The organism is Sulfurimonas sp. HSL3-7, from assembly GCF_039645985.1.
GTDB lineage: Bacteria > Campylobacterota > Campylobacteria > Campylobacterales > Sulfurimonadaceae > Sulfonitrofixus > Sulfonitrofixus jiaomeiensis.
This window is the reverse complement of record NZ_CP147919.1, coordinates 2,352,785-2,410,455: the sequence shown is the minus strand read 5'-3', so window position 1 is coordinate 2,410,455 and position 57,671 is coordinate 2,352,785. Positions and strand designations below refer to the sequence as shown.

At 49.0% G+C, this 57,671-nt stretch carries 53 protein-coding genes (2 of these 53 running past the window's edge); 39 read left to right on the top strand and 14 right to left on the bottom strand.

Features of this window, described 5'->3' with window-relative positions; genetic code table 11:
* From WCY20_RS11870 to ppk2, 4 genes are all read right to left on the bottom strand, one after another.
* Positions 1-424 carry the 5' end (the start) of a mechanosensitive ion channel domain-containing protein gene (locus WCY20_RS11870; protein ID WP_345975395.1) on the bottom strand. The gene continues 1,406 nt to the left of window position 1, outside the view, so 424 of the gene's 1,830 nt are visible here — the first part of the coding sequence; it begins with the start codon at positions 422-424; its stop codon lies beyond the left edge, outside the window.
* A gap of 41 nt (positions 425-465) precedes the next feature.
* Positions 466-1,389, bottom strand: a complete 924-nt coding sequence (locus WCY20_RS11865) for a glutaminase (protein WP_345975393.1) — start codon at positions 1,387-1,389, stop codon at positions 466-468.
* 114 nt (positions 1,390-1,503) lie between these two features.
* The gene (locus WCY20_RS11860; protein ID WP_345975391.1) at positions 1,504-2,574 is read right to left on the bottom strand and encodes a peptidase M42; all 1,071 of its coding nucleotides are present in this window, start codon (positions 2,572-2,574) and stop codon (positions 1,504-1,506) included.
* Positions 2,567-3,391, bottom strand: coding sequence for a polyphosphate kinase 2 (gene ppk2, locus WCY20_RS11855; protein ID WP_345975389.1), 825 nt, complete (start codon positions 3,389-3,391; stop codon positions 2,567-2,569). The genes WCY20_RS11860 and ppk2 overlap by 8 nt, the downstream gene beginning before the upstream one ends.
* A gap of 289 nt (positions 3,392-3,680) precedes the next feature.
* Here ppk2 and WCY20_RS11850 point away from each other — a divergent pair, with 289 nt between their 5' ends.
* Genes WCY20_RS11850 through mgtE form a run of 4 tightly spaced genes read left to right on the top strand, consistent with a single transcriptional unit; the run spans position 3,681 to position 7,153 of the window.
* Positions 3,681-4,661 carry a phosphatidylglycerol lysyltransferase domain-containing protein gene (locus WCY20_RS11850; RefSeq protein ID WP_345975387.1) on the top strand — a complete coding sequence of 327 codons (981 nt, stop codon included), beginning with the start codon at positions 3,681-3,683 and terminating at the stop codon, positions 4,659-4,661.
* Positions 4,658-5,098, top strand: coding sequence for an N-acetyltransferase (locus WCY20_RS11845; RefSeq protein ID WP_345975386.1), 441 nt, complete (start codon positions 4,658-4,660; stop codon positions 5,096-5,098). The genes WCY20_RS11850 and WCY20_RS11845 overlap by 4 nt, the downstream gene beginning before the upstream one ends.
* Positions 5,091-5,741: a hypothetical protein gene (locus tag WCY20_RS11840; protein ID WP_345975385.1), complete on the top strand. Its 651-nt coding sequence runs from the start codon at positions 5,091-5,093 to the stop codon at positions 5,739-5,741. The genes WCY20_RS11845 and WCY20_RS11840 overlap by 8 nt, the downstream gene beginning before the upstream one ends.
* Positions 5,742-5,791: 50 nt before the next feature.
* A complete protein-coding gene (mgtE, locus tag WCY20_RS11835) occupies positions 5,792-7,153 on the top strand; it encodes a magnesium transporter (RefSeq protein ID WP_345975384.1) in 1,362 nt (453 codons plus the stop codon).
* A 42-nt stretch (positions 7,154-7,195) separates the two neighbouring features.
* On the opposite strand, the gene WCY20_RS11830 is transcribed toward mgtE, so the two are convergent.
* Positions 7,196-9,907: a cation-transporting P-type ATPase gene (locus WCY20_RS11830; protein ID WP_345975382.1), complete on the bottom strand. Its 2,712-nt coding sequence runs from the start codon at positions 9,905-9,907 to the stop codon at positions 7,196-7,198.
* A 2-nt stretch (positions 9,908-9,909) separates the two neighbouring features.
* The gene (locus WCY20_RS11825; protein ID WP_345975380.1) at positions 9,910-10,728 is read right to left on the bottom strand and encodes a hypothetical protein; all 819 of its coding nucleotides are present in this window, start codon (positions 10,726-10,728) and stop codon (positions 9,910-9,912) included.
* A gap of 279 nt (positions 10,729-11,007) precedes the next feature.
* Here WCY20_RS11825 and WCY20_RS11820 point away from each other — a divergent pair, with 279 nt between their 5' ends.
* Complete coding sequence (locus tag WCY20_RS11820; RefSeq protein ID WP_345975378.1) at positions 11,008-11,490, top strand: mechanosensitive ion channel domain-containing protein; 483 nt, start codon at positions 11,008-11,010, stop codon at positions 11,488-11,490.
* 32 nt (positions 11,491-11,522) lie between these two features.
* Here the strand turns inward: WCY20_RS11820 and WCY20_RS11815 are convergent, their stop codons facing one another.
* The gene (locus WCY20_RS11815) at positions 11,523-11,762 is read right to left on the bottom strand and encodes a hypothetical protein (protein ID WP_345975376.1); all 240 of its coding nucleotides are present in this window, start codon (positions 11,760-11,762) and stop codon (positions 11,523-11,525) included.
* A gap of 509 nt (positions 11,763-12,271) precedes the next feature.
* Between WCY20_RS11815 and WCY20_RS11810 the strand changes: the two genes are divergently transcribed.
* Both WCY20_RS11810 and WCY20_RS11805 read left to right on the top strand, forming a co-directional pair.
* Complete coding sequence (locus WCY20_RS11810) at positions 12,272-12,520, top strand: hypothetical protein (protein WP_345975375.1); 249 nt, start codon at positions 12,272-12,274, stop codon at positions 12,518-12,520.
* An 8-nt stretch (positions 12,521-12,528) separates the two neighbouring features.
* Entirely contained in the window at positions 12,529-12,921 is a 393-nt protein-coding gene (locus WCY20_RS11805; RefSeq protein WP_345975374.1) for an ester cyclase, read from the top strand.
* Between the two features lie 208 nt (positions 12,922-13,129).
* On the opposite strand, the gene traF is transcribed toward WCY20_RS11805, so the two are convergent.
* Positions 13,130-14,434, bottom strand: a complete 1,305-nt coding sequence (gene traF, locus WCY20_RS11800) for a conjugal transfer protein TraF (protein ID WP_345975373.1) — start codon at positions 14,432-14,434, stop codon at positions 13,130-13,132.
* 227 nt (positions 14,435-14,661) lie between these two features.
* Here traF and aguB point away from each other — a divergent pair, with 227 nt between their 5' ends.
* Positions 14,662-15,510 carry an N-carbamoylputrescine amidase gene (gene aguB / locus WCY20_RS11795; protein WP_345975371.1) on the top strand — a complete coding sequence of 283 codons (849 nt, stop codon included), beginning with the start codon at positions 14,662-14,664 and terminating at the stop codon, positions 15,508-15,510.
* The gene (locus tag WCY20_RS11790) at positions 15,507-16,217 is read left to right on the top strand and encodes an endonuclease (protein WP_345975370.1); all 711 of its coding nucleotides are present in this window, start codon (positions 15,507-15,509) and stop codon (positions 16,215-16,217) included. Before aguB ends, WCY20_RS11790 begins: the two co-directional genes overlap by 4 nt.
* Here WCY20_RS11790 and WCY20_RS11785 read toward each other — a convergent pair.
* On the bottom strand, positions 16,214-17,071 hold the full coding sequence (locus WCY20_RS11785) for a DUF234 domain-containing protein (RefSeq protein WP_345975368.1): 858 nt from the start codon (positions 17,069-17,071) through the stop codon (positions 16,214-16,216). The genes WCY20_RS11790 and WCY20_RS11785 overlap by 4 nt on opposite strands.
* A 396-nt stretch (positions 17,072-17,467) precedes the next feature.
* Between WCY20_RS11785 and WCY20_RS11780 the strand changes: the two genes are divergently transcribed.
* On the top strand, positions 17,468-17,779 hold the full coding sequence (locus WCY20_RS11780) for a hypothetical protein (protein ID WP_345975367.1): 312 nt from the start codon (positions 17,468-17,470) through the stop codon (positions 17,777-17,779).
* A gap of 106 nt (positions 17,780-17,885) precedes the next feature.
* Here the strand turns inward: WCY20_RS11780 and WCY20_RS11775 are convergent, their stop codons facing one another.
* Together WCY20_RS11775 and WCY20_RS11770 are read right to left on the bottom strand one after the other, a co-directional pair.
* The gene (locus tag WCY20_RS11775; protein ID WP_345975365.1) at positions 17,886-19,160 is read right to left on the bottom strand and encodes a DNA polymerase IV; all 1,275 of its coding nucleotides are present in this window, start codon (positions 19,158-19,160) and stop codon (positions 17,886-17,888) included.
* 65 nt (positions 19,161-19,225) lie between these two features.
* Positions 19,226-20,230 (bottom strand): HD domain-containing phosphohydrolase, encoded by a 1,005-nt coding sequence (locus WCY20_RS11770; RefSeq protein ID WP_345975364.1) that lies wholly within the window; start codon positions 20,228-20,230, stop codon positions 19,226-19,228.
* Between the two features lie 133 nt (positions 20,231-20,363).
* Between WCY20_RS11770 and WCY20_RS11765 the strand changes: the two genes are divergently transcribed.
* The 3 genes from WCY20_RS11765 to nfo all read left to right on the top strand — a co-directional run bounded on the left by WCY20_RS11765 (position 20,364) and on the right by nfo (position 23,023).
* Positions 20,364-21,383, top strand: a complete 1,020-nt coding sequence (locus tag WCY20_RS11765; RefSeq protein WP_345975362.1) for an aldo/keto reductase — start codon at positions 20,364-20,366, stop codon at positions 21,381-21,383.
* Positions 21,384-21,411: 28 nt separating this feature from the next.
* Positions 21,412-21,834, top strand: coding sequence for a hypothetical protein (locus tag WCY20_RS11760; protein WP_345975361.1), 423 nt, complete (start codon positions 21,412-21,414; stop codon positions 21,832-21,834).
* Positions 21,835-22,168: 334 nt separating this feature from the next.
* Positions 22,169-23,023, top strand: coding sequence for a deoxyribonuclease IV (nfo, locus tag WCY20_RS11755; protein WP_345975360.1), 855 nt, complete (start codon positions 22,169-22,171; stop codon positions 23,021-23,023).
* 127 nt (positions 23,024-23,150) lie between these two features.
* Here nfo and WCY20_RS11750 read toward each other — a convergent pair whose 3' ends face one another.
* The gene (locus tag WCY20_RS11750) at positions 23,151-25,241 is read right to left on the bottom strand and encodes a hypothetical protein (protein ID WP_345975359.1); all 2,091 of its coding nucleotides are present in this window, start codon (positions 25,239-25,241) and stop codon (positions 23,151-23,153) included.
* Between the two features lie 8 nt (positions 25,242-25,249).
* Positions 25,250-26,569: an OmpP1/FadL family transporter gene (locus WCY20_RS11745; protein ID WP_345975357.1), complete on the bottom strand. Its 1,320-nt coding sequence runs from the start codon at positions 26,567-26,569 to the stop codon at positions 25,250-25,252.
* 297 nt (positions 26,570-26,866) lie between these two features.
* Between WCY20_RS11745 and WCY20_RS11740 the strand changes: the two genes are divergently transcribed.
* From WCY20_RS11740 to WCY20_RS11640, 21 genes are all read left to right on the top strand, one after another.
* Entirely contained in the window at positions 26,867-28,063 is a 1,197-nt protein-coding gene (locus WCY20_RS11740; protein WP_345975356.1) for an outer membrane protein transport protein, read from the top strand.
* A gap of 322 nt (positions 28,064-28,385) precedes the next feature.
* On the top strand, positions 28,386-30,974 hold the full coding sequence (locus tag WCY20_RS11735; protein ID WP_345975354.1) for a plasma-membrane proton-efflux P-type ATPase: 2,589 nt from the start codon (positions 28,386-28,388) through the stop codon (positions 30,972-30,974).
* 180 nt (positions 30,975-31,154) lie between these two features.
* Entirely contained in the window at positions 31,155-32,717 is a 1,563-nt protein-coding gene (locus WCY20_RS11730; protein WP_345975352.1) for a long-chain-fatty-acid--CoA ligase, read from the top strand.
* Positions 32,718-32,876: 159 nt separating this feature from the next.
* Positions 32,877-34,610: an ATP-binding protein gene (locus WCY20_RS11725; RefSeq protein ID WP_345975350.1), complete on the top strand. Its 1,734-nt coding sequence runs from the start codon at positions 32,877-32,879 to the stop codon at positions 34,608-34,610.
* A gap of 279 nt (positions 34,611-34,889) precedes the next feature.
* Positions 34,890-35,279 carry an NAD(P)H-quinone oxidoreductase subunit 3 gene (locus WCY20_RS11720; RefSeq protein ID WP_345975348.1) on the top strand — a complete coding sequence of 130 codons (390 nt, stop codon included), beginning with the start codon at positions 34,890-34,892 and terminating at the stop codon, positions 35,277-35,279.
* Entirely contained in the window at positions 35,261-35,770 is a 510-nt protein-coding gene (locus tag WCY20_RS11715) for an NADH-quinone oxidoreductase subunit B family protein (protein WP_345975347.1), read from the top strand. Before WCY20_RS11720 ends, WCY20_RS11715 begins: the two co-directional genes overlap by 19 nt.
* The gene (locus WCY20_RS11710; RefSeq protein ID WP_345975345.1) at positions 35,770-36,579 is read left to right on the top strand and encodes an NADH-quinone oxidoreductase subunit C; all 810 of its coding nucleotides are present in this window, start codon (positions 35,770-35,772) and stop codon (positions 36,577-36,579) included. Before WCY20_RS11715 ends, WCY20_RS11710 begins: the two co-directional genes overlap by 1 nt.
* 8 nt (positions 36,580-36,587) lie before the next feature.
* Positions 36,588-37,826 carry an NADH dehydrogenase (quinone) subunit D gene (gene nuoD, locus WCY20_RS11705; protein ID WP_345975343.1) on the top strand — a complete coding sequence of 413 codons (1,239 nt, stop codon included), beginning with the start codon at positions 36,588-36,590 and terminating at the stop codon, positions 37,824-37,826.
* Between the two features lie 8 nt (positions 37,827-37,834).
* A complete protein-coding gene (locus WCY20_RS11700) occupies positions 37,835-38,059 on the top strand; it encodes an NADH-ubiquinone oxidoreductase subunit E family protein (RefSeq protein ID WP_345975342.1) in 225 nt (74 codons plus the stop codon).
* 11 nt (positions 38,060-38,070) lie between these two features.
* A complete protein-coding gene (locus WCY20_RS11695) occupies positions 38,071-40,068 on the top strand; it encodes an FAD-dependent oxidoreductase (RefSeq protein ID WP_345975340.1) in 1,998 nt (665 codons plus the stop codon).
* Positions 40,069-40,077: 9 nt separating this feature from the next.
* The gene (locus tag WCY20_RS11690) at positions 40,078-42,324 is read left to right on the top strand and encodes a 2Fe-2S iron-sulfur cluster-binding protein (protein ID WP_345975338.1); all 2,247 of its coding nucleotides are present in this window, start codon (positions 40,078-40,080) and stop codon (positions 42,322-42,324) included.
* A gap of 2 nt (positions 42,325-42,326) precedes the next feature.
* Positions 42,327-44,813: an NADH-quinone oxidoreductase subunit G gene (locus WCY20_RS11685; protein WP_345975336.1), complete on the top strand. Its 2,487-nt coding sequence runs from the start codon at positions 42,327-42,329 to the stop codon at positions 44,811-44,813.
* Between the two features lie 3 nt (positions 44,814-44,816).
* Entirely contained in the window at positions 44,817-45,806 is a 990-nt protein-coding gene (gene nuoH, locus WCY20_RS11680; RefSeq protein WP_345975334.1) for an NADH-quinone oxidoreductase subunit NuoH, read from the top strand.
* 9 nt (positions 45,807-45,815) lie between these two features.
* The gene (gene nuoI, locus WCY20_RS11675) at positions 45,816-46,433 is read left to right on the top strand and encodes an NADH-quinone oxidoreductase subunit NuoI (RefSeq protein WP_345975332.1); all 618 of its coding nucleotides are present in this window, start codon (positions 45,816-45,818) and stop codon (positions 46,431-46,433) included.
* A 9-nt stretch (positions 46,434-46,442) separates the two neighbouring features.
* A complete protein-coding gene (locus WCY20_RS11670) occupies positions 46,443-47,009 on the top strand; it encodes an NADH-quinone oxidoreductase subunit J (RefSeq protein ID WP_345975330.1) in 567 nt (188 codons plus the stop codon).
* Positions 47,006-47,314: an NADH-quinone oxidoreductase subunit NuoK gene (gene nuoK / locus WCY20_RS11665; protein ID WP_345975328.1), complete on the top strand. Its 309-nt coding sequence runs from the start codon at positions 47,006-47,008 to the stop codon at positions 47,312-47,314. Before WCY20_RS11670 ends, nuoK begins: the two co-directional genes overlap by 4 nt.
* A 5-nt stretch (positions 47,315-47,319) precedes the next feature.
* Positions 47,320-49,227 (top strand): NADH-quinone oxidoreductase subunit L, encoded by a 1,908-nt coding sequence (gene nuoL, locus WCY20_RS11660; RefSeq protein ID WP_345975326.1) that lies wholly within the window; start codon positions 47,320-47,322, stop codon positions 49,225-49,227.
* On the top strand, positions 49,228-50,763 hold the full coding sequence (locus tag WCY20_RS11655) for an NADH-quinone oxidoreductase subunit M (protein ID WP_345975324.1): 1,536 nt from the start codon (positions 49,228-49,230) through the stop codon (positions 50,761-50,763).
* Complete coding sequence (nuoN, locus tag WCY20_RS11650; RefSeq protein ID WP_345975322.1) at positions 50,763-52,262, top strand: NADH-quinone oxidoreductase subunit NuoN; 1,500 nt, start codon at positions 50,763-50,765, stop codon at positions 52,260-52,262. Before WCY20_RS11655 ends, nuoN begins: the two co-directional genes overlap by 1 nt.
* Positions 52,263-52,639: 377 nt before the next feature.
* The gene (locus WCY20_RS11645) at positions 52,640-53,689 is read left to right on the top strand and encodes a DegT/DnrJ/EryC1/StrS family aminotransferase (protein WP_345975320.1); all 1,050 of its coding nucleotides are present in this window, start codon (positions 52,640-52,642) and stop codon (positions 53,687-53,689) included.
* A gap of 31 nt (positions 53,690-53,720) precedes the next feature.
* Positions 53,721-54,440, top strand: a complete 720-nt coding sequence (locus WCY20_RS11640) for a WbqC family protein (RefSeq protein ID WP_345975318.1) — start codon at positions 53,721-53,723, stop codon at positions 54,438-54,440.
* On the opposite strand, the gene WCY20_RS11635 is transcribed toward WCY20_RS11640, so the two are convergent.
* Positions 54,406-54,561, bottom strand: a complete 156-nt coding sequence (locus tag WCY20_RS11635) for a hypothetical protein (protein ID WP_345975317.1) — start codon at positions 54,559-54,561, stop codon at positions 54,406-54,408. The genes WCY20_RS11640 and WCY20_RS11635 overlap by 35 nt on opposite strands.
* A 181-nt stretch (positions 54,562-54,742) precedes the next feature.
* Between WCY20_RS11635 and WCY20_RS11630 the strand changes: the two genes are divergently transcribed.
* From WCY20_RS11630 to WCY20_RS11610, 5 genes are all read left to right on the top strand, one after another.
* A complete protein-coding gene (locus tag WCY20_RS11630; protein WP_345975315.1) occupies positions 54,743-55,378 on the top strand; it encodes a hypothetical protein in 636 nt (211 codons plus the stop codon).
* Between the two features lie 346 nt (positions 55,379-55,724).
* Positions 55,725-56,327 carry a hypothetical protein gene (locus WCY20_RS11625; RefSeq protein ID WP_345975313.1) on the top strand — a complete coding sequence of 201 codons (603 nt, stop codon included), beginning with the start codon at positions 55,725-55,727 and terminating at the stop codon, positions 56,325-56,327.
* A 30-nt stretch (positions 56,328-56,357) separates the two neighbouring features.
* Positions 56,358-57,137, top strand: a complete 780-nt coding sequence (locus WCY20_RS11620) for a transposase (protein WP_345975312.1) — start codon at positions 56,358-56,360, stop codon at positions 57,135-57,137.
* Positions 57,138-57,166: 29 nt separating this feature from the next.
* A complete protein-coding gene (locus WCY20_RS11615) occupies positions 57,167-57,532 on the top strand; it encodes a hypothetical protein (RefSeq protein WP_345975310.1) in 366 nt (121 codons plus the stop codon).
* An 84-nt stretch (positions 57,533-57,616) separates the two neighbouring features.
* On the top strand, positions 57,617-57,671 hold the beginning of the coding sequence (locus WCY20_RS11610) for a hypothetical protein (protein ID WP_345975308.1). Its footprint extends 1,064 nt past the window's final position; only the first 55 of its 1,119 coding nucleotides appear in the window; it begins with the start codon at positions 57,617-57,619; the stop codon falls past the right edge of the window.

The window sequence follows — 57,671 nt, the reverse complement described above, 5'->3', positions numbered from 1 at the left end:
GATAAGAGAGGAGCCGGGGCTTCTCCTCTTTGACGATACGTTCGATAGACTGCTTTAAAAATGCCGTCTTGGAAGAGAGGTCACGGAGCATTTTTCGACGCTGCTCCATTCGCAAGCGCAAAGATGCCCCGGCATTGATGGCGCCGTAATACCCATGGAGCGTATTTGCACCGTCAGCAAGAGCTGTAAGATCGTAGCGTTCTATCTTCGGGACCTGCGCTGCGGCGCTGCGAACCCTTGCCAACTGCAGCCGCTCTTCCTTTATGGTCTCTTCGGAGGTGAGGCCGCTTTTGGCCTCTGTCTCAATCCGCTCAGCGATCGTCAGGTAATAGGCCTCTTTGTCCGTGCCTTCATACAGATTGGTATCGATCGAAGCGGACCATACCGCAGCTTTCAAAAAGAGTATAACTATAAACCATCTCATCTTTTCACCTCAAAATCGATCTTGTCGCAGGCACCGGCCTTTTAAAAAACAGAGAGCCCCGTCTTGGTCGTAAAAAGTTCCAGGGCCTTGGTCCCGACGAGGGAGTTGCCCTGGGCGTTAAGGCCCGGCGACCAGACGGCGAGCCCCATCAGTTTGGGTATGACGGCGACGATACCGCCGCCGACGCCGCTTTTGCCGGGAAGTCCGACGTGGAAGGCAAAATCTCCCGAGGCGTCATAGTGGCCGCAGGTGAGCATGACGGCGTTGATGCGTTTGGCCTGCTGAGGTGTGATGTGGACGGTACCGGTGATGGGATCGACCCCGTGGTTGGCCAGATAGAGCATCGCCCTTGAGAGCATCTTTGTATCCATCTCGACGGCACAGTGTTTGAAATAGGTCTCGACGACTTCCTGAACATCATTGTCGAGGTTGTTAAAACTTTTCATCAGGTTCGCCAAAGCGAGGTTGCGAAAACCGTGGTCCATCTCGGATGCCGCGACCGTTTCATTGTAGTCGATGGACGGTTCGTCGGCAATGGAGCGGATAAAGGTCAGGACCTCATGCAGAGTGTTGCCGTCATCACCGTAGTGGCTCAAGAGGGCATCGGTGACGTTGATGGCACCGGCATTGATAAAGGGGTTTCGGGGAATGCCGTGCTCGTATTCGAGTTGCACCAGCGAATTAAAAGGGTTTCCCGAAGGTTCGCGGCCGATACGTTTGTACATATCGGTGCCGTAAAAATTCAGCGCCAGGGTAAAGGTAAAGACCTTTGAGATGCTCTGAATAGAAAAGAGGGTCTCCGCATCACCGACGCTGAACTGTGTCCCGTCGAAAAGGGTCAGGGCCATGCCGAACTGTTCAGGATCGACCTCGGCAAGAGCGGGGATGTAGTCTGCCACCTTGCCCTCTTTAAGGAAAGGGCGTATTTCGTCTGCTATGTCATTAAGAATTGCTTGGTAATCCATTGGAGAAGCCTAAACTTAGAATAGATAACTATAACGTAAAATGGATGGGTTATTGTAATACCCACCCCAAAAAAGGGGTGAAAAGCAGTAATTCAAAAAGTTGGTTTGCGCCGGTCACGACGCATCGATATACATATGTTTGAGCAGTTCGAGCATTTTTGCGACCGATTCCACGGAGACCGTCTCCGATGTCGTGTGGTAGCCTGTCGTCGGGACCTGCAGGGTCGTGCCTGTGATCGTTCCGCCGCTGGCCGCCGTCAGACGTCCCATCTCGGTGCTTCCGAGTGAGTTTTTCTTCATCCCCTCGGAGACGCGTTTCTTGTTCTCGATTTTCAGGTAGCTGTCCTTGAAGCTGTAGTCGATCTTGAGTTTACGGCACAGTTTTTCGATCTCTTTGGTCAGCGGCGAGTCGAATTTGGCATTGGCATCGCGGTGGCGCAGCACGATATGCTGACGCTCCGCTTCCTCGCGGTTCGGGTAGGGGCTGGTGTCGAGGACAAGAAGGCGGTCGGTACTTTTGTCCAAACGGCGGAACCACTCCAGCAGAAAACGCCAGCTTTTGCCAGACTCCTCCTGTGCCGTGAAAAAGGCCGTCCCCTTATAACCGCAGCGGTAGAGGTAGACGATGACGGCAGCGCTGAGGACATTGTCCAGCTGTGCCGAGAGCAGTCCGTTTTTGCTTGAAAGGGTGTCGACAAAGGCGACGGGGGTTCCCGGCAGAAGATGTTCAAGTCCTTTTACTTCGAAAACAAGGTTTTTGCGGCGTTCGCAGATGTAGGCGTTATCGATGGTGCCGAGCCCGAGGTAACTGCCCGACCACGGCTCATAAGCCTGCACCGACTGCTGTTTGAAGCGCTCGACGATGGCCATATAGGTCTGTTCGGCGATCGAATCGCCCGTCAGGTCCCCGCGGTTCTGCGTCATGAACGCCGCATACTGGAACTCGTTGGGGCCGGTGCAGATCAGCCCGTGGCGGTCGATGTGCGCCGAGAGCATACCGCGGTCGGGATCGCTGCCTTCGGCGACAAGCAGCCCTTCGTAAAGTGTTGTTTTGATGCCGATCTCGTCGAGTTCGCGTTTAAGCGAAAGGAAAAAGGGGTGTTCGGCGCCGACGACGGAGGGGCGGCGGATAAGATGTTTGAGGATGTCAAGAAACCCTCTGAACGGCTTTAATGTATTACGCATTTCCCTTTCCTCGTTTTAACTGCTGTTTTTCCATCACGGCAAGCTCCTCTTCGGCACTGAAGACGGTTTTTGGATCCGGTGCAAACTCCAGTGCGCGGCAGCGTCCGTCGTAATCGACCTGGTTAAGGATCAGCTTCATCGTCTCCAGGCGGGCCTTATGCTTGTCGTTTGAGCGGATGATATGCCATGGCGCTTTGTTATGGCTGGTCTGTTTGAGCATCCGGAATTTCGTTTCGGTGAACTGGTCCCACATGCTCTGCGCCTGCAGGTCGATCTCGCTGAGCTTCCATTGGCGCAGCGGGTCGGTGCGGCGCTGCTCGAAACGCTGTGCCTGTTTCTCTTTGGTGACACTGAAGTAGAGTTTGACCAGCAGCGTGCCGTTATCGACCAGCGACTCCTCGAAAGGGACGACATCGCGCATGAACAGATCATGCTCTACTTCGGAGCAGAAACCGAAAACCTGTTCGACCATCGCCCGGTTGTACCAGCTTCGGTCAAACAGCACCAGTTCGCCGCCATGCGGAAAATGTTTGATATAACGCTGGAAATACCACTGCGTCCGCTCCTCTTCCGTCGGACGCCCCAGTGCCACGATGCGGTAGTGTTTGGGATTCATATAGCGGCTGACGCTGCCGATGACGCTTCCCTTGCCCGCAGCATCGCGCCCTTCAAAAAGAATAACCAGTTTGAGCCTGTGGCGTTCGATGTGCTGTTGCAGTTTGACAAGTTCGGCCTGGTAAGGTTCCAGCGCAAGGTTCTCTTTGTAGGTGCTTATCGCTTCATCAAGTTGCTGTTCAGTCAACGCATTGTCTTTCATTCTTTATCCATTGGATGCAGTCTCTTTTCTGCATATTTTAAAGTGGTCCCACCTGAAAGTTCTTTACTTTCGCATTAATACAGTAATGAAAATATACCCCTTTTTTTTTGAATTTAGAGGCAGATGTTTTTTCATTTGAATATTTTTGCAAAAAGTATCGCCGCAAACACCTCCATCACCGCCCTTAAAAGCCCTGCAGAAGGCTGTTTTCAGCCCTTTGAAAATTGCTGCTGCAAAATGAAAAAAAAGGAGTAGAATTCCGCCGAAAAATTTATTACGGGGCAGCTCTATGGCTAAGCTTACTGTCAACAAACATACCCTCAAACCTTTCGGTCTCGATGCCAAACCTGTCATCGAAAAATACCTTGCCAAACTCGACGTTGATATCAGTGATTATACCTTTGCGGCGAACTATATCTGGCTGGCCAACAGCAGCGGTTTTTATGCCATCATCAACAAGTGTTTCTGTCTGTTTGTCATGACGGGAGGCGAACTGACGATGCTTCTGCCGCCGTTGGGGAAGAAAAAACATGTTACCGAAGCGATGGTGCGGTGTTTCGATATTATGAACAAGAACAACAGCTCTCGCTATTATGCCCGCATTGACTACGTACAGGCATCGATGATCGAAGCGTTCGTGCAGTCCACGGACGAAGGCGAAAGCATGTTCGAGATGCTTGAACACTATATCGTTGAAAAGAAGCTGGTCGATTATGTCTATGAAGCGGACAACCTGATCGAGCTGCGCGGCAACAGCTACCACACCAAGCGCACTGAGATCAACAAGTTCATCAAGTCCTATGCGGACCACCGTATCGAGGTGCTTGACAGCGTCAAGCACCATGACGAGATCATGCATCTGTTCAACAAATGGGTTTCGGACCGCGTGAAATACATGCCGAAAGAGGAGGCGGAGCTTTTTCTCGACGGTATCCACCAGGAGCGTCACGCCGTCAAACGGATGCTCAAGCACTACGAAGAACTGCAGCTCATCGGTCTGGTCATCTATATCGACGGCGAGCTCAAGGGGTTCACGGCAGGCGAGCGTATCAGCGCGGACACCGCCGCCGTCATCATCGAAAAGACCGATTTCGAGGTGATGGGGTGTGCCCAGTTCATCTTCCGTGCGTTTTCCAAGATGCTCAAAGAGCACTACGGCAGCACCTATATCAACGTCGGCGACGACATGGGCTTCGAGAACCTCCGCAAGGTGAAGATGTCCTACCGCCCGTTCAAACTCGTTGCCAAATACACCATCTACCAGAAATGAAGATCCGTCAGGCCCTCTCTTGCGACGCGGGGAAACTGCATGCTCTGGAAGAGGAACTCTTCAGCGCAGCGGATTTTCCTCTGTCGCACCGTTCGTTTTACTATCATATCCACCACAACCTGCTTTATGTGGCTGAAACGGAGGCGGGTGCGATCGCCGGTTACGCTCTTGCCCTCATACAGCGCCGCGATGCCAAGCTCTACTCTTTGGGTGTCGCTTCGGTGCACAGAGGCAGCGGTCTCTCCGGTTTGCTGATGCGGCAGATACTGCAGCAACTGGCAATACTGGGGTTCAAACGTACCCTGCTGGAAGTACGTTGCGACAATACACCGGCTATCGCTCTTTACCGGAAGTTCGGGTTCAGCATCACAAAGAAGCTGGACGCCTTCTACCGAGACGGATGCGATGCCTATCTGATGGAGAAGGAACATGCCTAAAAGACACTATCTAAAGCTTTTTAGTGAACTCAGCAAGAGCAGACTGTTGAAACTTCAGGCAGCGGTGCTTTTTTTGACCACCTTCATCGACTGGATCGTCATGCCCTTCATCACCAAACTCGAGGGGACGCATCTGCCGGTCTTCATGATCAGCTTCTACATGCTTCTTGGCGCTTCGGACGGGTTGATCCAGCCCCTGTTCAAAAAGGTGAGGATCTACCGTATCTATCTCTTCGTCATCGTGCTGGACCTGATACAGATCGCCAGCTATGCACTGATATGGACGGATATGGTCATCTTTACCTACGCCATACTGAGCATCTTCACCCTGCAGGCGATCACGTTCGAGATCTCCAGGGTGCATACGATCGACTTCATGAAAGAGGAGATCGCGATCAAGGATTACCTGATGTTGCGTTCGTTTATCGTCTCTTCGGCCATCATTGTCGGAAGCCTGAGCGCGATGGTGCTGGATTATTTCGGTATCGAGCTCTCTATGATCCTTTCACTGCTGGCTGTTCTCGGGGTGTTTGCCATTGTTATTGAGTTCAGGCTTTATACCAGACTCAAGAAGATCGTTCAAAGTGACGAGACGCTTATCGTCCGCCAAAAGAGCCTGCTCAATGAGAAGATCACGCTCTAGCTAAGAAGCTTTTATGGTGCGTACAAGTACTGTTTTATTAAGGAGTTGCTATGCGGACATCACTGCCGGAATTGATCGAGACGCTTGAAAACAGCGTTCGCAATTACACGGAAAACCTTGAGACGACCATCCACCCATACGATATCTCCGAACTGTTGCTGGAGCTTCGCGAGCATGATGAGTCGCTCTACCTCGAAAAGCTTTCGCAGCTGCCAGAAGAGCTCAAAGCACTGGTGCTCATCGAGCTACCGAAACACTGCCATGAGGAGGTGCTGGAGTATTTTACCCCGAGCGAGATCGCCGATCTGACCAATATCCTCGATACCGATGATGCGGCCGAGCTGATCCGAAACATCGAAGAGGTGGACGAAGCGGTCGCCGACGAAGTCCTCCAGAGCCTGCCCGAAGAGGACCGCCAGACTCTCGAAGAGCTGATCTCCTACGGCGACTACGAGGCCGGCGCCTATATGCAGACCGAACTTTTCAGCGCCTTCGTAGACGAACAGATCGGCGAGTCGGTCCGACGGCTCAAAAAGCTCAAAGCGGCCAAGGAGCTTGACAACGTCAACCAGGTCTATGTCATCAGCAGGGAAGGGTTTTTTCTGGGATCGATCCCCCTTGAGGATCTGATCTTGCTGGGGCCGAAGGAGCGCTATGAAGAGCTGCTCAAAGAGGGGGTCAACACCGTTGCCGTCCATGCCACCGACGATATCAACGAGGTCGTCGAGACCGCTTCGAACTACGACATGAGTGTTGTCGCGGTCATCGATGCGGATGGCAGGCTGCTCGGACGTATCACCTCCGATGATATCTACGACATCATCGAAGAGCGTGCCACCGGGCAGCTTTACCACCTTGCCGGGGTCAGTGAAGAGGCCGAACAGAAAGAGAGTCTGCTGCATATCGGGAAGCACCGTGCTTTCTGGCTGGGGATCAACCTTCTGACTGCGATTGCTGCATCGGGGGTCATCGGCCTCTTTGACGCCACGATCCAGTCGCTTGTGGCACTAGCCGTTTTGATGCCTATCGTCGCCTCCATGGGCGGCAATGCCGGGACGCAGACCCTGACCGTTACCGTACGCCAGATGGCCCTGGGCGACATCAGCGGCGGCGATGCGAGGGAGACAATCATGAAAGAGGTCTATCTGGCGTTGATGAACGGACTGATCTTCGCGGTAGCCATAGGGGTGGTCGCAGGCGCATGGTTTTCCATGCCGCTGCTGGGTGTGGTCATCGCCCTTTCGATGGTGATCAACCTCTTTTCGGCGGGTTTTTTCGGCTCGGTCATCCCGCTGCTGCTCAAAAAGGCGGATATCGACCCGGCGGTCGGTTCGTCGGTGCTCTTGACCACAGTGACCGATATCGTCGGGTTTTTCAGTTTCCTCGGACTGGCGAGTATCATTTTACTCTGAGAAGTCGGGTAGATAAAGAGATGGGACGGGCGCAATTTTACGCTATAAAAAAGCTCTTCTTCGAGGTTGTTCTTGGTGTACTTTAGCCACACGTTTTCGCCATTTGTACAGCTCGTGGCTGACAAAGAGCAGAAGCGGGAAGGGGAGGAGTATCCAGAGCTCATTCAGCGGTATGTAGGCCGTATGAAACACCTTCTGTACCGGTTCAAACCCCAGCAGCATCCAGATCCAGAGAAACTCCATCGCCATGGTGCCTATAAGCAGCCTGTTGCTTGTCCAGCCGACACTCCAGGCTGAAAACTCCCAGCTTCGCATCGTCCAGACATTGACCAGCTGGCAGCTGACGGCACCCAAAAGGGTCATCGTCATCGCCTGCGAATGGAGCAGCGGGTCGTTAAGCTCGACCGTGCCGTAATGCCAGCCGTGAAGCAGCAGAAAGCTGATAAAAGCGACCATGGCGGCCGTCGCTTCGATGACGCCGATAAAGAAGTAGCCGCGTTTGAACACCTCCCAGTCCAGGATCTTCTCATCGCTTCCCACAGGCGGCCGCTTCATGATGTTCTTTTCCGGCTTTTCGCTTCCGAGTGCCAGTCCCGGCAGCATATCGGAACCAAGGTCGATAGAGAGGATCTGGATGACGGAGAGCGGCATCGGGATCTTGAAGAAAAATTGCAGAATGTAGGGGACGATCTCGGGTACATTGGAGGAGAGAATATAGGTGACGAACTTCTTGATATTGAAGTAGACGCTGCGCCCCTCTTCGATAGCGGCGACGATAGAGTTGAAGTTGTCGTCGAGCAGGATCATGTCGGCAGCCTCTTTGGCAACATCGGTCCCCGTATTGCCCATAGCGATGCCGATATCGGCCCGTTTGAGTGCCGGAGCGTCATTGACCCCGTCACCGGTCATTGCCACGATCTCACCGCAGTTTTGCAAGGCTGTGGCGATCTTTAGTTTTTGGTTGCTTGCCATACGGGCAAAAAGCAGGGTCTCGTTTTTGAGGCGGTTCTCCAGCGCCTCCTCGCTCAAGAGCGCCACTTCAGGTCCCGTCAGCACGGCATCAAAATCGAGACCGATCTTTTTGGCGATGGCCTCCGCCGTTTTAGGGTTGTCCCCGGTGATCATCATGGTGCGGATACCGGCTGCTTTGCACTGGGCAAGGGCCTCTTTGACCTCCGTTCTTGGCAGGTCCATAATGGCGACAAGCCCCAGGAGCGTCAACCCCTCCTCTTCGGAGGCGCTGTTTTTGGCGATCGCTAAAACACGGTATGCCTGCTCCTCGTAGACTTCGGCACGCTGCCGCAGCCGTTTTCTGTTCTCTTCGTCAAAGGGTCTGACTTTGCCGTCACGGTCCACAAAATGGGTGGAACGGGTAAAGATGATCTCGGCCGCCCCCTTGGCGTAGAGCAGCTCTTTGCCGGCTCGGACACAGACGGTGGACATCATCTTCCGCTCGCTGGAAAAGGGCACCTCGCTGCTTTTTTTGCAGGAGACGATGTCGATATGGGCTTTTTTGGCGGCCGCAACGATGGCAAGTTCCGTCGGGTCGCCGAAGAGGTTCCCATCTTCGATGATCGCACGGCAGTTCACTGAAGCGGCGAGCAGCAGTTCTTCCAGGCGCGTGCGGGAACTTTCGTTGCTGCTTTTGAAGCTGAACTCCCCCTCGATAGCGTACCCTTCGCCGCTGAGCGTGACCTCTTCCCCGCCCGAGAGCGTCAGCTCTTTGAGCGTCATCTCGTTACGGGTAAGCGTCCCCGTCTTGTCGGTACAGATTACGGTGACACTGCCCAGGGTCTGTACCGAATCGAGATTTTTGATCAATGCATTTCGCCGTGCCATACGTTGGGAGGCGAGGGAGAGGGAGAGGGTGATCGTAGGCAGCAGCCCCTCGGGTACATTGGCTACAATAAGAGAGAGGGCAAAGATAGCGGCCATCAGCAGGCCCTGGTCCGAGAAGAGCCCCAGCAGAAAAAAGAGCACACCCATGGCCAGGGCGATTAGGGTGAGGATATGGGTGATGTGGATCACCTCTTTCTGCATCGGCGTCAGGGTCTTCTGGACATTTTTAGTCAGTGTCGCGATCTTGCCGAACTCCGTCGCCTGCCCCGTGGCAATTACGACGGCGCTCCCGCTACCTGAAACGACAGCGGTTCCTGCGAAGACCATGTTTTTGGCGTCCAGGGCCCTTGTCGCGCTGCTCTTGTCTCCGATCTCCCGCCCGGATGGTTTTGACTCACCGTTAAGGGCAGAGGTGTTGATATAAAGGGCCGTCTGTTCCGTAAGGACGGCGTCGGCAGCGATCTTGTCTCCCTCTTCGAGGAGGATGATGTCCCCCGGGACCAGCCCTTTGGCATCGATAGTCTGCGTGTTCCCCTCGCGCAGGAGAGTGACCATCGTGGGCATAAGCCTTAGCAGGGCTTCCATTGCTTTATCCGCTTTATACTCCTGCCAAAAGGTGAAGGTGGCATTGATGATAACGGCAACGATAATGGCATAGCCCAGAATATCGTTGCCTTCACCCGGGACATAGTGGTCGGCTATAAAAGCTAAAAATGCGGCGACCTCCAACAGGATGGCGAAGAACTGGACATACTGTCTGACGTACGCTTTGAGATAACTCTTCTTTTTGCCGCTTTCGATCTCATTGGGACCGAAATCCGTTAAACGGCGTGCCGCCTCTTTTGCGCTCAGCCCCTGCGCTTTGGTATGGAACTCCCGGTAGAGCGCTTCTCTGCCCAGTCTGAAAGGTTCCACCCCTAGGCCTCTTTCGGATAGTAGGCGATGGTGTTGATGGAGGCTTCGCGCATCAACTTCTCTATGGGCATCTCCCTCTTGAAAATTGAGGCCACGGAGAGCCGTTTGGCGCCGATTATGACCAGCTGTGCGGTGGATTTGGCGATATGGGTGAGAATGCTTTCGGCTTCATTTTCAGTAAAACCGTGCTCGATATGAAGAGCAAAATGCATGCAGTGCGCCAGTTTCCTGTAGTGCCTGAGGTTGTAGTTTATCTGGCCGAGCCGTGCTCTGGCTTTATGCATATCGACAGTGGCAAGCGACACTTTTGACATGCTTGATACCGAGTAGATCTCTCCGGAAGCCTGATAAGCAGAGGCCAAAGAGGCAAAAAAGGTGAACTTTTTGACCGAAAGTCTATCCTCTTTGATAGAGAGTATCATCGAGCCAATATCCACAGTTGAGTCTATCTTGACGATACGTACAATGGCGATATCGGTATTGAGGCCCATTTTGGTCAGTGCTTCGCTGAAAGAGCCGGTGATAAAGCTTTTATCTTTGCGTGTACTGCAGAAGATCACATCGGCATAGATACCCGAGAGGAGGGTCCGGATCGTTTTTTTAGGCGGTCCTTCAAGGATAAGTGCTTCGGTTTGGACCGCTTCAGCAAGCGCCAGGGTCGTGATACGCTCGATGCTTGCTCTTACCTCATTCAGGTCGTCTTTTTCGTTTTGTATATGGAGCAGAAGAAGAGGAAAATCCTGGCTTTTTGCATACTTCAGGGCATAAAACGCCATGCTTTCTGCCGTGATGGTACCGTTGATGGCAGCGATAACTTTCATAGAAGCTCCTTTGTCCCGTCGATCCCTGTAGCAAATAGTGTACACTAATTAACTTTTGCGGGGTGTAAAGAGCAGTGTCCAACAGTCAGATAAAAGAGGGTGGTTAAGGAAGCCTGTTTGCAAAAACATGCCTGTCAACGGGCAAAGTGTCCACCTCCGCATCCCCTGAAAAAGTGCTCTTTTGATATACTTCTATACTTTACGGCCTGACGGTTTACTCTTGAATGATCCGACCTGCCGCCATGAGTATCAGTAAACAGCATCGGAGTACGCAAGAGGATGAGTTCAAATATATTGTGGAGTATTGGCGCAGCTTTTCTGGCCTATGTGGGCTTTCGACTTTTCAAACGCCTCCTCAGGAATATTGCACGGCGGAAGGGGGTTGCCGACAAAAGACTTTTCTATATTGAAAAAGTCTTCGAGCTGCTTTTTGTCGTGGCGGCGCTGATCGTTATCGCATTCATCTGGAGCGTCGACATCAAAGGCGTCTCTGTTGTCGCTTCATCGATATTCGCTATCATCGGAGTGGCAATGTTCGCCCAGTGGTCGATCCTTAGCAACATTACGGCAAGTATTATTATCTTTTTCACCTTTCCGGCAAGAGTCGGCGACAAGATAAAAGTTATTGACGGGGAGAACAGTATAGAGGGAACCATTCAGGAGATCGCACTTTTTCAGGTTGAACTCAAAGATGATGAAGGCAATGTCGTGTTGTATCCGAACAACCTCTTATTACAAAAACCGGTGATAAAGATCAAATAGCGCTCTTCGCAGGCGGTCTATTCCGATCAAAGCTACTGTTCCGGCTGCACCTGCTGTTCCGGCTGTTCCTGTGCAAGGAGCAGGCATTTGTCATAAGCCTCCTGGCACTGCTCATAACACTGGCTTGAGCCGTCAGCGGCATTGTCGCACTTTTCGACGCAGGCTTCATAGGCCTGGTCGCATTTGGCGGCAGCGTCAAGCTCTTCTGCCGCCAGCGGGGCGGACAGCAATATTAAGAAAATAAGGGTTTTTAGTAGTTGGACGGCCTTCATTCGATAACTCCTCTCTAATCACGGTTCTATGATTGCAACAAGATCGTTCTGTCGCGGGCGCTTGCATTGGCAGAGAACGGCAGACGTCTTTCGCATGTGCTCTATCGGCACAAAAAGCGCAGGCGGCACCGATCTGAAAATAAGCTCTCTGTATTATCCATTGATAAATTATACATCCAAAAAAATCGTTTGCAGCTAAAAGTTTCTTAACGAAACGCCGTACGGATTGCGCTTCGGAACAGATCGGGGAAATTCTTTTCACGGGGAGATCCCATAATTACGGTGTCAGTACGGGTGTATTTCCGGTCTATGTTATTACTGTAATTTATCGGAAAAAGGAGTATAATTGTTTACTCAGATTAACGGCCCACTTTTTGAAAGAAAAGCCTTTGAGTCACATTGGTCGCTGTCGTGGTGATCACGGTTTTTTTTGGCTGTGTTTGATACTGGCTGTCAAACTTTTGTTTCTTACTAGAGCACATTACGCTTTTGTCTTTATCGAGGATCCGATGAAAGTATCTGATATTGTATTGGAAATGGAACTAGGTGGCGTTGATGCGGCGGATATCGCCGATATCGTATCTCTTTGCGAAAGCAGAGGTTTTAACAGTGAGACGATCGATGATGAACTCCTTAAACGGGGTTATGACAAGATCTTCACAGTGGATTATGATGCGTATGACGAATACGACGAGTGGGAAGACGATGAATATGCATCCGTCGAAAAGTTTTCGCATAAACCGCACTATATAGATTAAGGGCAGGAATGGAGAACAAAGAGCTGATCAGAGCGTATTATGATATGTGGAATGATCAGGATTTTACCAAGGCAGAGACGCTGCTAGATCCGGATGTCCGCTTCCGCGGTTCGCTGGATATCACGGCCAATGGCATCGAAGGTTTTAAAGAGTATGCCCAAATGCTTTTGCATGCGTTTCCAAACCTCTACCATGCGGTAGAGATCATGGTACAGGAAAACAATCTTGCTGCGGTCTATGTCACCTATACGGGTACCCATAAGGGGCCCGTATTTGATTATGAACCGACCGGCAGACGTATCTGCTATTCGGGCGCATCATTTTTTCAGTTCAAAAATGGAAAAATAACCAGTATCAATGTCCTCGGAGACTTGAACTCGCTTCACAAACAGCTCAGCTGAGCGTTACGTACAGGGTTTGACGGACCACTAAAAACCCTGTCTCTTTATCAGCATACCGGTTCTACGTATCAGCCATGCGGCGCGTAAAAAATGGATGCTGTCCGCTTCAAACTCCATCGGAAATCCCGTTAACTTTATATTTTTTTATTAACGCGACAAACTCCTTCCTCTGCAGAAGAAGTGTTTTTTAAGTTAAGAGGTGAGCTCTTTACCAGCGTGAGATAAGCGCCAGGTTGACTTTCGCGTACTGCGGAATGCTCGTACCGTCAACTGTGCTCTTATTGCCTGACATCTGGCCGGAGAGATCGACCTGGAACCACTTGACACCTATTCCCAGACCGGCTGTATAGATAAGGTCTGACTTATCGTTAGCGTCAAGGTTTTTCATCAACCCTGCACGAAGAGAGAGGGCAAAGAAATCGGTGAAAGGCTCATAGTTTACACCGCCGCCGATCATCTGGCTCTCGAGATCCTCATTCAGCATCTTGTTGCTGGTGAGGTCGATATCGGCAGCCACTTCCAGGGAGTCCAAGATCCTGTAGGCGACACCGGCACGGACCATCGGGTCGATCTTGTAAGTGCCGCCGTCGTAGAAGTCGAACTTCGGCGCGTTGATATTTTTGGCGACAAGGCCGAACGTCAGGTCGTAGTCAAAAACGGGCTGGTAGGCAAGCCCGAGATCGATACCGAAGTTGGAACTCTGCTCATCTTTCTTGAGATCGTTTCCGCTATCCTCATCGGAATTGTCGATCTTCATCCGCTCGGTATAGGTCAACGCGTGCATATATTTGAGCGCACCGCCCACCATTACATTACCGATATTCGTTTCGAAATTGCGGCCGTAGGCGATAGGGACTTCAGCGAGGGTCACCCCTGTTACGTCCATATAGGTCAGATTATTGTTGACGGCGTATTCGATCGAGTAATCAGTGTAATCGGCGGCAGAGGAATTAGTTAGGTTGAGGGTGCTCTCGTCGATTTTAGAATAGCCGGTTGGACTAAAGCTGTTTTCAAAGATGAGCTGATCATGTGCCTGATCGACCACTGCGGTCGCTGCAGAGTCGGAACTGCCGAAGAGACCGAAACCGAAATTCTGGACCTGGGCCGCAAGATAGGCCTGAGGAGCTAGGCTGATGGCATTACCGTCCATGTCGACAATGATGTTTTTCCCCTCGATAAGGTTCTGCTTGTCTTCTTCTGTCAGCGTTAAGACATCCTGTGATGCTCTGTCGAGGGTGTCGATAAAATCGACATCATCAAGTTTCTCGATCGATGCACCGGCACCGTGGTCGTATTCGCTGATACCGCCGCCGAGAGAGACCTCTACGCCGTAGGGTGTCTTGGCCAAAAGGGCGGGGTTATTGTAGGTCGCGATGGAGCCGGCTGAGCTGGCAACGGCAGCGCCGCCCATCGAGACCGATTTGTAGCCGAGTGTCTCAAATTTGAGCGCGTGGAGCGAACTGCCTCCCAGAAGCAGGATAGTGGAAAGTGATAGGGCTAATTTTGATTGCATGGGACTCTCTTTTTTTTTGTGTATATTAGCACAAAAATATTACGGGTACAAAACAGTCCCTCACCCGGGCAGTAGGGAAGTTATTCGGGCAGGAGTACAAAAATCGGTGTTTTATAGTGGTATAATTTCTTAACAAAAAAAGTGCTCTTCGGTATTAAAAGAGGGTTGAATTCTGCCTGTGATACGATTGCAGGAGCATAATAAAAGTGTTGGAAAGAGGAGTTGTGATGGTCAAAGTAGCCGCGATCCAGATGGCAATGAGTGAAGACAAAGAGGCCAATGCCGACAGGGCGGAAGCGCTGGTCAGAGAGGCGGCTGCTAACGACGCGCAGATCATTCTGCTGCCGGAACTTTTCGAGGGACTTTACTTCTGCAAGGATATGGATGAGAAGTACTTCTCCTGGGCACAGGAACGTGAAGGGCACCCGCTTATCGGCCGTTTCAGTGCAGTGGCGAAAGAACTTGGGGTGGTGCTGCCGCTGAGCTACTTCGAGAAGTCGGGGAGCGACTACTTCAACTCCCTAGTGGTGATCGATGCCGACGGCACCGTTATGGAGAACTACCGCAAGACCCACATCCCGAGCGGTCCGGGTTATGAGGAGAAGTTCTATTTCAAACCCGGCGATACCGGCTTCAGGGTCTGGCAGACCGCTTATGCCAAAATAGGCGTGGGCATTTGCTGGGACCAGTGGTTCCCGGAGACGGCGCGCTCGCTCGCCTTGATGGGAGCGGAGCTGATCTTTTACCCGACGGCGATTGGCAGCGAACCGGAGATCCATGTCGATTCGAAAGCACACTGGCAGCGGGTCCAGCAGGGACACTCCGCGGCCAATACGGTACCTGTCATCGCCGCCAACCGCATCGGCGAGGAGGCGGGCGAGAGCTGCACGCTGACCTTTTACGGTTCGTCGTTCATGAGCGACTATACCGGCAGTAAGATCGCCGAAGCCTCACGGGACGAAGAGACGGTCATCTACGCCGAGTACGACATTATGGAGAACCGGAAACAGAAAGAGTACTGGGGACTCTTTCAAGACCGCCGTCCTGAGATGTATGAAAAGATATGCCGTTCATGATGAAGTACTTTCTTCTTGTCTTGACGGCAATAACGCTTTTCGGACGGGGCTATGAGGCGCCCGAAAACCGCACGCAGGCAATCAAACTGATCAAAAAGATACATTTCGATTACAAAAAGACATGGCTCAACAGCTGTGACTACACCTACGATCTGCAGTCGTGCATGGACAAGACGATGGTCGATACCTCGACCTGCAGTGTTCAAGAGCAGAACCAGACGGTGAAGTGGATACAGGTCGTTCCCGACAGCTTCTACGGGCGTAACAGAGAGTGCATGAACGAAGAGGTCTGCGTCAGTAAATATACGGGGAAAAATTATAAAGGGAAGCGCTGCTGCCGTCAGAGCGATGCGGCGTACCGAAAGATGGAGGCCGACCTTTTCAACTTTATTCCTGTCGTTTCATCTATTGCCGACAAGCGCAAAGATCAGATCTTTATGAAGGTAGACAAAGCTGAATATGTGGTCGGTAAGGTCAAGATGGATGCCAAGGCGATAGAACCGCCGGATAACCTGAAAGGCGATATCGCCCGGGTCTATCTCTACATGAATGAACGCTACGGTCTGGACCTCACCTTGGAAGAGAAAGAGGACTATTATTACTGGCATAAACTTGATTCGGTCGACAAACGCGAGTGTGCTATCGCAAAGACGATCATGAAGATTCAGGGTTCTACAAACCGCTGGATCAAAGAGGGGTGCCGCTAGAACGGTAAGGGCAGGCCTTCGATTAGATCGTTCTCAATCAAATCGTCAAGGAGGCTTCTGAAATCTTCGAGATCGTACAGCTTCAACCCCTCTTCCTTGTGTGCCTCCAGTTCGTTGGAAAAACCTCGTTTGGCAAAGAGGGCGATGATATCGGGTTCGACCCCGGCCGTCTCGCATTTTGCCTTTAGCTTGGCCAATTCGCTTTTATTGATCTTGGTATTGGTGTATTTGCATTCGCAGACGATCACTTTGCCTGAACGTGTTTTGGCAAGGATATCGATCTCGACCAGCCTATCCCAGTAGCTGCCCACTTCGACGATGGGATCGTGAACGAAACTTTTTTTGAGCAGTTCGATAGAGAGCTTTTCGAAATCGAGACTGCTCCAGTTCTGTTCGCGCTCTTTGAAACGGGACATGATAGCATCGTAATCGCCCTGGCAGATCGCCTTTGCGCGCGGCGAGACGAAAGCGAACCAGAAGCGAAGAAACGGGCTGGTGAAATGCAGCTTGTCGGAGATGCGGTGGCGTTCGATCTCTTTTTTGAGCTTTTGCTGCGGGTGTTCGCGCTCGGGAGGCAGTTCCCGTGAGGGTTCACGTTCTATCAGGCCGCTTTTGCAGAGGTAATCGATCGCTTCGTTACCGCTGTCGTTGGAGATGCGTGCGTGTTTGAAGGCCGAATGGGTCCGCCGGTCACCCCAGGCGATGGCGGTCAGGATGGTGTTGAAGACCCTGTCGTTCAGCGTGTAATCGGCGATGATATTGTGTAAATGGCCGTAGTTTTCCAAAATTATTTCGTCGATCGCTTCAAGAATAGGCATGTCGGTATCGACTTCCCACCCCAATCCGCCGAACACGGCGAAATAATCGATTGCCGCTTCGAGGGAATGGGGGTAGTTGCGAAAATAGAATGAACGGAACTGCTGCAGTAAAGACGGGTTGTGTATGGGAAACCTTTTGTTTTTGATGCTTTAATTATAGCGCATCGGTGTATGGAAATCAGTTTTCAGTCTTTGGAACAGATTGCGGATATTTTTACTGGAAGGTCTGTTGCGTCAGGACACTGAAGTTTCGGCAGACGTGCCGAAACGGGCGGAGGTTGAAAGTCGCCCATTTTAATTACTTGCTAGTGGCCGGGAGGGTACCGTACTTTCTTCTTTTTGCGTTAGTTTTTCTTCTTTGTACGAGCAAAGAAGAAAAAGTGACATCCTAGTGCTATAAAGACATTCTAAAAAACAGCTACTTTTATTCAGTTGCTATTCTTTCTTTTTTTCGACGCAAAAAAAGAAACAAAAAAAGCTCTCGCAACGGCTTCGCGGTCAGCCTTTACGGCTGACTACCTTCGCTACACGCTGTTTATTGCTAAAAAGCCCAAACTCGCCTTACGGCTCAAACAATGTGCTTTTCTTAACGCGATAAACAGAGCTTCGCTCAGCGCTGCAGATGTTCCGCAAACAGACGCATTGACTTCCCTCACATTATATGTACGCTGGCAGTTTTTGATTGTCAAACACTGCTATAGTTTCATTGATCTTTTGGGCAGTGTAAGTGGTGGTGTTGCTTGAAACGGTATGTCTCACCGTCGTAAACTTGTCGCGAATATTCTGCGGAACCTTCGACCTCTGCTAATATATCTTCCGTTTATTGATTTTCTTCAAGGAGGTGTTGAGGTTACAGCTCCCCTCCCCACTGCAGGGTATCCAGCCCGTATTTCTCACGCAGGGCAGAGGTGCTTTGGGTGAGGCGGTGGCGCTTGCTATCCTCATCATACTCAAGCAGAGAGAAGGTGTGATGGTTGCTCTGGGTAAAAGCGCTGCAGGAGAGGCCGAGCCGGATCGCTTTGAGGTTTCTGTACTGATCAGCTTTGGTAAAGAGATCGATCATGATCTCCCGAAGGTAGGATTCGCTGAAGAGACGGTCAACGGTGATATTGGCATGCGCTTTTTGGTTCATCTCGTAACGGATGGAAAAGCTGTAATGGGTGGGCAGTTTTTTCATCCGGATCAGTGCATGCGAAAGATGGCGCGACAGGATGATGACACGGCGCTGCAGCTCTTTGCGGTCTATCTCCGGGTCAAAGGTGCGTGAGATCCCGATGGATTTGCGTTCGCGTTCCTGTTGCAGCGGTGTTTTGTCAATGCCGCAGACCCGTTCGTAGAGGTCGCGTTGGGACTTTGTCGAGTGCAGGAAGAGATGCGGATGCTTTTTGATTTCGCCGAGGGTATTGAGGCCGAGGCCTTGAAGCTTCGCAGCCGTTCGGCGGCCGATTCCCGGAAAACTCGTAATAGGAAGGTCGTGTATAAAACGATCTACTTCATGCGGATAGACCACCCTTGTACCGAAAGGTTTGGCCGCATTGGTGGCCATCTTGGCGGTGAACTTGGAATAGGCGGCACCGATGGAGAGGGGCAGGTCGAGTACCGCCATCACCTCGTTTTTCAGGTCGTTGATAAATTGCGGCACATCGCTCTCCTCCACCCACCCGTCAAGATCGCCGTAAAATTCATCGATGCTGCCCTGCTCGATGAGCGGGATGCGCTTTTGCAGAAAACGTTTGAGTTTGTAAGAGAGCTCCTGATAAAGGCGCATGTTAGGCTGTTTGATGATGATACCAGGACAGCGCTGAAGTGCTTCGCGAATCGTACAGCCTGTTTTGATCCCGAAAGCGCGTGCCTCATATGAGGTGGTGGTCAGCATGCCCCGTATGCGCCCGTCCGCGTCGATGAATTTATGCAGATCGTTCTGTTTGGAGGAGCGGTGCTCGAAAAAGTAAGCCGGAACAAAGGCGCCGCTGTTCTTTAAATTGAGAAACTGGCGGCTTTTTTCATGCGAAAATATCTTGGTGTCACCCCGCCCGCCGATCCCGACGGGTTTGCCCATAAGGCTTTTGTCGAGAGTGCGTTCGGCAGAGACAAAAAAGCAGTCAAGATCGATATGTATTTTCATGCCTGTGAGTATAGCAGGAGTATGTATGAGGTGACAGATTTATGGCAAAGTGAAAGCGGTGCTCTCTAGTCCGGGAATGTATCGCGGATCTTTTTAAAGCGGCCGAAATTATTGATAAAAAGCTCCACCAGCTGCGGGTCAAAATGTTTGCCGCTCTCTTGTTGAATAAAGGCGAGTATTTCAGATGATTCCCAGCGTTTTTTATAAGAGCGCGGTGTGTCGAGCGCATCGAAGACATCGGCCAGGGCCGCGATCCGTCCAAGTATGTGGATCTCTTTGCCTTTAAGACCGCGAGGATAGCCGGTGCCGTCGTAATGTTCATGGTGCTGCTGTGCAACAATGGCAGATGCTTTCAGCAGAGGACGCGTGGATTGCGAGAGAATCTCATAGCCGATATCGGGATGTCTTTGCATAACAGTGATCTCTTCATCGGTGAGTGTTCCGGGTTTGTTTACGATGGCATCGGGAATACCGATCTTGCCGACATCATGCATTGCGGAGGCAAGTTGAAAGATCTCAGCTTTTTCCTCATCGTAACCGGCCAGTATGGCAAGCAGTCTGGCGTACTCGGAGACCCGTTTAATATGGTTGCCTGTCTCGAGACTGTGGACATCGGTGATGCGGGCGATGGTATAGATCAGTTCGCGCTGGGTCTGTTCGATCTCCTGGTCCTGATAGTGCTTGAGTTTAAGATGGGTCTTGATGCGGGCAAGAAGTTCAACTTTTTGAAACGGTTTGGTGATATAGTCCACTCCGCCGACCTCAAAACCGTTGCTGATTCCCTCTATATCCGACATCGCCGTTAAAAAGATCACGGGAATCTCGGCCATCGCCTTTTTGGATTTTTTGATGATTTGGCAGGTTTCAAATCCGTTCATCTCCTCCATGATGATGTCAAGCAGGATCAGATCGGCCGTAAGCCCCTCGTGCAATAACTCGATCGCCTCTAAACCACTTGAAACAGAGGTGACGGTGTAACCGGCATCCTTGAGAATCTTTTCGATCATGATGCGGTTGGTCTGCGCATCGTCAATCGTGAGAATATGAAACTTTTTTTCTTCAAATGACATGTTTAAAGGTATCCGTTTCGCCTGTGAATAATTAAGTATAACGCCATTTAATAAATCGTAGCTAAAGTGTTTTTGTAAGATGTTCCTTCAAGCAACTTGCTACAATTATGCATTATTTTTGGATGGTGACGTAATGCAATACCGTTATATCGGCCGGTCGGGCCTGCGAGTGAGCCCGATCTGTATGGGAACGATGACCTTCGGGACACAGGTTCCGGACGAAAAGACCGCCTTTGCCATCATGGACAGGGCTTACGATGCCGGTGTCAACTTTTATGACACCGCAGAGCTTTACCCGGTGCCGCCCCAGGGCAAGCTGGTGGGAATGACCGAAGAGATCGTAGGGCGCTGGCTAAAGACGAAACCGCGTGAGAGTGTCATCCTGGCAAGCAAAGTTGCCGGGGCGGCGTCCGGGTGGTTTGTACCGCCGATCCGCCATGCGCTTACGGCGATCGACCGTTTCCACATCGAGCGTGCGGTGGAAGGATCGCTAAAGCGTTTGGGGACGGACTACATCGACCTTTACCAGATGCACTGGCCGGACACCGTTGTGCCGATCGAAGAGTCGATGGAAGCCTTTGACCGATTGGGAGAGAGCGGTAAAGTGCGCTATATCGGCACCTCGAACGACAGTGCTTACGGGACGATGAAGGCTTTGAGCGTCTCCAAGTATGAGAAGCTGGCACGTTTCGAGTCGATCCAGAACAACTTTTCACTGTTGAACCGCCGTTTTCTGGACGAGCTTTCCACGCTCGCCATCAACGAGAAGATCTCGCTTCTGCCCTATTCCCCTCTGGGCGGGGGTGTGCTGAGCGGCAAATACAATCAAAATCCAGAGGCAAAAGGGCGTTTCAGTGACTACCTCAAGTCGCCTAACCAGCGCCAGCGTCTGATGGCGCAGCGCTTTTTGAACGATAAGACATTGGCCTCTACCCAGGAGTATATTCGCATCGCCAACGAAGCGGGTCTGCATCCGGTCACTTTGGCGACGGCATGGAGCAAGCAGTTTGATTTTGTCGCTTCGACGATCATCGGCGCCACGTCGCCGGATCAGCTGGATGCCTCTTTACTGGCGATGGAACTGACACTTGATGATGAGGTTCTGAGGGCCTGCGACGCGGTACATGAGAAAATTTTATATCCTATGGGCTAGTGCCTTTATCCTGCTGTTTGGCGGATGCATGGCAAAACCTTATGTTCAGACCGATGCGGCGACCATCGTCTTAAAGTCATCAAAGCTTAAATTCGCTGATACCGGGTATGTGCGTAGTAATGAAGAGCTTGTCGCTCTCGAACTCTTTTCAGCGGGGCAGGCCGTGGCAAAGATCGAAGTGGAAAAACTGATCTGCATCGAGGGTGAAGGGTGTATGCGCAAAAGCAGTTTCAATGCAGAATATCTGAGTCAAAAATATCCGGATACCCTGCTTGAAAACATTTTGCGTTCCAAGCCTATCTATAAGGGAAAAAATCTTGTAAAAGATGATAATGGGTTTGAACAGCGGATCGTCAATGATGAGGTCGATATCCGCTATACGATCAGACCGGGTACGATCTATTTTAAAGATCGAAAAAACAGTGTATTGATAAAAATAAAAAAACAGTAGTGCGCAGCCAGAGGGACTTTGTTCATCTGGCATATTAAATAGGTCAGGCGCGGCATAGGGCGCGCGGGCACTCCGCCGACAAGCATCAACAATGCAGTGCATGGGAGGCATTAAATGCCGATTCGTAGGAGAACTCAGCATTAGCGCAGCCAGAGGGACTTTGTTCATTTGGCATATTAAACTGGTAAAGTACGCCAAGGCGTACGGGCACTCCGCCGAGGAGAACTCAGCGTTAGCGTAGCCAGAGGGACTTTGTTCATCTGGCGTATGAAATAAATAAAAAGGATTTTAATGAGTAAGATAAGTATTAAAATACAATGCAGGGAGGCACTAAATGCCGAGTCGTAAATTTGTCGGGGCGCATACTTCAGCTGCAGGCGGGGTATTCAACGCCCCGCTCAATGCGATGGAGATCGGGGCGAAAGCCTTTGCTCTCTTTACCAAGAACCAGCGCCAATGGGCGGCAAAACCGCTTGATACGGAGACGATCGATCTTTTTAAAAAGAATCTTGAACTCAGCGGCATCCTGCCCAAACATGTCCTGCCGCATGACTCCTACCTGATCAACCTTGGCCACCCGGAGGCGGACAAGCGTGCCAAGTCTTTTGACGCCTTTGTCGATGAGGTCGAACGCTGTATGCTGCTGGGGCTGGACCGTCTCAACTTTCACCCGGGTTCGCACCTTAAAAAGCACAGTGAAGAGGCGTGTCTCGATGCCATTGCCGAGAACATGAACCGCACGCTTGAGCGGACATCGGGGGTCAGCCTCGTTCTTGAGAACACCGCGGGGCAGGGGAGCAACCTCGGCTGGAAGTTCGAGCATCTCGCCCATATCATCGACAAGATCGAAGACAAGTCGCGTGTCGGGGTCTGCATCGATACCTGTCACATGTTCACCGCGGGTTACGATATCCGCACCAAAGAGGTTTACGATGCGACCTGGGGCGAGTTCGAGAAGGTCATCGGGTTCAACTACCTGATGGGGATGCATATCAACGACTCCAAACCCGACCTCGGTTCGCATGTGGACCGTCACGACAGCATCGGCAAGGGGAAGATCGGCCTGGATGCGTTCGGGTTTATTATGAACGATGAGCGTATGGATGACATCCCGCTTATTCTTGAGACGATCGACGAAACGATCTGGGCCGAAGAGATCAAGCTGCTGTATTCGCTCGAAGAGAAGTAAGCGAATCGTTAAAAGAGGGTACAGCATCCCTGCCGTATCAATAACTTTCGGAAAAGGAGAGGTTTCCTACCTCTCCACTCTGCCGATATGAATTTTGTATTGTCGGTACGTTGCGGCTGGAACACTGCTATTTTTGGATGATCGCAGGATTAGCAACTTGAATCGCCGTCCCGTTTGAACCGATGAATGAGATCAATTCGGTATGAACCTCAATGAAAGCATCCATACTGTATTGCGGATCGAGCGCGGAACGGTGTTCCCCTTCGGTCAGTTTTGTGACTGTTTTTGTACTGCTGGTCAGATAGATATCTCCGGAAGAAAGCCCTGATGTATTGATGTCTTGTGCTCCCGTAAAATCGATAAACGGTTTACCGCCGGCTAACGGTGCTGTCGCCACAGTATAGGGGATATGCTGGTCGCCGGAGCCTTCTGTACCGTCACCAACGGCAGCAATCTCCAGGATAGGCAATGTTCCTGCGCCGACAGTTGCTGAATAGTTCGCCGGATCCGCATCATCGACCAGTGTCTGCGATGCAAGCATGAACGCATCATACTCCGCCGTACCCTTTATGATCCCTTTCGCAGCCAGCCCTGATTCGATCGCCGGTCCAAAGACGGCAGAGTTATCAAGCAGCGGTATAAACTGTTGCCCCGGCATAGCCAAAACAGCCGAAGAGAGTGAAGTTGTATGGTTTAAAAAACCGATTGATGCCATGTTTCCCAATGAATGGGAGAGAAAACTGATGCGCGTAGGATCAAAGGTGATGCCGCTTGCCGCAGCGATCGCATTTTGCAGTTGAAGCAGGTCGGAAGTTGTTTGATGAAGGTTGTCGCGGGTAGTGATGACGTTGGGAAGGTTCATATAGTGTGCACCCGTCGAATCAATAATACCGTCAGAAGTATAGCTTTGAATAGCGTAGCCATACCCATCTATCCATATTTCGGTAGCCAGATCCAGATCATACGTCCGCTCGATTCCTGCTTTGTAAAACGGATTGCTATCGTCTGTAACACCGTGCAGCGGCAGGTCGATGGCAATACCCGCATAACAGGCTTTGGCGAGGGTCTCGCCATAGACAAAAAGGTCGGTACGGTCACGGGTGATACCGTGCTGATAGATCACTACCGGCCAGCCGTTGGTAGGCATTGTACAGCCTGATGTACTGTTTGGAAGCGTCGCTATGACAGGGATGGTGACATTGGCCTCGAAGACAGGTGTGAACGGCGCACTGTAGGAGAATTCACCTTGAAACACAGGAAGCGGATTGGCTTGGGAAGCTTGTGGCATATATTGTGGCATAGCAGAGATATTCCCATCGTAGATCTCGGCATTGCCGTCCATTAAGGTTGTATCCATTCCAAGCATACCAAATAGAACCTTTGTCGTCATGCTTGTATCGCCAAGCGATAGAACACTGTCGCCGGTGGCCGCAGCGGCGATGTTTGCCTGGACCGCCCCGATCATCTGTGTGCGGAAACTCCAGATCTGCACGGTGTTGCTTGGGTCTTTACCTGCCAATGCCAATACTGTCAGCATCTGTCTGTTGCCCAGGCGGATCGTCTCAAGCGCCGCTGCCGTTTCTGCATCTAGAGAATCACTGGCTTCAACAGGGTTTGGGCTGAGGGTCAATGCCGTGGCAATATCGGGTGCTAAAACACGGCCGTTTGTGTCCTGCAGATCACTGGTGAGCACCACCATGTAGTTGCTCAGTGATGCAAGCGGTTTCAGCGGCAGGATGACAATGTTGCTGCCGCTCTGTGTCGGAATGTAGTCGACGCCGTACTGAAGTGTATTCGCGATGCCGGTGACGGCTCCCGAGGCATTGATGTCTACTTCATAGAGCTTCACACCGCCAGGAATGGTCGAAGGATCGAGCGTTGCGGTGATTGGTGCGGTGATCGGGGAGGTGGTGGAAAATCCTGTCAAAGTGTTGAGCTGACGTTTGATATTGGCATCCAGATCGCCTTCTTCGTACGGGATATTAAGGGTCTGCCCGTAATCGTAATCATCTGCCCCCGAACTGTTTGGTGCGAAGAGTATGTTGTTGGGGTACGGAATCAGCTCTGCGTCGGGATTGAAAATGGCATAACCGGCGATCTTGTCGTCAACGGTGTTGCCGACAAGGCTGTCCTGAAGGTCGGTGCTTCTGTCATCTTTACAGCCGCTAAAAAGCAGCACTGCTGTTGTTGCCGTGATCAACAATGTTTTGAAATACATAAGGACTCCTAGAAATTTACTGTCAGCTGTGCACTGAAGATGTCGATACTTGAATCATAATCGCCTTTGAGGGTGTGGTTCATCGAAGACTGGCTCGATTCAAAGGTGTTGTCGCTGGAGGCATCGTTGACAAAAAGATGGCTGTATCCGAGATCGAAACTGACGTTTTTCGCAAGTCTGTACCCCAGACCGAGCGAGACCCAGAGGCGGTCGTTGTCGGGAATGCGGGGGGTGCGGTACTTGCTGCTTTTTACCGCTTTTTGGTCGTACGCCGTACCAAGGCGCAGAAGAAGATCGTCGTTGAGATGATAGCGGCCGCCTAAAGCAACGCGCCACTGGTCCTGATAGTTCTCCGTCGTGACAGAGTCGGGCTGTTCCGGGTTGTCGTATTTGATGCGCAGCTCATCGAAGACGCTCCACTGCGTCCAGAGAATATCGAGCATCAGATCAAGCTTTTCATCGAGGGAGTGAAACGCACTGAACGATGCGGATGCCGGAAGGGTGACATCCGAATAGAGGGTTGTGTCCGTGAAAGCGCCTGTACTGACAACAGGCGCGGCGGAGGCGGGAACAGTGAAATCCGCATCGCCGATGACATGGTGTTTGACAGCGGAACGGTAGGCAAGTGAGAAACGTGTCGCTTCGTTCAGGTTGTATAACAGGCCGATATTCCATCCGAAAGAGAGATCTTCGCTGTTGTCGCCGCTGAGTTCGGCGAACCCGTCGGCAGATCCCGGTGAACCCAGCAGGGCTCCGAAATCGACAGCGCTGCTCATAGTGATATCGACATACTGCAGGCTGACACCGCCGCCGACGCTCCAGTGGTCATCGATCTTGTAGGCGATCGCCGGATTGATGTTGACGGTTGTCAGATCGGTATCGACTGCATGGTAGCGGCCGACCCAGTCATCGTCATATTCGGTTCCCAGTCCGAAAGGAGAATTGATGCCGATCCCGGCAAAAAGAGATTCGGTGATACCGGCAGTGTAGTAGAAATTTGGCACCAGCGCCGTTTTGCCGCCCTCGGAGTTCGGACCGTTCAGCGGGGTACCGTCCGCATAGGTGGAACCGGTGTCTGTAAAATCGGTCTTCGGGACAATCAGGTGCGCAGCTGCCACCGCGTTGTGGCCTTTAAGGCGGGTCATCGATGCCGGGTTAAACCAGATAGTGGAAGCATCTTCAGCTGCTGCCCCGCCGGAAGAAAAGGCGGAACCCATTCCCGAGGCAGCGTTTTCGATAATAGCAAAACCGGCACCGTGTGCAAAGGCCGCACCAAGTATGCTGGCCGCTATGAAAGAGCGTATGATTTTTGAATTTAGTACAGGCATTTCAGCACTCCCATCATTAAGTAAGTAATGTTTACTATAAAGAGGAAGCTATTAAAATCAGCTAAATATCATAGCTTTAAACTATTTTCGTTCATTAAGGGCATCATGTGATGCCGGACTGTCCTGTATCACGGTGTTTTCGCAACATATCAGCCTTTTAGTATGGAAAACAATACCTATTAATGAAAGCTATAAAGCATCTATGGCAAAATGGAGCGACTAACGCTTCCCTTGAAAGAAAAGCGTGTTTGCAAAGAGTTTAAGCAAAAAATGTTTGAAACGAAATCAGGAGAATAAATGAAAAAACTACTAGTTGTCTCAGCAGTCGCTGCAACATCACTTATGGCATCTGGATACAAGATCCCGGAGCAGTCGCTGAACTCGACGGCACTTTCCGGTGCGTATGTGTCCAATACATCTGCTGCGGACGCCGCGTATTACAACCCTGCGAACATGGCTTTTATGAGTTCGGACAAGCATCTTGAGTTGAATGCGATGTATATTCACCTTAATCCGATCGAGTTCAGCGGATCAGTAGGCGGCTCTGAAGATCATACGGCAGAGAGTGCATCGGAAGACTTCGTTATCCCGCAGATCTATGTTGTTAGCACACCTCTTGATGAAAATGAGGATTTTAGACTTGGTCTTTCTGTCAATGCACCGGCAGGGCTTTCCAAGCGCTGGCCTAGCGGGGTTGAAGCTGCATTTGCAGAAGAGTTCACGCTGAAAGTGATCGAGGTGAATCCTACCCTTTCATATAGGATCATGGACAATCTTGCTATCGCTGTCGGTGCCCGTTTCGTCTATTCTGAAGGCATTATTAAAACTTCATCTGAAGGGGGAGGACTTGATTTAGAGGGCAATAGCTGGGATCTGGGGTACAACCTGGCGCTTTCCTACAAACCGTACGAGAGTTGGGGTATGGCGCTAACCTACCGTTCCAATGTCGATTTGACGGAAGAAGGGGGCGATACATTTACCCACCCTACCTATGGTACTATGACCACTCCTGCTTCGGTGACAGTGCCGTTACCTGCTGTGTTGACTATTGCCACAGATGTCGATGTGACAGACAGCACAAATTTAGAGCTTGTCTATGAAAGAGCATTCTGGTCAGCGTATGACGAGTTAAATATTAAGATCCCTGCTTTTGGTACGTTGCCAGGGCAGCCTGCTGATAAAAGCTGGGAAGATACAAACACCGTCCGCCTGGGTCTGACGCAGGAACTGGATGATTATTTTGATCTGATGCTGGGGCTGGCATATGATGAGACGCCGGTTCCGGAGAAGACACTTGGATTCGAACTTCCGGACAGCAATGCCATTATCTTTTCGGGCGGTATACGCTGGGCCGTCAATGATGCGTTCGATATCGGTGCGGCCGTTTTATATGATGCCAAAGAAGACAGAACCGTTTCAAGTGATACGATAGATGGGACATTCAGCGGTTCAAGCGCCCTTCTGGTCAGCGTCGGGCTGGGCTACAGATTTTAAATTCTCTTTGCAGTTGCCCCTTTGCGGGCAGTTGCCTGCGTTATAACTCCTCCAAATTCCTTCTCCTGTATTGATCGCGGACGTATCAGAATAGAAACTGCCACTTTTAGTCCAATACCGTGTATGCTCAGCCAAACCGAATTGTTGTTTACAGATGAGTCTGCAGCGAAAACAGCACACTGTTTGATACTTGTCGTCAACAAAGTGTTATAATCTAACAGCGTCAAAATACACAGCATTGGTCTCTTTCGTCACAGATAAAAAAGAGACAGCTAGTGGATTGCAGTATCCTACGAGATGATAGATCATCAAAGGAGACGGGATGAGGGACGAACATAGTTTTCAGATGGATGGAGGGCTCAGCAGCGAGCAGGCAGAAGAAGGGCTGAAACGGCACGGCTACAATGAGATAAGCGAAAGAGAGGAGTCGAAATGGCATCGTTTGTTCCGTCGCTTCTGGGGTCCGATCCCGTGGATGATCGAAGCGGCGGCCCTGCTTTCGGCATTTGCGCAGCGGTGGGATGACTTCACGATCATCATGATCCTGCTGCTGGTCAACAGCGGCGTCGATTACTACCAGGAGTCGAAAGCGCTGAATGCCATCCGGGTACTGAAGCAGAAGCTGGCGCGCACAGCTTTGGTGCTGCGTGACGGCCGATGGGTGCAGCTCCCCTCGCGTGAACTCGTCCCGGACGATATCATCAAACTCACCATCGGCAATATCATTCCCGCGGACGCCAGGCTGACCGGCGGCGGGGAGTTCCTCTCCGTAGACCAGGCAGCATTGACCGGGGAATCCCTGCCGGTTCAGCGTGAAGCCGGCGAGGAGGTCTACGCCAATGCAGTCGTCAAACAGGGGGAGATGCGAGCGGTCGTTACGGCAACAGGGAAGGATACCTATTTCGGTAAGACGGTTGCACTGGTGGCCAAAGCCCAGAGAGAGGAGCACAGCCATTTTCAGAAAATGGTTTTGACTGTCGGCAATTTTCTGATCGTTCTTACTGTTGTGATGATTACGGTCATCATCGCTGTCGGCCTCTATCGGCATGAACCGACACTGGAGCTGCTGGTCTTTGCACTGGTTCTGATGATATCGGCCATACCGGTGGCGATGCCGGCGGTACTGACCGTGACAATGGCAGTAGGGGGATCGATACTTGCCAGAAAAGAGGCGATAGTCAGTCATCTGGCGGCAATCGAAGAACTGGCCGGCATGGATGTGCTCTGCTCGGACAAAACCGGGACGCTGACGCAGAACAAAATGGAAATCTCCGAACCGTACGTTGTCGGGCTTGAAAATGCGGACACACTGCTTCTCTACGCCGCCCTGGCCTGCAAAGAAGAAAACAGTGATCCGATAGAGACACCTATTTTTGCCTATCTGAAAGATCTGGGCCTCTACGAGAAGCTTTCGGGCTATACTCTTGGAAAGTATCTCCCTTTCGACCCGGTGGTCAAACGTACCGAAGCTGTGATGACCGTCAATGTCGACGGGAGTGGACTGACCGTTACCAAAGGTGCGCCGCAGGTGGTCATCGAGTTGTGCAATGACAGAAACTTTGACAAGGCCGCTGCGTATGAAGTGGTAGCAGAATTTGCACACAAAGGTTTCCGGACGCTGGGGGTGGCGTACCGGACAGACGGGGAAGAAGTATACCGGTTTGCAGGGCTTGTCCCGCTCTATAATCCGCCGCGTGATGACTCCAAAGAGGCGATTGCTGATGCGGAAGAAAAAGGGGTGGATGTCAAGATGGTCACCGGCGACAATATCGCCGTGGCAGCCTATATCGCTGATCTGCTGAAGATAGGAGATAAGATAGAGGATGTGCGCGAGCTCAAAGGCGAAAGCATCGAAGAGTACCTGATCCTTTCAAAAGTCCTTTCCGAAGCGATGGCCAGGAAGATGCGGCCGGAGGCAAGCGAAGAGGAGACCGCCTCGCTGGTGGCGGGGATCGTCTCCGAAGTCGAGAAACAGCTTTATGCCGTCGAGCTTCCCAAAGGGAGTGTCAAAAAACACGAATCCGAGATCATTGCAATGATCGAAAAGGCGGACGGTTTTGCACAGGTCTACCCGGAGGATAAGTATTTTATCGTAGATGAACTGCAAAAGGCGGGTCACATCGTCGGGATGACGGGCGACGGGGTCAACGACGCGCCCGCACTGAAAAAGGCCGACTGCGGGATCGCCGTCAGCGGGGCGACTGATGCGGCGAGAGCGGCCGCAGATATCGTCCTGATGGCACCGGGGCTTCACGTCATTGTCGACGCCGTTAATATTGCACGCATCACCTTTGAGCGGATGAAAAGCTATGCGATCTACAGGATTGCCGAAACGATACGGGTGATCATTTTTATGACCCTGGCAATCGTGATTTTTCAGTTCTATCCGATCACGGCGTTGATGATCATCTTTTTGGCCCTTCTTAACGATATCCCGATACTGACCATAGCTTATGACAATACGAAAGTGCGACAAAAGCCCGTAAAATGGGATATGAAGGAGATCCTTGTTCTCTCTTCGTGGTTAGGTATTGCCGGTGTCCTCTCCTCCTTCGGACTTTTCTGGCTTTTAATGTCCCTAATGCACCTTCCGCTTGAACTAATGCAGTCCATTTTCTTCGTCAAACTGGTCATCGCCGGTCACGGCACCATCTTCAACACCCGTATTGACGACTGGTTTTTCAAACAGCCGCTTCCCTCATGGAAATTGCTGTCGGCATCCTTCGTCAGTGCCTTAGCCGGTACGTTGATCGGGGTCTACGGTTTCGGCCTGATGCACCCCATAGGGTGGGGATGGGCGATGGGTATGTGGGGATATGCGTTTGTCTGGTTTATCTTCAATGATCTTGTCAAGATGGCGGTACTGCGTTACTACCGAAAAAACAGGGGTACGAAGGGTAGCGACCGATAGCTCCGCTTTTATAGTGTAATTACGGGTATCTGTTACCAGGTGAAATGGCATGAGAATCTGATGCTGACACAAGGCATCAAGCTATGCTTATTTCTGATACAATAAAAAAACATGATCAATGTTTGCAGATAAGAATAGATCACTTTATATTTCGAAGATGAAACTTTTTCAAGGAACGCAATGCAACTGACCTACCCTTACCAAAACTTCTATGACATGCTTGAAGCAGCCGCCGAAGCCGCGCCCCGAAAGACGGCTATATTTATTGAAGAGCGTAAAGTAAGTTATAGAGAGTTTCTACATAAAGTGGATGCATTTGCCCGTTTTTTGGAGATAGCGGGTATCGGTGTAGGCGACAGGATTGCGTTGATCGCGCCAAACAGCGAAGAGTTTGTCATCAGTGTCTATGCGGCGACCAAGATCGGCGCGGTGGTCGTGCCGATCAACAACATGCTCAAAGCAAACGAGTTCGCGTATATCTTGAACGATTCTGAAGCAAAGATGCTGATAACCTCGCAGCAGTTTGGCAGTGAGGTCAAAAAGCTCGCTGCGGAAACAAAGATCGAGAAAGTGGTCTGGATCGACGAAGCACCGGTACTGGATTCAAGCAATATTGTCTTCGATGAGATCCTTGAGACCCACCGCCACGGCGAGGAGAGCCGAGGGCTGTCAAAGCTTGATGATATGGCGATCATCTTCTATACCTCGGGAACGACCGGTCACCCAAAGGGGGCGATGATGAGTTATCGTAACCTCTTCTCCAATATGGTCAGCGGTTCGGAACGTTTCAGGGTAACGCACAAAGACCGTTTTATCGTCTACCTGCCGATGTTCCACGCCTTCACGTTTACAGTTATGCTGATGCTGCCATTTTACACCCGAAGCTCGTTTGTCATCATTCCAAAACTGCTGCCCTTCAGCAATATCATCAAACAGACGCTTCTGAAGCGGGTGACGGTTTTTATGGGCGTTCCCGATATCTACAACGCGCTTATCCGCGCCAAATTGCCGTGGTATTTTATGTGGTTTAACAGCATCCGGGTCTTTATTTCGGGTGCATCGGCCTTGAGCGAGGATACGCTTAACCGGTTCAACAGGCTCTTCAGACGCGCCATAATGCTCGAAGGGTATGGTCTGAGTGAGTGCTCTCCTGTTGTCTCGGTCAACCCGATGGAGCAGCAAAAGCCGATGTCCATCGGGACCCCGCTTGACGGCTACATGGTGAAAGTGGTAGACGATGAGATGCTCGAAGTGCCGCTCGGACAGATAGGCGAGATCATAGTCAAAGGGGACAATGTGATGCTTGGCTATCTTAACCGCCCTGAGTCCACCGAAGAGACGATCATTAACGGTTGGCTCCGCACAGGTGACCTTGGCAAGATGGACAGTGACGGCTACCTCTATATCGTCGATAGGATGAAAGACCTTATCATCTCCAAAGGGATCAACATCTATCCGCGGCAGATCGAAGAGGAGCTGATGAAACTCCCCTACATCAGGCTGGGTGCCGTGATCGGGGTGAAAGACCCGCACAGCGGCGAAGTCCCTGTTGCCTATGTCGAGCTTGAAGATGATGCGGACCGGCAGGTCGTTGTACCTAATAGCATCAAAAAAGATCTTAAAGCGGTGCTGGCAAATTTTAAAGTGCCTAAAAGCGTGGTGATCGTTGATGAACTGCCGAAAACGGCAACCGGAAAAGTCCTGAAACGTAAAATAAAAGAGGCGCATCAGGAGCAAGTCTGAACGCAGTTAAAGCCGGTTTTCGGCCTTTCAAAGGTTTGAAAAACAGGTTTTCCCCCAGCTTATTTAAAACTAAATTTATGCCGCTGTTTTTCTCTCGAATATTAGAAAATCAATAAATCGCTATAATTCAATCATAATTATATATATACAGAGGTTTTATTGAAATATCTAATAGATTTTTTAGAAGCAAAAGAGGTGACCGCCTCAGAGGTCTACAATCAGCTGAAATGCGGTGAAGAAGAGGCGAAAGTGTTGCAGCTTTTAACCCAGAAGTTTATCGGCGGCAATGAAGATATGCTGGTCGTCGATATTCTTCAATCCCTCTACGGTGAAGAGAACTACAGTTATATCCAGCATCTTGGACTGATCAAGACTTTGCTTGAACTCGGCTGGGTGACACAGCACAGCTTTACCCCTATGAAGATAAGCGAGGTGACCGAACTGGAACTGCTCAATACCGCAATTGCCCTGACACCGTCATTTCTGCGTCTGCTCGAAGAGGGGTCGTTTGAGATGAACCTTCCTGAGGTCAAGCCGTATGAGGATCATCTGGAATATCTGCAAGACCAGTTTTTCCGTATTGAGCTCTATCAGAAGATCAGTGTGATCCGTCAGAACGTACATGAACACTCTCTGGGGATCAACCGGGTCCGCGCCAAACTGGAACTGCTAGAGAAACGGATCGAAGAGCGTGTCGCACAGACAACCAAAGATGTGGTCCTTGACAAGTTCTTTAAACAGAAAAAGCTTGATGATAAAGAGCAGGTCATCTTCCTCGCCCTTCTCAAAGAGGAGTACAATGCAGGAGACTCCTCCCTGCGGGAGATGAACGCACTGATCGACCTGATCTCTCTGGACGAGTACGACCGTATCAAGAACCGTTCTCTGTTGGAGGAGGGGTCGGCGCTGCTCAGCGGGGAGATCATCGATTATGAGGAGATGCTTAATCCTTTCGGCGGTATCTCTCGCGCTTTCTACCTGGTCGAGGATGTCGTCCAGTCGATTATGCATCCGCAGAAAAAGAAAAAAGTGCATAAGCTCAAAATGGAGATGGCGATCAAAGATCAGGATATTTTCGAACTGATCGAACCGGAATATTCGCTTGATGATGTGGTGCTTAACCCGAAGACGGAAGAGACCCTGCAGAACCTGATGCGTCAGATGGACAAAGAGGTCGTCTCACGTCTGATCGAATGGGGGATCAAAAAGAAGAAGAGCGGCCTGGATGCCCGTATCATCTTTTACGGCCCTCCGGGTACCGGCAAGACGATGACTTCGTACTCTCTGGCACGTTCTCTTAAACGCCAGGTCCTTGCTTTTGACTGTTCGAAGATCCTGTCGATGTATGTGGGTGAGAGTGAAAAGAACGTCCGCAAGATCTTTGACACCTTCAGGGACCTGAGTGCAAAGACCAAAACGGAGCCTATTCTCCTGCTCAACGAAGCGGATCAGTTTTTAAGCGCGCGTTCAAGCGGACCCGGCGGCGGGGCCGAACAGATGCATAATCAGATGCAGAATATCTTTTTGGAACAGATCGAGCAGTTCGAAGGGATATTGATCGCGACAACGAATCTACTTGAAAATATCGATGTCGCTTTTTCACGCCGTTTTAACTACAAGATCGAGTTCAAACGTCCGAACAGAGAGCAGCGTGTAAGGTTGTGGCAAAAAATGCTGCCGGAGAATGCGCCGTATGAGGAGGGTTTCGATATCGAAAAGCTCAGCAGTTATGATCTTAGCGGCGGTCAGATCAACCTGATCGTCAAAAATTGTGCCTATGCCGTGGCAACGCAGGATGAACCGCTTTTTACGATGGCGACTTTTAAGCATGAGATCGAAAAAGAGAAGAGAGGGAATTTTGATTCGGAAAAATCAATGGGCTTTCTGAGTTAAAAGGTCCGCCAAGGCCTGTCCCCTTGGGTAACATCTGCTTTAAACAGATCTAATTATCGACTTCAGATCTGTTACCAATATCAACATCCACTTTTTCATGCTATTTCTTCATGTAACCCTTCGTAGCACATCGTTTAAATTTAAAATTGCAAAAAACGTAGCTTAAAGCACTTTAGGTTATATTGCTTCTAACTGTTTTTTCTATAGAAAACATAGGCTCTGGAAATCCCTAAAAATGGTATTTTCAGCTGTTTGTAAACAACAAAAAAGGTTATATGCATGGAACATATGAGCGCTACTAATCCCTATTTCGGGGTGTTCGTACTCTTTGTACTCACATTTGGGGCATTTTATGCAACCACTGTGGCAGCACGCTGGGCAAGTCGTGCTTTGGCACGAAAAGACACTGAAAAGCTCAAGCTCTCGATCTATGAGTGTGGGCCTGAGGTAACAAAACAGCCGAACCGTATTTCAACGCAGTTCTACCTGTTCGCGTTGTTATTCCTACTGTTTGACGTTGAAGTCGTATTTATGTTCCCATGGGCGATCGACTTCAAACTTTTAGGTTGGTTCGGTTTTGCAGAGATGCTTATGTTCATCTTATTGCTGACAATCGGTTTTATCTACGCATGGAAAAAAGGAGCCCTTGAATGGCACAACATCAAGTAAATTATACGCAAGACGGCGGTCTTCCGGTTGCATTGACAACGATCGACAAGGTCGTAAACTGGGGACGTTCGAACTCACTCTGGGCATTGACGTACGGTCTCGCCTGTTGTGGTATTGAGATGATGGCGTCCGGTGCATCACGTTATGACTTCGACCGTTTCGGTACGATCTTCCGTGCTTCACCGCGTCAATCGGAAGTGATGATCGTTGCAGGTACATTGACGAAGAAACATGCTGAGTTCATCAAGCGTCTGTATGATCAGATGGCAGAACCTCGCTGGGTTATCTCGATGGGTTCATGCGCCAATACCGGCGGTATGTTCAACACCTATGCAACCGTGCAGGGTGTTGACCGCGTTATCCCCGTGGATCTTTATCTTCCGGGTTGTGCACCGCGCCCTGAAACGCTTCAATACGCGGTGATGATGCTTCAAAAGAAGATCCGTTCAGAAAAAGCGGGTAAAGCCCAACGTCCTAAGAGGTTATTATAATGAGAGCCTATAAGCCAAAAGACGACGTACAGAAAAAGTCGTACTACACAGACCGTTACTGGGTCGCACCGCAAGTTGCAAAGAGCGCGGTCGAAGACGATGCTGTTTTTGCAGCGGATTTAGCGGCAATCAAAGCAAAATTTGACGTCATGGACGCCTACATCCAAGTGGGTCAGATGGTCGTTTACATCAAGCCTGAAGACAACTACGGTGTTTTGGAACTTTTACGTGACGAATGCGGTTACACGCAGCTCTCAGAGATGTCTGCAATAGACTGGTTGGCAAAAAAAGGCCAATTTGAGGTCTTTTACCAGATGCTTTCAATGAGCAAGCGTAAACGTCTTCGTATCAAATGTTTTATTGACGAGAAACAGGCGATCAACAGTGTCAACAAGCTTTTCCGTTCTGCAGACTGGTCTGAACGCGAAATGTATGATATGTTCGGTGTTATCGTCAACAACCACCCGTTTATGAAGCGTATCCTGATGCCGGATGACTGGGAAGGTCACCCGCTTCGCAAAACCTATCCTCTTCAAGGGGATGAGTTCGCGGCATGGTACGAAGTCGATCGTATCTACGGTAAAGAGGCGCGTGATATCATCGGGCCTGAACTCCGTGAACCGGCCGAAGTCAACCGTTACGACACGGAGCGTTTCTCACGCCTCGGTCACGAAGTGCCGTACGGCTACGATATCAAGGCTAACGGGGAACCGGAAAAAGGGCTTGATTATCAGGAAGAAGGCGGTGTCTTCATGATTGAAAAATTCCTCGAAGATGATGCAAAGATCATCGAAGATAGAAAGCGATAGGGGTTAGGATGCAACAACCAAACAGATTACGTCCATTTTTTGAAAATATCACCTTTGACAGAGATGATAATGAGATGATCGTCAACTTCGGACCGCAGCACCCTTCGGCGCACGGTCAGTTACGTCTGATGCTTCACATGCAGCAAGAGCAGATCACAAAAGCCCATCCGGATATCGGTTACCTTCACCGCGGTATGGAGAAGATGGCTGAGAACATGATCTACAACGAGTTCATGCCGACAACAGACCGTATGGACTACATCGCATCTAGCTCGAACAACTACGGTTTCGCACTTGCGGTTGAAAAACTGATCGATGTTAAGGTCCCTCGCCGTGCCAAAGTGATCCGTATGATGCTACTGGAGATCAACCGTTTGATGTCACACCTTTTCTGGTTGGCGACAACGGCACTTGATATCGGTGCGATGACGGTCTTCCTTTATGCCTTCCGTGAACGTGAGTACCTTATGGATATCATCGAAGATTACTGTGGTGCGCGTTTGACGCATGCGGCAGTACGCATCGGCGGTGTGCCACTGGATATTCCGGACAATTTCATTCCGGATCTGAAAAATTTCCTGGACAAACTGCCGGCGAATATCAAAGACTACGAAGACCTTCTGGACAAAAACCGTATTTGGCTGATGCGTATGGAAAAAGTAGGTACTATCTCTGAAGAGATGGCACTTTCATGGGGCTGTACCGGTCCGATGCTTCGTGCTTCGAATGTGCCTTGGGACATCCGTAAAGAAGAGCCGTATGAGCTTTATGACGAAGTCGAGTTTGAAGTCCCGTACTCTGACAAAGGCGATAACTACGCTCGTTATAAGATCTACATGGCTGAGATGAGAGAGTCTGCAAAGATCCTTTATCAGACAATCGACATGTATGCAGAGACCGTCAAAAACAATGAGACGGAATTGATGGCACATGCACCGCAATATATCTCGGCATCAAAGCTTGACATCATGACGCAGAACTACTCGTTGATGCAGCACTTCGTGCTTGTCACGCAGGGAATGCGCCCGCCGGTAGGTGAAGTGTACGTAGCAACAGAGTCACCGAAAGGTGAGCTCGGCTTCTACATCAACTCGCAAGGTGGTCCTTACCCTTACCGTCTAAAACTTCGTGCGCCGTCTTTCTGGCACACAGGTATTTTGACAGACCTACTTCCGGGTCACTACATTCCGGATGTTGTTTCAATCATCGGTACGACTAACATCGTATTCGGTGAAGTTGATAGATAGGAGAACGGATGAAACGTTACGATTTACGTCATTTAAAAGACGGGTTTGAGCCAAGAATGAAAGAGATCCTGGTCAACGAGCATCCTGCAGGTGAAGTTGCGATCTTCTTGTTTGAGATCGGCGACTTTACACCGATTCAACGTAGTGCCGATCTTGTAAAAGAGTGTGGGCTTGAGTTGGCAAACTCATTGAAATTCAATGAAGCTGACTGGACAATTGTTGTCAAAAAATAAGGCTGTAATTTATGAGTAAAGTCTTTTTTTCGACCTGGCGCGGCGAAGCTATTAACAATAGCGGTAAAGCGGACGACGCCTGGGAAGAATCAGCATACAACTTGCCTGAGCAATATAATGAGCATGCATCATCCAAAGCCTTCATCGGCTGGGATGGTGTCGCTCTTTTTGATCAGGAAGTGGATGTCGTACGTCTGGCAACGGAGTATGCGGCGCAGTATCAGGTCTATTCTGAAGCCTGTGGCCGTTGTGCACCGGGTCGCTGGGGCGGGCGTATCCTGTATGACCTGATGGACAAGATCGCTCGCGGCGAGGGGACTAGGGAAGATATGGAACACCTCAAAGAGGTTTCCCGCACCATGCAGACCACCTCGAAATGCGAGATCGGTAAAACAGTACCGACGCCGCTGCTTGATCTTATGGAACATTTTGAAGCAGATTTTGTCCGTTGTATTGAAGAGCAGAAGCCTTCAAAACATTACGATGCATCCGTCAACTATATCGCCAAGATAACGGCACCGTGTACGGACGCCTGCCCGGCGCATGTCGATATCCCGGGTTATATCGAGGGTGTTCGCGATCTTCGTTTCGACGACTCTTTGGTGGCGACACGTCAGACAATGCCGCTTGCACACACCTGCGGCCGTGTCTGTCCCCATCCATGTGAAGATGAATGTCGTCGTACGAACCTGGATGAGCCGATCTCGATCATGGCGCTTAAGCGTCTGGGTGCCGACTATGAGACTGACCACGGTTTCGGCTTCTTCCACCCGGCAGAGAAAAAACCGGATACGGGCAAAAAAGTGGCTGTCATCGGTGCGGGCCCAGCGGGTCTGACGACAGCCTACTACCTTGCCTTGGAGGGTGTGCACTGTGACGTCTACGAAGAGCTTCCTGTTCTCGGCGGTGAAGTCGCTGTCGGTGTACCGGAGTACCGTATGCCGATCGACAAATACAACCAGGACATCGAAGCGGTGCGTGACCTGGGGGTCAACTTCATCACCAATGCCAAGGTGACGGCCGATATGATGCGTCAGTTTGAAAAAGATTATGACGCGGTCATGGTGGCGACAGGTACGCGTATCTCCAAGAAAGTCCGTTGTAACAACGAACGCCCTGAGATAGAAGGGTACTGGGGTGCGATCGACATGCTTGACCAGGTCAACCTCTGGGAGAAATACGGTATCGGCGAACCGGTCGATCTGACCGGTAAGACAGTGGTCTGTGTCGGTGGTGGTTTTACATCGATGGACGTGGTCCGCTGCTCGATCCGCGCCAATGCCGAGAAGGTCTACATGATCTACCGTCGCGACGAGAAGACGATCATCCGCAACACGACTTACGAAGAGTATCATGAAGCGGTGGAAGAGGGCGTTGAGTTCCTTTTCCACTCAGCGGTTGAAGAGATCATTGACGAAAAAGATGTTCTAAAGAGTCTGAAGATCAACAAGTTCGAGCTTGTTCCCGATCCGGAGGGCGGTCGTCCGCAACTCGAAAAGATCGAGGGTGCCGACTACTTCATTGATGCCGACTTTTTGATCCCGGCGGTTTCTCAGTCTGCCGATCTGGATCTTCTGCCTGAAGAGTGGGAGATCGAGATGACGTCTTGGGCGACGATCAAGACGAACGGTAAAGATTACATGACCTCACGCAAAGGTATCTTTGCATCAGGCGACTGTGAGTACGGTCCGATGACGATCGTCAATGCGGTCGGTCAGGCCAAACGTGCGGCGTCGGTCATGGCGCGCTACGTGCAAAACGGCGGCGAGGTCACATTGACAGATGACGAGATCATGGAAGATCACCTGCGCAAGATGAAGGTCTATGACAAAAAAGAGAAGATCACAGGATGGCTTCCGGGTCTGCCTCGTCAAGAGTCGGAAGTTCTGGATGTTGACGTGCGCAAGTTCAACAACATGGAAGTCAATCTTGGTTTTACACAAGAACAGGCACTCAGCGAAGCCGATCGCTGTATGCGCTGCTACTATATCGCGATGGTCGCGTATTAAGGAGGTCGAATGATAAATTTTAAAATAAACGGCCGTCCTGTAACGGCTGAACGCGGTGAGACAATTATCAATGTGGCGCGTCGCGAAGATATCTATATCCCGACGATGTGTTATATCGAAAAGACATCACCATGTGCTTCTTGCCGCCTTTGCAGTGTTGAAGTGGAGGGCCATGACGGCTTTATCCTCTCGTGCAACACCCCGCCGACAGAGGGTATCAATGTCATTACGGATTCAGAGTCACTGAAGACCGAGCGCACAAACATCATGCGTATGTATGATGTCAACCACCCTTTAGAGTGTGGTGTGTGCGACAAGTCAGGCGCCTGTGATCTTCAAAACAAGACGTTGGAGTTTAATGTCGGTGAACAATACTTCAGTGCCAAAGACCAACCTCGAAAGATCGAGCAGTGGGGCTTGGTCAATTATGACCCGACGCTCTGTATACTTTGCGAAAAATGTACGCACGTCTGTAATGAAGTGATCGGCGACGATGCGCTTGATATCCTGTTCGGCGGGTATAACTCAAAAGTGATCCCGAAAAATGCCGAGACGCTTGACTGTACTTTCTGTGGTGAATGTATCGCGGTCTGTCCTGTCGGCGCACTTGTCAGTTCCGATTTCCAATATTCTGCCAATGCCTGGGAACTTTCGAAAATTCCTGCGACCTGCGCACACTGCAGTGCAGGCTGTGCTCTGGAATACGAGGTCAAGCATGCGGGTATCGACTCTCCGGGCCAGGAGAGCATTTACCGTGTGACCAATAATTTCGAATATGCAACGCTTTGCGGTGCCGGACGTTTCGGTTTTGATTTCGCCAACACGGGCAGCAAAGATGAAAATGCGTTCAATGCTGCGGTGGCGGCATTGCAAAATGCCGAAGCGATTCGTTTTTCGTCCATGATCACCAATGAAGAGGCGATGATACTTAATGCTCTTAAAGCGAAGTTGGGTATCAAGCTCTTTAATGAAGATGCGCGTCAGATGCAGAACTTTATGAGAGCATACAGCTCAGTCAGCGGCAAGCTTCACTACTCTGCCACACTTGAGAGTCTGAAAAAATCGGACGGCATTATTCTTATTGGCAGCCGTATTGCAACTGATAATCCGGGCGTACGGTATGCGATGACAACGGCAGCGCGACACAATGGTGCAAAAGTGGTCTATATGCATCCGCTGGAAGATGCTTTGCTTCAAAACACGGTGACACAGTTCATCAAGTATGAAGTCGGTACGGAAGAGGGTGTTTTGGCACTGCTTGCACAGACTCTTGTTTCTGACGCTGAACTCAGCGAGAGCGAAAAAGCCTTTATGGACGAACTCGACACAGGTTACCTGAGTGCCGAGACGAATGTGGGCGAAGACGAACTTGCAATGATCGTCAAACAGCTTATGCGTTCACGCACTAAGACCCTGGTTGTAGGTTCTGATCTCATGGCGCACGAAAGAGCCGAGAATATGGCGCGCCTGGTCGCCTTTATTGAGAAACACAGCGACTTCAGTGTCTTGGTCGTTCCGACCGAGGTAAACACCCTTGGTGTATCGCTTATTAACGATCTTGATGCGGATGAAGCGCTTAACAATGTCGTCGGTTACAACGCCAAAGGAGACTTCGTCATCTCTGCATCAGGTGAGGGCGATCTGGGCGTTCCTGCACTTAATCAGCAGGAGGGGAGCGTTGTCAGCATTGACAAACGTCTCTTGCCGACAAACGTGGCACTTTCATTTGAGGGTTACACCCTGAACGATCTTGCAAACGCACTAGGTGTCAACGCAGAAAACACCATCGATTATACCGTGACGCTGCCTGCGGAGAAAGGTTTTGCATCGGTGGAATTTGATGACCTGGAGAACTTCTATTCCCCTAAAGGAGCCGATGTTCGCGGTTATGCTTTGACGCCGATCAATGTCGAGGCCAACGGTGTCATAGAGTCAATTGAAGAGCTTCCGGAGTTTAACGGTGCCGTGATCTATCACGTGAACCCTGTTCTCCAGTTCAACGCCTTCACTGCAAAGAGCGCCCAGCTTGAAAAAGACAGCGCACTTTACGGTTCCGCTGCTTTTGCAGCAGCGGCACGGTTGAGCGACGGTGATGAAGTCGAATTCGAAGTGGGTGGTGAGAAGATTCACCGTATCTTTAAACAGGACGATACACTCAAAGGGACGGTGGCACTTCACCCTACCTTTGACCTTGGTCTGAACATGATCGATAGCTATCGTTTTGAGACAGTAAATTTTATGAGAGTGAGTAACTAGTTATGAGTGAAATAACCATTACGATAGACGGCAAAGAGGTACAGACGCAAGAGGGTGAATATATTCTTAATGCGGCGCGTGCCAATGATATCTTTATTCCAGCTATCTGTTATCTGACACGTTGTAGCCCTACTTTGGCGTGTCGTATCTGTCTGGTCGAAGCTGATGGCAAACAGGTCTACGCCTGTAATGCCAAAGCGAAAGACGGCATGCAGATCACGACATCAACCGAGACTATCGAAGCAGAAAAACGTGCGATCATGGAAGTTTATGATGTAAACCACCCATTAGAGTGCGGTGTCTGTGATCAATCCGGTGAGTGTGAGCTTCAAAACTATACACTCGAGATCGGTGTTGATGCCCAGACATATGCGATCAAAGACACCTTCAAACCGGTACAGCACTGGGGTCTGATCAATTATGATCCGGCACTCTGTATTATGTGTGAGCGTTGTACGACAATCTGTAAAGACATGATCGGTGATAGCGCCCTCTCGACAAAACCTCGCGGCGGCGATGCCATTGACGAGACGTTCAAAGAGAGTATGCCGAAAGATGCCTATGCGATGTGGAACAAGCTCAACAAATCGCTTATCCAGCCGAATGCGGGAGACACGCTTGACTGTACCGACTGTGGTGAATGTACGGCGGTCTGTCCGGTCGGTGCCCTTGTCTCTGCGGATTTCCAGTATACCTCCAATGCCTGGGAACTTTCACAGGTTCCTGCGACATGTAGCCACTGTTCTGCCGGCTGTCAGATCCAGTATGATGTGAAACATACATCGATCGACAACCCTGAACCGAAGATCTACCGTGTCAAAAACGAGTGGAACTATGTCTCTCTCTGCGGCGCCGGACGTTACGGATACGACTTCCAGAACGAGGTTGAAGGCAAAGACGAAGCGGCGTTCGCCAAAGCGGTCGAAGCCTTCGAAAAAGCCGATACGATCAGTTTCAACTCGCAGATCACAAACGAAGAGGCGCTGATCCTTCAAAAGCTGAAAGAAACAAGAGGCTACAAGCTGATCAATGAAGAGGCACGCAGGTTTGCCGAATTTATGAAAAGCTACTCGACTATCAGCGGCACATCGATCTATAAGACACCGCTCAAAGAGGTCAACAAAGCAAACTTTGTGATCTCGGTCGGTTCGGCAATCAAAACAGACAACCCCAATGCCCGTTTTGCGATGAACAACTCGATGATCATGAACAAAGGTGCCGGACTCTATTTCCATCCGGTAGCCGATCCGGTTATTGATGATATGGGTAAAAACATCCTCAGCGTCAACCATGCACCGATGCAGGAAGAGGCAGTGATGTACCTGATCCTGGACCTTTTTGCGAAAAAAGAGGCGCTTCCGGCTGAACTGGCTGCATACCTTGCGTCTTTCCACTCTATGAAGACAGTCACTGTCAGCGAGACGATCAAAGAGAAAGTCGTTGAGATTGTTAAAGAGACAAAGGTCAACGAAGAGACGGGTGAAGAAGAAGAGGTTGAAGTCGAGAAGTCGAAGATGGTACCGAAGAAGGTCGAAAAAGAGGTCGAGGTCGATGAGAACCGCCTGCTTGAGATCGTCAACGTGCCGGCCAAGTTCGACGAGTCGATGGAGAAGCTTCTTAAAAAGAAAGACACTTTCGCATTGATGGTAGGACCGGATTTTTACAGCCATCCTAATGCGTCAAATCTGGCCCGTCTTGTGGCGCTAGTAGAGAAGTACACCGACTTCAGCGTGACGATGATTCCTGAAAAAGGGAACACGCTGGGTGTTGCGATGATCTGTGACCTAGACACCGAAGCAGGCAGTTACACTGTCGGCTACAACGTCAAAGGCGACTTTACACTCAGCGCACAAGGCAATGGTGACCTTGATATGCCGGCGATGAACCAGCAGGAGGGGACACTGACAAGCATTCAGTTGCGTGTCAATCCTACCAATGCGGCATTGGAGTACAAAGGGTATGAGCTTAACGACATTGCCAATGCGCTCGGACTCAGCAGTAAATTGACTGTTGATTACACAGCAAAACTGGGCGAGATAGCCGGCTTCAAGTCTGAAAACTTCGATGACCTGCCAAATTACTACACCAATAAAGGTGAAGAGATGCGTGGCTATGAGTTGGAGATCGGCGAAGTGAGAACTGACGGTGACGAAAGTGTAGCGGCATTCGATGAAGCGGCGGCGATGCGCGAGGCGATGGTCTACCTGGCAAACCCGACGCTTCAGTTCAATGATTTTACCAACAAGTCACATCAGTTGAAGGAAGAGGCGGGTCTCTATGTGAGTAGCGACTACGCAGCTGCCAATGAATTATCAGACGGAGATAAGGTTTTAGTGGAGACTACAAAAGGTTCTATGGAACTTAATGTTAAAATCGACACTAAAATCGGCGGAAACATTCCGTTTGTTCCAAGTTTTGATTCAAATCTAAACAGTGAGGCACTCTTCAGCGGTTATCGCTTTAGCAATGCCACTATCAAAAAGGTGTAATTAATGGAAACAGCATTCATTATTGAAACGCTTGTCAAGATCATAGTCATTTTACTGGTCTTTTCCGCGTTAGCAGGTTTTGGAACCTACTTCGAACGTAAGATACTCGCATTTATGCAGCGTCGTCTTGGGCCAATGCACGTTGGTCCGTACGGACTTTTACAGATCGCAGCCGACGGTATCAAACTTTTTACCAAAGAAGATATCGTCCCTACAAATGCGGTCGGTCCGATCTTCAAGATTGCGCCGGTTATTACGGCAGCAACAGCGTTTATGGCGGCCGCAGCGATTCCGTTTATGCCGGAATTCACACTCTTTGGTTACACCGTTCATCCTATTGTTGCCGATATCAACATCGGTATCCTTTACATCCTGGGTGTTATGGCCGTCGGTTTCTACGGACCGATGCTGGGCTCATTGGCGTCAAGCAATAAGTTTGCGCTGATCTCTGCGGCACGTGCCGCGGCGGTATTCATCTCTTATGAGGTTGTAACGGGTCTTTCCCTGCTTGCACCGCTTATGATGGTGGGTTCGTTCTCACTGATCGATTTTAACAACTACCAGGCTGGCGGAATCGGCGACTGGATCATCTGGACACAGCCGGTGGCATTTGTCCTCTTCTGGATCGCGGCATTTGCTGAGACAGGACGTACGCCGTTCCACCTTATCGCGAATGATCACGAGATCATTGACGGTTTCGGTACGGAGTACTCGGGTATGCGTTGGGGCCTTTTCTTTATCGGTGAGTATGCGAACATGTTCTTCATCTCGTTCGTGATTGTTCTGATCTTCCTTGGCGGTTTCGGTGACGGATCTGTACTGGGTGCATTGGGATTCCTTGGCAAAGTGGCATTTTTCTTCTTTTTCTTCTTGTGGACACGTGCTGCCTGGCCGGATATCAGACCTGACCAGTTGATGTGGTTATGTTGGAAAGTTCTCATGCCTCTGGCGGTGGTCAATGTTGTGATCACCGGTATGATCATGATGTTTTAGGGGTAGATAATGAGTTTAGAACAATTTGAAAATAGAAATGTTAGTGAGAACGGCTACTTTAAAGTAGACATTGAAGAGTATCCGGAAAGTGGCTGGGACCGTGCGAAGCAGGTCTTTTCCCGTGCGATCAAAGGTGAGCTTTTTGTTGGTCTTTGGGTCGTGCTTCGCGAGATGTTCAAATTCGACATCCATACGGTTCAATACCCTAAAGAGAAGCTGCCTATCGGACCGCGTTACCGCGCGGTGCATGAGATGCAGCGTCTTTGGGAGTCGGGTACGGAACGTTGTATCGGCTGCGGTCTATGCGAAAAGATCTGTATCTCTGACTGTATCCGTATGGACACTAAAATCGATGAGAACAGCCGTAAGCAGGTTACGGAGTATACGATCAACCTTGGCCGTTGTATCTTCTGCGGTTACTGTGCGGAAGTCTGTCCGGAGTTGGCGATCGTTCACGGCGGACGCTACGAGAACACTTCTGAGCAGCGCGCCCACTACATCGGTTATGAAGATATGTTGACACCGGTAGACATGGCGATCAAGGGGCAGGTACCTGAGTATCCAGGTTTCGGTGCGATTACACCACACGAAGACGAGCGCGTCAAAACGACGCCGCTTGCGTATTAAGGAGCTAAGATGTTTGAAGCTATAGCATTTTACACATTTGCTATCTTGACAATAGTGATGTTCGCTGTCACTGTGTTGACTAATCATGCGCTATATGCACTGAGTGCATTGGCTGCAGGTATGATCTTCATCTCGGCATTTTTCTTTTTGCTGGGTGCAGATTTCTTGGGCGCGATCCAGATCATCGTCTATACAGGTGCCGTAATGTCACTCTACGCTTTCGGGATGATGTTCTTTGATACAACACGTGATGTTATTGAAAGACGTACTTCTCCGCAGATCGTTTTCGGTCTTTCGGGTCTTGCTGCATTGACAGTAGTTGCGATCTTTACAGCACCGATCGTATCTGGAAATATCACAGCTTTTTATCCTGTTGTAGACGGCGTAGGAAATTCACAGATGGTCGGTATGGTACTGTTTACAAAATACCTTATCCCGTTTGAAGTAGCTGCTGTGATGCTTTTAGTTGCGATGATCGCAGGTATTATCCTCGCCGGTAAGAAAATGGATCAATCTCTGACACTGATGAAAGAAGAAGAGATTGAACGTGAATCTAAAGAAAAGGCTGTAGTATGATGGAAATCACTTTACAACACTACCTGATCCTCTCTACCGTGCTTTTTGCTATCGGTCTGATAGGTGTCATGCGTCGTAAAAATCTTTTGATGCTTTTCTTTGCAACGGAGATTCTTTTGAATGCGGTCAATGTCGCTTTTGCAGCGATATCAAGCTACTACGGTGACCTGACAGGTCAGATGTTCGCTTTCTTCGTTATTGCGATCGCTGCGTCAGAAGTCGCCGTTGGTCTGGGTCTGTTGGTTGTCTGGTATAAACGTACCGGCAAGATTGATCTTGATACCATGATATCGATGAGAGGATAGAAAGTATGGAATTTTATTTATATACTGCACTTTTTGCACCACTGGTTGGTTCACTCTTTGCAGCACTCTTTGGAATGAGCAAGAAAAACTTGATTGCGGGGATCGTCCCTTCAGCACTCCTTTTCACCTCATTTTTGGCAAGTCTCTACCTTGCCATCTATATCTTGGGTGGCGGTGAACCGATCCAGGTCGAGATGATGACATGGATGGCAACCGGTGATCTTTATATCCCTTACGGGTTTGTCGTTGATCAAGTCTCCGTGACGATGATGATGGTCGTGACAACGGTCTCGACTGTTGTCCATGTCTATTCAGTCGGTTACATGGATCACGATAAGGCATTTAACCGTTTCTTCGCTTGGCTTTCTGCTTTCGTCTTTTCGATGATGGTGCTTGTCATGAGCGACAACTTTCTTGGCCTTTTCATCGGCTGGGAAGGCGTTGGTGTCTGTTCATGGGCGTTGATCGGTTTCTGGTACCACAAAGAGTCAGCTACCTGGGCGGCGAACGAAGCGTTCATCATGAACCGTATTGCCGACCTTGCGATGCTGATCGGTATCTTCCTTGTCTACTGGAATACAGGTTCAATCCGTTACGACGAAGTATTCGCTGCACTTCCGGCTCTGGAGACAGGCATTCTTACAACAATGGGTATCTTCCTGTTTATCGGTGCGATGGGTAAATCGGCACAGTTCCCGCTTCACACATGGCTTGCTGATGCGATGGAAGGTCCGACACCGGTTTCGGCACTGATCCACGCGGCTACCATGGTTACCGCCGGTGTCTATCTGGTCGTCCGTGCATTCCCACTGTACGACCTTATTCCGAATGTCGGTCTTTTTATTGCCAGCCTTGGTGCCTTTGTCGCGATGTTTGCGGCAACAATGGCGTTGGTTAACCGTGATATGAAACGTATCATCGCTTACTCGACACTGTCTCAGCTTGGTTATATGTTCGTGGCTGCAGGGCTTGGCGCATACTGGGTTGCACTGTTCCACCTGATGGCACACGCTTTCTTTAAAGCGTTGCTCTTCCTTGGCGCCGGTAATGTTATGCACGCAATGCACGATGAGCTTGACCCGTTCAAAATGGGCGGTCTTAAAAAATCGATGAAATGGACCTGGATCATGATGACCCTGGCGTCAGTTGCGTTAGCTGGTATCTATCCGTTGGCCGGTTTCTTCTCGAAAGATCTGATCCTGGAAGTTGCATTTGTCGAACACCACTACATCCTTTATACAGTACTGTTGTTGACTGCGGGTCTGACAGCGTTCTACTCGTTCCGTCTTGTTGCACTGATCTTTCATGGGGATGAGAGACACCTGGAGCACGGTATCCATCCGCACGAAGCGTACAACTTTATGCTCTATGCTATGGCACCGCTGGCGATCCTTGCGGTCATCGCAGGTATGCTTTTCAAAACACCGTATTTTGAGATGGTAACGCAGCTTCTGCCGGCGATCGAGTATCATGTTCATAACCATACGGTCTTCTGGATCATGACGATCGGTACGCAGCTCTTCGTAATCGCTGCGATTGTCTATGCATATAAAAAATACGCAAAAGCGGTCAAGGTGGACAAGAAAGTTGAATCGGGTCTTCTCTATCAGCTTCTATATAACCAGTACTACATCCCGCAGTTCTATGAAGAGTACATATCAAAGCCGTACCGTGAACTGTCGGACATGATGTGGAAAATTGACCTCAAGGTTGTGGATGCAACGGTCGACGGTGTCGCCAACATCTTTTATAACACGGGTAAGAAAACACATACAATGCAAAACGGAAACCTTTCATCAATGCTACGCTGGATGGTTATCGGTACCCTTATCCTTTTGGTACTTGCCGCGGCATTCTACATTGGACAATCAGATGAGCTGGCGAAGCTGCTCTCTGGATTAGGAGTAATATAAATGTTAGACCATATTTTATCGATCTTGATATTTTTCCCGGCACTGGCAGCAGTGCTGGGCTTTATTGTCCATAAAGACAGTATGCGTGCTTACGGTATCGTTGTATCGGGTGTTGAGTTCGCCCTTTCACTCTGGTTATGGTATGCATTTGACGGCAGCATCTCCGGTATGCAGTTCATGGAACAGGCAAACCTGATCCCGGCATTCGGCATTTCGTACCTTCTTGGTATTGACGGTATTTCACTCTTTATCATTATCATGGCATCATTTTTTACGATGCTGGGTATTATTTCATTGACTGAGACGCGCCGTATCAAAGACCTGATCATCACGCTGCTCTTTTTACAGATGACGATGGTCGGTGTTTTTGCTGCGCTTGATGCGATCTTGTTCTATGTCTTCTGGGAACTCTCTCTTGTACCGATGCTGCTTATCATCGGTATCTGGGGTGGACCGCTTCGTATCTATGCGTCGGTCAAGTTCTTTCTCTATACCTTTGCAGGTTCACTGGTTATGCTTGTCGGTATGCTTTTCATGGCCTACTTCTATTTCCAGGCAACAGGACAATGGAGCTTCTCTCTACTCGAGTGGTACCGTCTGATCCTTCCTGAAAATATTCAGTACTGGTTGTTTGCAGCCTTCTTCATGGGGTTTGCAATCAAGGTACCGATGTTCCCGTTCCACACCTGGCTACCATATGCGCACGGTCAGGCACCGACGATCGGTTCGGTTATCCTTGCTGCGGTACTTCTTAAAATGGGTACCTACGCATTTATCCGTTTTTCACTGCCGCTCTTTCCGGATGCGTCGGTCTTCTTTATGTACCCTGTTGCCGTGCTGGCGATCATCATGATCATCTACACGGCAATGGTGGCTTACGCACAGAAAGATATCAAACAGGTCGTTGCCTACTCATCTGTTTCGCACATGGGTGTTATCATCCTCGGTACATTCGCGCTTAACGTCGAAGGTATCAGCGGTTCGGTCTTTCTGATGATCGCGCACGGTATCGTCTCGGGTGCGCTCTTCTTGCTTGTCGGTGTCATCTATGACCGCCGTCATACCAAGCTGATGAGCGAATTCGGCGGTCTGGCACAGATCATGCCTAAATATGCGACGATCTTCGGGATCATGATGATGGCTTCCGTCGGTCTGCCGCTTACGATCAACTTTGTCGGTGAGTTCCTGAGTCTTCTCGGATTCTACAAACAGTCACATATGATGACCCTTCTTGCCGGGACGGCGATCATCGTCGGTGCGATCTACATGCTGGCTGCCTATAAGAAAGCATTCTTCGGCAATGTGACCAAAGAAGAGAACAAAACGCTTAAAGATATCAACAAGACCGAACTTATGGGTCTTATCCCGTTGACGATCATTGCGATCTGGCTGGGTGTCTACCCTAAACCGGTTCTTGAACCGATCAACAACTCTGTCGAGTCTGTGGTGCAGTTGATGCACGACAAAGCAATTTCAGCGGAAGCCAAAGAGATCATTCCGTCTATTGCAAAATTTGAAACTACGGAGGCAAAATAATGTTAGAAGCAGTCAACGTTTCACTGGCCTCACTAAATGTCCCGACACTTGTTCCGATGACGATCGCCGTTATCGGCGCCTTGTCTATCTTGACGATTGACCTTGTTAAAGAGGGTCTGAATAAATCACTTTACGTGATGATCGCACTGTTGTTCCTGCTTTTAGACCTTGGTGCCGTTATGGACGCAGCGGGTGTTTTCGCCTCAAACGGAACACAGCTTGGCTTCTTCGATGTGATGCTTATTGACGGTCTGGCTATTCTTGCACAGCTTGTTATCGTTATTGCGTCGATGATGTTTATTCCGTTGGCGCTCACGTCGAAACGCTTCCACGAGTTCTCGTATCCGGAGTTCTTCGCACTGTTCCTGTTCATGATCGCCGGTTTCCAGTTCATGGTTGCAACAGACAACCTGATCCTGGTCTTTGTCGGCCTGGAAACTGCTTCATTGGCACTTTATCCGATGATCGCGCTTCACAACCGTAACAAGTCGTTTGAAGCGGCTGTGAAGTACTTCACTATGGGTGCATTGGCAGCCGGTCTTTTCTCATTCGGTTCGATGGTCTTCTATGCATTGACCGGTTCTGTTGAGATCCACCAGATCGCTGCTGCTCTTGCCGCAGATAACTATGCGAACATCGGGTATGTGCTTGTTGCTACTGCCTTCTTGTTTGCATCATTTGCGTTCAAACTGTCATTGGTACCGTTCCATACATGGACGCCGGATGTCTACGAAGGCTCTTCTGCAGCACTTGCAGGCTATATGTCTATCGTGCCTAAGATTGCCGGTTTCGTTGTGGCAATGCGTCTTTTCGAATTCCTGGTCAATTCGGGTGTCGTCTGGCTGGAAGTCATTCTGTATGCGATGGTTGTCGTTACGATGACAGCAGCCAATATCTGGGCTATCGTGCAAAATGACGTCAAGCGTATGCTCGCTTACTCGTCTGTTTCACATGCCGGGTTTGTTATGGCCGCGGTATTGATCGGTACGACACAAGCGAATACGGGGCTTTTCCTCTACTGGGCACTTTTCAGTTTTGCTAACCTGGGTGCCTTCACCATGTTGTGGGTCAGCCGTCAGAAACAGCTTCTGCCGGGTCAGAGTTCGGACCACCCGTTCGAGAAGTTCTCCGGTATGTTCAAGACCTCACCTATCCAGGCAACATTGATGGCGCTCTTTATGCTTTCATTGGCAGGTATCCCGCCGTTTGCTCTTTTCTGGGGTAAAATTTATCTGATTGGGGCTGCTGTAAGCGGCGGCTTTACGGTACTGGCCTTGATTATGGCATTGAACTCGGCGATCGCAGGGTATTACTACCTGAAACTGATCGTCTTTATGTTCATGAAAGAGCCTGAAGGTGAGAAGAACTACCTTGTCAATGCATCGACATCACTTAAGACGATTGTAGGAATGGCTGCATTCGCTACGATCTTCTCTTTTATTGTTGTCAGCCCGCTCATCGAATTTATCGGCGGTTTCGTCTACAATTCGGGGTACTAAGATACTTCTTTATCTGCTGTGAGATTGATCTCACAGCCTTTATCTTCTCTTCTTTCTTTTTTTACCGTTTTAAAAAGCTCTTAACCTGTATAGTTGTCATGTTTTTATCACACCATGTTTTACACTGCAACGACTTTTTATTACGCAGGTAGATAAGCTGTTTAAACTCCAGCAGTTTAACTGTCAGTCGTATAAACGAAGCGGGTCTGCTCCCCTCATAGATGGTGGTAAACTTTTTGTTATAATGGAATAATCTTTACAGTCATAAAACACTAGACTAGGTTGTTAAAATAGAATTTTGGTTGATTTACATGAGTTTGTTAGTAATTTTCAATTGAAATGAGAGGGAAAGAATGACTTACGTAACGAAAATATATATGCCGCATAAAGAAAAGTTCAAAGCATATGTAGATGAGATCTATGAAAGCGGATGGTTAACCAATAACGGGCCATTGGTTCAGAAGCTTGAGAAAAAATTAGAAGAGTATTTTGGTGTTAAAAATCTTCTTTGTATCTCAAGCGGAACAAATGCTTTGCAGTTTGCTTACAGACTTCTGGAAATGGAAGGCGAAGTTGTGACAACGCCGTTCAGTTTTGTATCAACAACCAGTGCTATAGCGGCAGAGAGATTGACCCCGGTGTATGCAGACATCGATAGTGAGTCGTATAACATCGATCCAAAGAATATAGAAAGTGCTATTACCGAAAAGACATGTGCGATAGCCCCATGTCATGTCTTTGGCAATGCGTGCGAAATAGAGGAGATTGACCAGATAGCTGAGAAGCATAACCTGAAAGTAATTTACGATGCATCGCATGCTTTTGATGTCAAGTACAAAGGCAAGCATATATTAAACTATGGCGATATGTCTATTATCAGTTTCCATGCCACGAAAATATTTCATACTATTGAAGGGGCTGCTATTGTCATCAAAGATGATGCGTTATACGAAAAAGCTAAAATTGTGAGGGATTATGGCAAGGACGGTCCCGATTCCGTAGCTCTGCTTGGCATTAACGGAAAAATAAATGAGCTTGAAGCGGCAATGGGTCTGTGTATGCTTGATGAAGAAGATATTATCCACAACATGCGAAAGAAAAGCCATGAATTTTATACGCAGCAACTAAAAGACTATGTTCAGTTACAAAAAAAGAATGAGGATGCGACACAAAGTTATACCTATTTTCCTGTCGTCTTTAGATCGGAAGACGAAATGAAAAAAGTCCGGGCGGCTTTGTTGGAACAAGAGATAGCTGCACGGCAATATTTTTATCCCTCTTTGGACACACTTCCGTACGTAGAACATCGAAAAGTCATGCGTATATCCAGAGACATAGCAAGCAGAATTTTAGTTATTCCGATGCACTCTGGAGTAGAACCGAAGGTCAGTAAGATTATTATTGAGACATTACAGAAATTACGTTGAAATTATTGTCATTGAGATAAAAATCTGGGCAGTGTTAGGTCAATCAACTAAAGGGTTATGTATGACAGTAGGAAGCAATCAACCATATTTTTTCCCCTATATCGCATACTGGCAACTGATTAATCGAGTAGATATTTTTGTACTTTCCGACAGTATGCAATACAGAAAAAAAGGCTATATCAACCGAAACGATATTCTCATAGACGGCAAGCGGCATCGCTATACACTTGAGGTTCTGGGTGTGCATACCGGCAAGCTAATCAATGAGGTCTGCGTTGGGCATAATGCAAAAAAGATATTGAAATCGATTTCGAATGCCTATAAAAAAGCGCCCTATTTCAACGAGGTCTATCCGATGTTGGAAGAGATATGTTTAAACGAGGAAAAGAATTTAGCGAAATACGTGGGCTTTTCTATTGAAAGGATTGCCCGATATTTGGAGATGGATACCAAATTCATCTACCTGAGCGATCTTCAGGGAAAAACGGCATTAAAAGCCCAGGAGAGGACGATTGACATCTGCAAAAGATTGGGTGCAGATCAATATATCAATGCTATAGGCGGGCAGAAACTGTACAGTAAAAAAGTATTTAAAGAGCATGGTATAAAATTGAATTTTATTAAAACTGAATCAGTTCAGTACAAACAATTCCACAATGCATTTTTACCGAACATGTCCATCATCGATATCATGATGTTCAATTCCAGAGAAGAGATCAAAGTGATGCTGCAAAAGTATGTTCTAATATAAAACCACCGGCCAGCTCTTCTCCCTCACCGTTTTTCAGCTTGGCGACTCTCTGGTTGTCGGCGGTCTGCTTGTAGGTGATGATGTCGCCATTAGGCAGGGAGACCTCTTTGAGTTCGCCCAAGCTTCCATAGTTGTAACTGCTTGTGCCTGCTGTCGTGCTCTTGGTTTTCAGGTAGCCGTCTTCATCATAACTATAACCGCTGGAGGAAAACCAGGCTGATTGTATATGCTTTAAGAATTACTTTGCTACCATTAAAAATCATAAAAGAACAGGAAAAAATATGTAACAAAAAAGCCAAATAGTGATAGCAGTTATTCTTGCATCTATCTTCATTAGCGGATGCAGTCAGAGTAATGGGTATTCAACGAGTGGACAGCGTTCCACATCAGAAATTGAGCCCTATGAAGAATATGATAATAACACAACTGCTCAAAACCCAGACGACAATACAACTGCTGACGTGCCGCTAGTCATTAACGGTCACGTACTGCCGCCTGAACCGGACCCAGCAATCAACAATTTTACCCTTGCCGGCGTCGATGTCAATAAAAATGGCGTTCGCGACGATGTGGAACGGAAGATTTATCTCGAACATGAGTTGGAGATAGAAAGACAGTCTTTGATGATGTCTGCTCGACAGCAACAAAAACGTTTAGAAGCCGATGATCTCATTGAAAATGCCACGAAATGGGAAAAACTCGATAAATATGATATTGGATGTATCTCATATATTTTTCATGAGCATGGAATAGATCTCTACAGCTTATCTGCCGAAGATTATGTATTTAACACAAGAGCAAGAGTTGAAAAATACATAAAGTATAATCAAGCTTTAAGCGGCGGAGTATATTGGACTCCTAAAAGTTATAAAGTAGAAAGTTCTTGCGACTTTAATGTTACTCGGGCAATCATAATAGATGATGAAGACGATGAGTAAAATAGTTTTTGTCATATTATTCTTGACGCTTACACTGCATGCTTCACCAAGACATATGCCTGTCCCCAATAGTAAAAGTAGCCTGTCCCCAATAGTCCTTTAGACACAATTATTGATGAACGAAAGATTGATGTATATTTTGCCAATGGTATAGATACAGAGGAATTTGAAGCAATTGCTAATACAAGATTACTTAGATAAAAAATTATAAAAATAGCATCAATGCGGGTACCAAGAGATTGTGATTGCTTATTTGTAAAATTACAGTTGATACCAGTAACATAATACAGTTTCCTTAAGAATAGTTTGGACAACATACTTAATACATAAAAAAATAGGAAAAAATATGATAACACATAGTAATTTACTTGCAATAACACTGTTACTTACATCGATCTTCATGAGTGGATGCAGCCAGAGCGACGGGTACTCAACAAGCAAAAATGAAACTGTTGAAGTGATTCACGGTTATACCTTGCCGCCAGCACCTGATCCAGCGATCAATAACTCCACACTGTTAGGTATCGATAGCAATAACAATGGTGTGAGAGATGATGTCGAGATTTGGATACTTAAAAAGTATAAAGACAAACATCCTATTTATACTGAGATTGCGATGCAAGCCGGTCGTGCGTGGCAGAAAGTTTTAGAAAATCCAAGTAAGGCAAGTGAGACATCAAAACTTTTGGATGCTGCACAAAATTGTGAGTTTTATTTTCAATTTGATGCGAAACGATTTGGAGATTCAATATTAGTAGATGAATTTATTTTGGATCGTGCATATGAAAGAATAGTACTAAATACACAAGAGCGACAAGTTGCGTATAAGAATTTCGATGCATTTTTTAGCGGCGGGATTACAACACTTCCTAGTATTTCAGACGAGAAAGGTTCATGCGATTTTAATGTAAGTAAAATTATGGATCTTCAAAAATTAGGGGTCAGGTGATACCTATACTATGCTATAAAAGGAGAGGAGATGCCAAGACGACCGAGGGTTGATATGGTTGGGTACTATCATATCGTCAATAGAGGGGTAGAGCAGCGCATAGTCTATAAAGTTAAAGATGACTATACAATGTTTTTGGAGCTGCTCTGTAGTGGGTGTCAGCTTTATGATGTTCAATTGCATGGGTATGTGTTGATGAGCAACCATTACCATTTGCTGATTGAGACGAGAAAAGAGAATCTTTCAAAGTTCATGAAACATCTTAATGCTTCTTATGCTATCTATTTCAATAAAAAATATAAGCGTTCAGGCCACCTCTGGCAAGGGCGGTTTAAGTCCTGGTATGTGACGGATGAAGCTTATCTTTATACGTTGATAAGCTATATAGAGAACAACCCTGTCAAGGCGAAGATGGTCAAGGCATTGGGCAAATATGAATATAGTTCATATCTGTCATTTGTTGAGCAGAGAGAACCTATTGGGTGTTTAAAATGTTCATTTGTATTTGAAAAGTTTACAGATCGAAAAGATAGGGTAGAGTTTTTTGAATGTGGTGTTGATGAGAGAATATTAGAAGAGATCCAAAAAGCATCCACCCTTGTTGTCACATCCATAAAAGAGAAAAAGCTTGATAGCAAGAGCTTAAAACACAGGTTCCAACAGGTCAAGGATCAGGCAGACAGAGATCATAAGATTTTAAAAGCATATGAAGCAGGGTACTCTCAACATGCTATAGCCGAGTGTCTAGAATTATCTCAACCACAAATAAATAGAGTAATAAAAAAAGTGAGAGGTATAGGTATCACCTGACCCCTTGTCCTTAGGTATCACCTGACCCCTTGTCCTTCGGTAGTCAAGATTTTAAAGCTGCCTACAACACTAAGCACGATCTTTGGGACTTCATCGAAGCTGCAGCTCAGCTTTTCGAACAGAACGGCTGGAGTATGTATTGGAACTCTTTTGTTATTGCGACTGATCAAGTTTTGGAAAAACATTACATAGATTATTTTGCAGGACTTAGCAATAATCATACCAACGACCTGACCGAGCAGATAAAAAATTATAAAAATAGCATCAATGCGGGTAACCAAGTAATCGTAATTGCCCACTCACAGGGAAACTACTTTACAAATGAGGCGTATGATGCACTAAGCCCATGTGAACAAAAGGCAGTTTGCATGCTAGGAACTACAAAAAAAACTTAAAATAGAACAAACTTTAACTTTAACGCATGTTCAAACAAGCTATGATATAAAACAACAAAAAACACCATTAAAAAGGACTCTTTCATGAAACTTCTTCACCTCTTTTTAGCACTTTTAACAGCAACTTTTTTCTTGGCAT

What these genes read in the sequence shown, in the direction of transcription:
- WCY20_RS11865 (WP_345975393.1), bottom strand. Translation starts at nt 1,389, where the DNA reads ATGGATTACCAAGCAATTCTTAATGACATAGCAGACGAAATACGCCCT.
- WCY20_RS11860 (WP_345975391.1), bottom strand. Translation starts at nt 2,574, where the DNA reads ATGCGTAATACATTAAAGCCGTTCAGAGGGTTTCTTGACATCCTCAAA.
- ppk2 (WP_345975389.1), bottom strand. Translation starts at nt 3,391, where the DNA reads ATGAAAGACAATGCGTTGACTGAACAGCAACTTGATGAAGCGATAAGC.
- WCY20_RS11850 (WP_345975387.1), top strand. Translation starts at nt 3,681, where the DNA reads ATGGCTAAGCTTACTGTCAACAAACATACCCTCAAACCTTTCGGTCTC.
- WCY20_RS11845 (WP_345975386.1), top strand. Translation starts at nt 4,658, where the DNA reads ATGAAGATCCGTCAGGCCCTCTCTTGCGACGCGGGGAAACTGCATGCT.
- WCY20_RS11840 (WP_345975385.1), top strand. Translation starts at nt 5,091, where the DNA reads ATGCCTAAAAGACACTATCTAAAGCTTTTTAGTGAACTCAGCAAGAGC.
- mgtE (WP_345975384.1), top strand. Translation starts at nt 5,792, where the DNA reads ATGCGGACATCACTGCCGGAATTGATCGAGACGCTTGAAAACAGCGTT.
- WCY20_RS11825 (WP_345975380.1), bottom strand. Translation starts at nt 10,728, where the DNA reads ATGAAAGTTATCGCTGCCATCAACGGTACCATCACGGCAGAAAGCATG.
- WCY20_RS11820 (WP_345975378.1), top strand. Translation starts at nt 11,008, where the DNA reads ATGAGTTCAAATATATTGTGGAGTATTGGCGCAGCTTTTCTGGCCTAT.
- WCY20_RS11815 (WP_345975376.1), bottom strand. Translation starts at nt 11,762, where the DNA reads ATGAAGGCCGTCCAACTACTAAAAACCCTTATTTTCTTAATATTGCTG.
- WCY20_RS11810 (WP_345975375.1), top strand. Translation starts at nt 12,272, where the DNA reads ATGAAAGTATCTGATATTGTATTGGAAATGGAACTAGGTGGCGTTGAT.
- WCY20_RS11805 (WP_345975374.1), top strand. Translation starts at nt 12,529, where the DNA reads ATGGAGAACAAAGAGCTGATCAGAGCGTATTATGATATGTGGAATGAT.
- traF (WP_345975373.1), bottom strand. Translation starts at nt 14,434, where the DNA reads ATGCAATCAAAATTAGCCCTATCACTTTCCACTATCCTGCTTCTGGGA.
- aguB (WP_345975371.1), top strand. Translation starts at nt 14,662, where the DNA reads ATGGTCAAAGTAGCCGCGATCCAGATGGCAATGAGTGAAGACAAAGAG.
- WCY20_RS11790 (WP_345975370.1), top strand. Translation starts at nt 15,507, where the DNA reads ATGATGAAGTACTTTCTTCTTGTCTTGACGGCAATAACGCTTTTCGGA.
- WCY20_RS11775 (WP_345975365.1), bottom strand. Translation starts at nt 19,160, where the DNA reads ATGAAAATACATATCGATCTTGACTGCTTTTTTGTCTCTGCCGAACGC.
- WCY20_RS11770 (WP_345975364.1), bottom strand. Translation starts at nt 20,230, where the DNA reads ATGTCATTTGAAGAAAAAAAGTTTCATATTCTCACGATTGACGATGCG.
- WCY20_RS11765 (WP_345975362.1), top strand. Translation starts at nt 20,364, where the DNA reads ATGCAATACCGTTATATCGGCCGGTCGGGCCTGCGAGTGAGCCCGATC.
- WCY20_RS11760 (WP_345975361.1), top strand. Translation starts at nt 21,412, where the DNA reads ATGGCAAAACCTTATGTTCAGACCGATGCGGCGACCATCGTCTTAAAG.
- nfo (WP_345975360.1), top strand. Translation starts at nt 22,169, where the DNA reads ATGCCGAGTCGTAAATTTGTCGGGGCGCATACTTCAGCTGCAGGCGGG.
- WCY20_RS11750 (WP_345975359.1), bottom strand. Translation starts at nt 25,241, where the DNA reads ATGTATTTCAAAACATTGTTGATCACGGCAACAACAGCAGTGCTGCTT.
- WCY20_RS11745 (WP_345975357.1), bottom strand. Translation starts at nt 26,569, where the DNA reads ATGCCTGTACTAAATTCAAAAATCATACGCTCTTTCATAGCGGCCAGC.
- WCY20_RS11740 (WP_345975356.1), top strand. Translation starts at nt 26,867, where the DNA reads ATGAAAAAACTACTAGTTGTCTCAGCAGTCGCTGCAACATCACTTATG.
- WCY20_RS11735 (WP_345975354.1), top strand. Translation starts at nt 28,386, where the DNA reads ATGAGGGACGAACATAGTTTTCAGATGGATGGAGGGCTCAGCAGCGAG.
- WCY20_RS11730 (WP_345975352.1), top strand. Translation starts at nt 31,155, where the DNA reads ATGCAACTGACCTACCCTTACCAAAACTTCTATGACATGCTTGAAGCA.
- WCY20_RS11720 (WP_345975348.1), top strand. Translation starts at nt 34,890, where the DNA reads ATGGAACATATGAGCGCTACTAATCCCTATTTCGGGGTGTTCGTACTC.
- WCY20_RS11715 (WP_345975347.1), top strand. Translation starts at nt 35,261, where the DNA reads ATGGCACAACATCAAGTAAATTATACGCAAGACGGCGGTCTTCCGGTT.
- WCY20_RS11710 (WP_345975345.1), top strand. Translation starts at nt 35,770, where the DNA reads ATGAGAGCCTATAAGCCAAAAGACGACGTACAGAAAAAGTCGTACTAC.
- nuoD (WP_345975343.1), top strand. Translation starts at nt 36,588, where the DNA reads ATGCAACAACCAAACAGATTACGTCCATTTTTTGAAAATATCACCTTT.
- WCY20_RS11700 (WP_345975342.1), top strand. Translation starts at nt 37,835, where the DNA reads ATGAAACGTTACGATTTACGTCATTTAAAAGACGGGTTTGAGCCAAGA.
- WCY20_RS11695 (WP_345975340.1), top strand. Translation starts at nt 38,071, where the DNA reads ATGAGTAAAGTCTTTTTTTCGACCTGGCGCGGCGAAGCTATTAACAAT.
- WCY20_RS11690 (WP_345975338.1), top strand. Translation starts at nt 40,078, where the DNA reads ATGATAAATTTTAAAATAAACGGCCGTCCTGTAACGGCTGAACGCGGT.
- WCY20_RS11685 (WP_345975336.1), top strand. Translation starts at nt 42,327, where the DNA reads ATGAGTGAAATAACCATTACGATAGACGGCAAAGAGGTACAGACGCAA.
- nuoH (WP_345975334.1), top strand. Translation starts at nt 44,817, where the DNA reads ATGGAAACAGCATTCATTATTGAAACGCTTGTCAAGATCATAGTCATT.
- nuoI (WP_345975332.1), top strand. Translation starts at nt 45,816, where the DNA reads ATGAGTTTAGAACAATTTGAAAATAGAAATGTTAGTGAGAACGGCTAC.
- WCY20_RS11670 (WP_345975330.1), top strand. Translation starts at nt 46,443, where the DNA reads ATGTTTGAAGCTATAGCATTTTACACATTTGCTATCTTGACAATAGTG.
- nuoK (WP_345975328.1), top strand. Translation starts at nt 47,006, where the DNA reads ATGATGGAAATCACTTTACAACACTACCTGATCCTCTCTACCGTGCTT.
- nuoL (WP_345975326.1), top strand. Translation starts at nt 47,320, where the DNA reads ATGGAATTTTATTTATATACTGCACTTTTTGCACCACTGGTTGGTTCA.
- WCY20_RS11655 (WP_345975324.1), top strand. Translation starts at nt 49,228, where the DNA reads ATGTTAGACCATATTTTATCGATCTTGATATTTTTCCCGGCACTGGCA.
- nuoN (WP_345975322.1), top strand. Translation starts at nt 50,763, where the DNA reads ATGTTAGAAGCAGTCAACGTTTCACTGGCCTCACTAAATGTCCCGACA.
- WCY20_RS11645 (WP_345975320.1), top strand. Translation starts at nt 52,640, where the DNA reads ATGCCGCATAAAGAAAAGTTCAAAGCATATGTAGATGAGATCTATGAA.
- WCY20_RS11625 (WP_345975313.1), top strand. Translation starts at nt 55,725, where the DNA reads ATGATAACACATAGTAATTTACTTGCAATAACACTGTTACTTACATCG.
- WCY20_RS11620 (WP_345975312.1), top strand. Translation starts at nt 56,358, where the DNA reads ATGCCAAGACGACCGAGGGTTGATATGGTTGGGTACTATCATATCGTC.